This window comes from Aureimonas sp. OT7, assembly GCF_014844055.1.
Lineage (GTDB): Bacteria > Pseudomonadota > Alphaproteobacteria > Rhizobiales > Rhizobiaceae > Aureimonas > Aureimonas altamirensis_A.
The window spans coordinates 3250872-3307908 of record NZ_CP062167.1; the positions used below are offsets into that span (position 1 = coordinate 3250872).

53 protein-coding genes (1 of these 53 running past the window's edge) are annotated in these 57037 nt (G+C 65.8%); 16 read left to right on the plus strand and 37 right to left on the minus strand.

Features of this window, described 5'->3' with window-relative positions; genetic code table 11:
• Nucleotides 1-53: 53 nt before the first annotated feature.
• From IGS74_RS15615 to IGS74_RS15625, 3 genes are all read right to left on the minus strand, one after another.
• A complete protein-coding gene (locus IGS74_RS15615) occupies nt 54-1232 on the minus strand; it encodes a porin (RefSeq protein ID WP_192387313.1) in 1179 nt (392 codons plus the stop codon).
• Nucleotides 1233-1589: 357 nt separating this feature from the next.
• Nucleotides 1590-4211: an ATP-binding protein gene (locus IGS74_RS15620; protein WP_192387314.1), complete on the minus strand. Its 2622-nt coding sequence runs from the start codon at nt 4209-4211 to the stop codon at nt 1590-1592.
• Nucleotides 4208-5332 carry a DNA repair exonuclease gene (locus tag IGS74_RS15625; RefSeq protein WP_246722590.1) on the minus strand — a complete coding sequence of 375 codons (1125 nt, stop codon included), beginning with the start codon at nt 5330-5332 and terminating at the stop codon, nt 4208-4210. The genes IGS74_RS15620 and IGS74_RS15625 overlap by 4 nt, the downstream gene beginning before the upstream one ends.
• A gap of 38 nt (nt 5333-5370) precedes the next feature.
• Here IGS74_RS15625 and ligD point away from each other — a divergent pair, with 38 nt between their 5' ends.
• The 6 genes from ligD (at nt 5371) to IGS74_RS15655 (ending at nt 11852) form a co-directional block, all read left to right on the plus strand.
• Entirely contained in the window at nt 5371-7914 is a 2544-nt protein-coding gene (gene ligD / locus IGS74_RS15630) for a DNA ligase D (protein ID WP_246722591.1), read from the plus strand.
• Between the two features lie 52 nt (nt 7915-7966).
• Nucleotides 7967-8500, plus strand: coding sequence for a gamma carbonic anhydrase family protein (locus IGS74_RS15635; protein ID WP_192387316.1), 534 nt, complete (start codon nt 7967-7969; stop codon nt 8498-8500).
• Nucleotides 8501-8503: 3 nt separating this feature from the next.
• Complete coding sequence (locus IGS74_RS15640) at nt 8504-9616, plus strand: pyridoxal phosphate-dependent aminotransferase (protein ID WP_192387317.1); 1113 nt, start codon at nt 8504-8506, stop codon at nt 9614-9616.
• Nucleotides 9617-9689: 73 nt separating this feature from the next.
• Nucleotides 9690-10007 (plus strand): DUF2147 domain-containing protein, encoded by a 318-nt coding sequence (locus IGS74_RS15645; protein WP_039193014.1) that lies wholly within the window; start codon nt 9690-9692, stop codon nt 10005-10007.
• A 134-nt stretch (nt 10008-10141) separates the two neighbouring features.
• Nucleotides 10142-10306 (plus strand): hypothetical protein, encoded by a 165-nt coding sequence (locus tag IGS74_RS15650; RefSeq protein WP_156122319.1) that lies wholly within the window; start codon nt 10142-10144, stop codon nt 10304-10306.
• 43 nt (nt 10307-10349) lie between these two features.
• On the plus strand, nt 10350-11852 hold the full coding sequence (locus tag IGS74_RS15655) for an AMP nucleosidase (protein ID WP_192387318.1): 1503 nt from the start codon (nt 10350-10352) through the stop codon (nt 11850-11852).
• Between the two features lie 6 nt (nt 11853-11858).
• Here the strand turns inward: IGS74_RS15655 and IGS74_RS15660 are convergent, their stop codons facing one another.
• A complete protein-coding gene (locus tag IGS74_RS15660; RefSeq protein ID WP_192387319.1) occupies nt 11859-13529 on the minus strand; it encodes an electron transfer flavoprotein-ubiquinone oxidoreductase in 1671 nt (556 codons plus the stop codon).
• Between the two features lie 108 nt (nt 13530-13637).
• Here IGS74_RS15660 and IGS74_RS15665 point away from each other — a divergent pair, with 108 nt between their 5' ends.
• Together IGS74_RS15665 and IGS74_RS15670 are read left to right on the plus strand one after the other, a co-directional pair.
• A complete protein-coding gene (locus IGS74_RS15665) occupies nt 13638-14519 on the plus strand; it encodes a uracil-DNA glycosylase (protein WP_192387320.1) in 882 nt (293 codons plus the stop codon).
• Between the two features lie 150 nt (nt 14520-14669).
• Nucleotides 14670-15989 (plus strand): MFS transporter, encoded by a 1320-nt coding sequence (locus IGS74_RS15670; protein WP_192387322.1) that lies wholly within the window; start codon nt 14670-14672, stop codon nt 15987-15989.
• On the opposite strand, the gene IGS74_RS15675 is transcribed toward IGS74_RS15670, so the two are convergent.
• Entirely contained in the window at nt 15970-16923 is a 954-nt protein-coding gene (locus IGS74_RS15675) for a DMT family transporter (protein ID WP_039192207.1), read from the minus strand. The two genes, IGS74_RS15670 and IGS74_RS15675, sit on opposite strands and share 20 nt — an antisense overlap.
• A gap of 169 nt (nt 16924-17092) precedes the next feature.
• Between IGS74_RS15675 and pepN the strand changes: the two genes are divergently transcribed.
• Both pepN and IGS74_RS15685 read left to right on the plus strand, forming a co-directional pair.
• Entirely contained in the window at nt 17093-19729 is a 2637-nt protein-coding gene (pepN, locus tag IGS74_RS15680; protein ID WP_192391838.1) for an aminopeptidase N, read from the plus strand.
• Between the two features lie 130 nt (nt 19730-19859).
• Nucleotides 19860-22199: an ATP-binding protein gene (locus IGS74_RS15685; RefSeq protein ID WP_192387324.1), complete on the plus strand. Its 2340-nt coding sequence runs from the start codon at nt 19860-19862 to the stop codon at nt 22197-22199.
• 27 nt (nt 22200-22226) lie between these two features.
• Here IGS74_RS15685 and IGS74_RS15690 read toward each other — a convergent pair whose 3' ends face one another.
• From IGS74_RS15690 to IGS74_RS15785, 20 genes are all read right to left on the minus strand, one after another.
• The gene (locus IGS74_RS15690) at nt 22227-25166 is read right to left on the minus strand and encodes a bifunctional [glutamine synthetase] adenylyltransferase/[glutamine synthetase]-adenylyl-L-tyrosine phosphorylase (protein ID WP_246722592.1); all 2940 of its coding nucleotides are present in this window, start codon (nt 25164-25166) and stop codon (nt 22227-22229) included.
• A 17-nt stretch (nt 25167-25183) separates the two neighbouring features.
• On the minus strand, nt 25184-26560 hold the full coding sequence (locus tag IGS74_RS15695) for an ATP-binding protein (protein ID WP_192391839.1): 1377 nt from the start codon (nt 26558-26560) through the stop codon (nt 25184-25186).
• Between the two features lie 26 nt (nt 26561-26586).
• Entirely contained in the window at nt 26587-27261 is a 675-nt protein-coding gene (locus tag IGS74_RS15700) for a response regulator transcription factor (RefSeq protein ID WP_039192200.1), read from the minus strand.
• Between the two features lie 134 nt (nt 27262-27395).
• Nucleotides 27396-28916 carry a Do family serine endopeptidase gene (locus tag IGS74_RS15705; protein WP_192387328.1) on the minus strand — a complete coding sequence of 507 codons (1521 nt, stop codon included), beginning with the start codon at nt 28914-28916 and terminating at the stop codon, nt 27396-27398.
• A gap of 102 nt (nt 28917-29018) precedes the next feature.
• On the minus strand, nt 29019-29468 hold the full coding sequence (locus tag IGS74_RS15710) for a cytochrome c-type biogenesis protein (RefSeq protein WP_192387330.1): 450 nt from the start codon (nt 29466-29468) through the stop codon (nt 29019-29021).
• Nucleotides 29465-31450, minus strand: coding sequence for a heme lyase CcmF/NrfE family subunit (locus IGS74_RS15715; protein ID WP_192387332.1), 1986 nt, complete (start codon nt 31448-31450; stop codon nt 29465-29467). Before IGS74_RS15715 ends, IGS74_RS15710 begins: the two co-directional genes overlap by 4 nt.
• Complete coding sequence (ccmE, locus tag IGS74_RS15720; RefSeq protein ID WP_192387334.1) at nt 31447-31920, minus strand: cytochrome c maturation protein CcmE; 474 nt, start codon at nt 31918-31920, stop codon at nt 31447-31449. Before ccmE ends, IGS74_RS15715 begins: the two co-directional genes overlap by 4 nt.
• Complete coding sequence (gene ccmI / locus IGS74_RS15725; protein ID WP_192387336.1) at nt 31917-33053, minus strand: c-type cytochrome biogenesis protein CcmI; 1137 nt, start codon at nt 33051-33053, stop codon at nt 31917-31919. Before ccmI ends, ccmE begins: the two co-directional genes overlap by 4 nt.
• A 165-nt stretch (nt 33054-33218) precedes the next feature.
• Nucleotides 33219-33605, minus strand: a complete 387-nt coding sequence (locus tag IGS74_RS15730; protein ID WP_192387338.1) for a hypothetical protein — start codon at nt 33603-33605, stop codon at nt 33219-33221.
• A 52-nt stretch (nt 33606-33657) separates the two neighbouring features.
• Entirely contained in the window at nt 33658-35058 is a 1401-nt protein-coding gene (locus IGS74_RS15735) for an ATP-binding protein (protein ID WP_192387340.1), read from the minus strand.
• A gap of 3 nt (nt 35059-35061) precedes the next feature.
• Nucleotides 35062-35727, minus strand: coding sequence for a response regulator transcription factor (locus tag IGS74_RS15740; protein ID WP_192387342.1), 666 nt, complete (start codon nt 35725-35727; stop codon nt 35062-35064).
• 10 nt (nt 35728-35737) lie between these two features.
• Complete coding sequence (locus IGS74_RS15745) at nt 35738-35998, minus strand: hypothetical protein (RefSeq protein WP_246722594.1); 261 nt, start codon at nt 35996-35998, stop codon at nt 35738-35740.
• A gap of 126 nt (nt 35999-36124) precedes the next feature.
• Nucleotides 36125-36529: a DUF3168 domain-containing protein gene (locus IGS74_RS15750; RefSeq protein ID WP_192387344.1), complete on the minus strand. Its 405-nt coding sequence runs from the start codon at nt 36527-36529 to the stop codon at nt 36125-36127.
• Between the two features lie 128 nt (nt 36530-36657).
• The gene (locus IGS74_RS15755; protein WP_039192171.1) at nt 36658-37014 is read right to left on the minus strand and encodes a hypothetical protein; all 357 of its coding nucleotides are present in this window, start codon (nt 37012-37014) and stop codon (nt 36658-36660) included.
• Nucleotides 37015-37242: 228 nt separating this feature from the next.
• Nucleotides 37243-37839, minus strand: a complete 597-nt coding sequence (locus tag IGS74_RS15760) for a hypothetical protein (protein ID WP_192387346.1) — start codon at nt 37837-37839, stop codon at nt 37243-37245.
• 45 nt (nt 37840-37884) lie between these two features.
• Nucleotides 37885-38424, minus strand: coding sequence for a lysozyme (locus IGS74_RS15765; RefSeq protein WP_192387348.1), 540 nt, complete (start codon nt 38422-38424; stop codon nt 37885-37887).
• Between the two features lie 46 nt (nt 38425-38470).
• Nucleotides 38471-38725, minus strand: coding sequence for a hypothetical protein (locus IGS74_RS15770; protein WP_192387350.1), 255 nt, complete (start codon nt 38723-38725; stop codon nt 38471-38473).
• The gene (locus IGS74_RS15775) at nt 38725-39543 is read right to left on the minus strand and encodes a hypothetical protein (protein WP_192387352.1); all 819 of its coding nucleotides are present in this window, start codon (nt 39541-39543) and stop codon (nt 38725-38727) included. The genes IGS74_RS15770 and IGS74_RS15775 overlap by 1 nt, the downstream gene beginning before the upstream one ends.
• A complete protein-coding gene (locus tag IGS74_RS15780) occupies nt 39543-39809 on the minus strand; it encodes a hypothetical protein (RefSeq protein ID WP_192387354.1) in 267 nt (88 codons plus the stop codon). Before IGS74_RS15780 ends, IGS74_RS15775 begins: the two co-directional genes overlap by 1 nt.
• A gap of 62 nt (nt 39810-39871) precedes the next feature.
• Nucleotides 39872-40723: a glycine-rich domain-containing protein gene (locus IGS74_RS15785; RefSeq protein WP_192387356.1), complete on the minus strand. Its 852-nt coding sequence runs from the start codon at nt 40721-40723 to the stop codon at nt 39872-39874.
• A gap of 175 nt (nt 40724-40898) precedes the next feature.
• Between IGS74_RS15785 and IGS74_RS15790 the strand changes: the two genes are divergently transcribed.
• Together IGS74_RS15790 and IGS74_RS15795 are read left to right on the plus strand one after the other, a co-directional pair.
• On the plus strand, nt 40899-41249 hold the full coding sequence (locus IGS74_RS15790; RefSeq protein ID WP_192387358.1) for a hypothetical protein: 351 nt from the start codon (nt 40899-40901) through the stop codon (nt 41247-41249).
• Between the two features lie 26 nt (nt 41250-41275).
• Nucleotides 41276-41578 carry a hypothetical protein gene (locus IGS74_RS15795; RefSeq protein ID WP_192387360.1) on the plus strand — a complete coding sequence of 101 codons (303 nt, stop codon included), beginning with the start codon at nt 41276-41278 and terminating at the stop codon, nt 41576-41578.
• A 7-nt stretch (nt 41579-41585) separates the two neighbouring features.
• Here the strand turns inward: IGS74_RS15795 and IGS74_RS15800 are convergent, their stop codons facing one another.
• From IGS74_RS15800 to IGS74_RS15855, 12 genes are all read right to left on the minus strand, one after another.
• Nucleotides 41586-43145, minus strand: coding sequence for a hypothetical protein (locus tag IGS74_RS15800; RefSeq protein WP_192387362.1), 1560 nt, complete (start codon nt 43143-43145; stop codon nt 41586-41588).
• A gap of 119 nt (nt 43146-43264) precedes the next feature.
• Nucleotides 43265-44386: a hypothetical protein gene (locus tag IGS74_RS15805; RefSeq protein ID WP_192387364.1), complete on the minus strand. Its 1122-nt coding sequence runs from the start codon at nt 44384-44386 to the stop codon at nt 43265-43267.
• Between the two features lie 4 nt (nt 44387-44390).
• Entirely contained in the window at nt 44391-44807 is a 417-nt protein-coding gene (locus tag IGS74_RS15810; RefSeq protein WP_192387365.1) for a GNAT family protein, read from the minus strand.
• A complete protein-coding gene (locus IGS74_RS15815; RefSeq protein ID WP_192387367.1) occupies nt 44804-46264 on the minus strand; it encodes a hypothetical protein in 1461 nt (486 codons plus the stop codon). The genes IGS74_RS15810 and IGS74_RS15815 overlap by 4 nt, the downstream gene beginning before the upstream one ends.
• 53 nt (nt 46265-46317) lie before the next feature.
• Entirely contained in the window at nt 46318-46710 is a 393-nt protein-coding gene (locus IGS74_RS15820; RefSeq protein WP_039192136.1) for a hypothetical protein, read from the minus strand.
• Nucleotides 46707-47228 (minus strand): hypothetical protein, encoded by a 522-nt coding sequence (locus IGS74_RS15825; RefSeq protein WP_192387369.1) that lies wholly within the window; start codon nt 47226-47228, stop codon nt 46707-46709. The genes IGS74_RS15820 and IGS74_RS15825 overlap by 4 nt, the downstream gene beginning before the upstream one ends.
• A 71-nt stretch (nt 47229-47299) precedes the next feature.
• A complete protein-coding gene (locus tag IGS74_RS15830; protein WP_039192130.1) occupies nt 47300-48274 on the minus strand; it encodes a phage major capsid protein in 975 nt (324 codons plus the stop codon).
• 15 nt (nt 48275-48289) lie between these two features.
• Complete coding sequence (locus tag IGS74_RS15835) at nt 48290-48991, minus strand: hypothetical protein (protein ID WP_192387371.1); 702 nt, start codon at nt 48989-48991, stop codon at nt 48290-48292.
• Between the two features lie 177 nt (nt 48992-49168).
• On the minus strand, nt 49169-51052 hold the full coding sequence (locus IGS74_RS15840) for a hypothetical protein (protein WP_192387373.1): 1884 nt from the start codon (nt 51050-51052) through the stop codon (nt 49169-49171).
• The gene (gene terL / locus IGS74_RS15845; RefSeq protein WP_192387375.1) at nt 51049-52557 is read right to left on the minus strand and encodes a phage terminase large subunit; all 1509 of its coding nucleotides are present in this window, start codon (nt 52555-52557) and stop codon (nt 51049-51051) included. The genes IGS74_RS15840 and terL overlap by 4 nt, the downstream gene beginning before the upstream one ends.
• On the minus strand, nt 52493-52822 hold the full coding sequence (locus IGS74_RS15850) for a hypothetical protein (protein ID WP_192387377.1): 330 nt from the start codon (nt 52820-52822) through the stop codon (nt 52493-52495). The genes terL and IGS74_RS15850 overlap by 65 nt, the downstream gene beginning before the upstream one ends.
• A gap of 155 nt (nt 52823-52977) precedes the next feature.
• Complete coding sequence (locus IGS74_RS15855) at nt 52978-53466, minus strand: YcgN family cysteine cluster protein (RefSeq protein WP_245283011.1); 489 nt, start codon at nt 53464-53466, stop codon at nt 52978-52980.
• A 124-nt stretch (nt 53467-53590) separates the two neighbouring features.
• Between IGS74_RS15855 and IGS74_RS15860 the strand changes: the two genes are divergently transcribed.
• From IGS74_RS15860 to IGS74_RS15875, 4 genes are all read left to right on the plus strand, one after another.
• Nucleotides 53591-55741 (plus strand): PBP1A family penicillin-binding protein, encoded by a 2151-nt coding sequence (locus tag IGS74_RS15860; RefSeq protein WP_192387379.1) that lies wholly within the window; start codon nt 53591-53593, stop codon nt 55739-55741.
• 5 nt (nt 55742-55746) lie between these two features.
• On the plus strand, nt 55747-56349 hold the full coding sequence (locus IGS74_RS15865; protein WP_246723158.1) for a DUF1214 domain-containing protein: 603 nt from the start codon (nt 55747-55749) through the stop codon (nt 56347-56349).
• Nucleotides 56342-56890 (plus strand): hypothetical protein, encoded by a 549-nt coding sequence (locus IGS74_RS15870; protein ID WP_192387382.1) that lies wholly within the window; start codon nt 56342-56344, stop codon nt 56888-56890. The genes IGS74_RS15865 and IGS74_RS15870 overlap by 8 nt, the downstream gene beginning before the upstream one ends.
• 80 nt (nt 56891-56970) lie before the next feature.
• Nucleotides 56971-57037: the 5' end (the start) of a hypothetical protein gene (locus tag IGS74_RS15875; RefSeq protein ID WP_192387384.1), read on the plus strand. The gene runs 719 nt beyond the window's last position; the window shows 67 of its 786 coding nt (coding positions 1-67); the start codon lies at nt 56971-56973; its stop codon lies off the right edge, out of view.

A 57037-nucleotide genomic window follows, 5' to 3' on the forward strand; every position in this document is an offset into this window, starting at 1 on the left:
CGGAGGCCTTTCGATGATTGCAGAAGGTACGGGGCCCGGAGGCCCCGCCCGACTTAGAAGTTGCGCTGCAGACGGACGAAGCCGCCGAGCCTGTCTTCGGTGATCTTGGCAGAAGCCGGCGTGCCCTGGGCGGGCTGCTCGATGTTCTGGTAAGTCACCTCGGTCAGGAGGTTCAGGTTCTTGGTGATGTCGTAGCCGACGTTACCAACCAGGTCGAGGACGCCGAGCGCCTTGCCATCCGGGATGACGACGCTGTCGAACGTCTCGCCGTAGCGACCTGCGACTGCAACGCCGAGCTTGCCGAACTGTACGCTGTAGCCAGCACCGGCCGTCCACTGCAGCGGAATGCCTTCACGCGAGAGGTGATCAGTGTCGAGCGTGGCGAAGTCCGTCTTTTCCGGAGCGTAGTGACCCTCGACCTTGAATACCGAGTCGGCCAGCAGCAGGTCGTCGACCCAGGCGCCGAGCTTGACGGCATAGCCTTCCTCGGAGTCCGACGGAGCCAGGCCCGGAGCATAATAGACATCGGCGTCGGAGTCGTAGACGCCGGCGACGTATGCACCGCCCCAGCCTGCGCTGTAGGCGATCTTGGCGACGACGTCGAAGCTTTCGTCGGTGTCGGCGTCACGATCTTCCTTCGAGAAGACCGGGTTTTCCAGGCTCAGCGTGCCGGTCAGGCCGTCCATCGCATAGGTGTAGGAAACCAGGTTCGCCGTACGATCGCCGACCGCCAGGTCCGAATCGGTGAGAAGGCCGTCTTCGGCTCCGCCGATATCCGACGTCCACAGCGAGTCGTACAGGCCGGCAGTCAGACCGCCGAGCTGCAGGTAGCCGAACTTCATCTGGTAGGTGGCGCCGTCGGAACCATTCGCGTTCTGGGCCTGGAGGCGGACGTAACCGCGCAGCGTGCCGAGCTCGGTCTCTTCGCGGACGTCGAAGTTCAGGCGGGCACGAACCTTGGACAGGCCCTCATAGCCGCCGCCCGTCTCGACGCCGCCCGTCTCGATCGTGGCGTTCTGGTTGAAATCATACTGGTAGCGGACATAGCCGCCGACCTTCAAGCAGGTCTCGGTGCCCGGGATGTAGAAGAACCCCTTGCCGTAGACGTCGCAGACGCGGACATATTCAGCCGGCTCGGGCTCGGCGTTGACGATGGCGTCGGCCGCATGGGCGGCACCGGATACCGCGACCAGGGCCGCGGCGGAGCCGAGAAGTAGGCTCTTGATGTTCATTTCCTGACCTCCAGTCAAGTTTACAGGTTGGGTTGGGCCTTGTTCTGAAGGACAGCCTTCCCTGCCCCATCCCCCTGAAAGTGGCAGGGTCATCCCGCCGTCTTTCATCCTGCAAACTATTACCTGCAGATCATTCCAACAACGCACTTGGACAGCGTATCGGAACAGCATCGTTCGCTTGTTGCGCAGCAAGCACGAAACAGCCACCTGTGGTGTCTCCAGGTGTTGCTAAACAATTAAATTGAAACGCAAGGTTTGGTCAGCAGCGAAGCGTCGGCCAGCCGCAGGCTAAACTGACGGTTTATTGTTATCGATTTATTCCACCGACGATTGTGCCCTTGCCGGGCGCACCCGCTCTCAGATGCGATGCAGCGAAGCGCCGAGTCCGATGAAGTCCCGCTCCCGGCAGGTCAGCACGATCACCTGCATGGAGGCCGCGGCGCGCCCCAGCGCCAGGTGCATGCGCGCCAGACGCTTTTCGTCCGTGTTGACGAGGGCGTCGTCGAGAATGACGAAGGCCGGATGGCCGGCCTCGCGCAGGATTTCGGCGATGGCGAGCCGGGTAACCACCGCGACCTGCTCCCGCGCGCCATGGGAGAGCCGGTGGAACGGTTCCTCGATGCCGTTGCGCACGATGCTGCGGACGTCCATCGTGGCATCGTCGAATTCGACGATGCCACCCGGCTGAACGAGACGCAGATAGGGCGCGACTTTTTCCTTCAACGGGCCGAGCCACCGTTCACGCGCCTCGCTGCGGCATTCCTCCAATGTGGAGTAGAGAAGACGGGAGGCTTCCGCTTCCACCGACAGGCGCGCCACGCGGCGCTCCGCATGTTCGATCTCGCCTTCCAGCCGTGAAATGCGCTCTTCCAGCGCCGACGCCCCTTCGACCCGAAGCTCGCCTTCCAGCCCATGCACTTCCTGCGAAAGATCGCGCAGCGTACGAACCAGTTGCTCTCGTGCCCGTCCTGCGCGGTCCAGTTCCAGCCGTGCGACTTCCGGGTCGGACGTTGCAGCGTCCCGCGCCCGGGCCGCAAGGGCGGCCTCCGTGGCGATCACCTCCCGCTCGGCGGCGGCGACGTCGTCCTGCAGCTTTTCCAGCGGCTCGGCATCGGTGGCACTTTCGAGGCCGGCATGCGCCTGGGCTGCCCGTGCGACGGCATGTTCGTGCCGGACGTCCGCCCGCACCGCCTGCTCGGACAAGGCCGCAAGGAAGCCACGGGCGCGGGCCGATGCATCCTCGGCGCTGCGACGCGCAGCCGCGGCCTGCTCTCTCGAAAGCGGCGGCGCAGGCCGATCGGACGCCATCTCTCCGCCAACTTGGCCGTGTCGCTTCTCCAGCGATGCGATCTCCAGCTCCAGTGCCGCAAGCCCGGCGGGCGCAAGGCGCGCAATCTCCGCCGCCGCCTGTCGTCGTTGCGCGGCTTGCTCCTGCGAGCGGTCGTATGATGCGCGGGCCTCGTCGAGGGTTTCGACACCATGGCGCCCGGCGAGCCGAAGCCAATTGCGCCGCGCCTCGTCCACGCGGCGGACGAATTCTTCCGTCTCACCACCGGCCTTGACGACGATGGCGCCAAATCCCTCGATGTCGAAATGCGCCGTGCCGGACACGGGCAGGTCCGCACCGAGGGCAACCGCATGGCCGGATGCATCGAGGATGCTCGCCGGCCCGGCCGGCTCGAAGCGGATATGTGCCGACGCCGCCGAAAGGCGAATCTCGGCCTCCCGCAATGCGAGGAACGCCGCCTCGATCCGGTCCAGGGCAGCCTTGTCCATCGGCTCGCCATCGCCGGACGGCTCGCTGCCGGCCTGGATCGCCATGGCGCGCAGCACGGCCTCCCGCCGGCCCCGCAGGTCGGCCAGTGCCGCAGCCAGCCGCTGCACCTCCGCATCGCGGCTGCGGTGACGTTCGGCCTCTTCCGCCGCCTCTTCGGCGCGGCGAGCTTCCGCTACGGCTGCGTCCGCGGCCTCGACCTGCTCTTTGGCAAGGGATAGCTTGCCTCGACAGTCCTGCTGCTCCTGTGCCGCCGCCTGCACGGCTTCGATCGCCGCGTCGCGCTCGGCTCGAAGCGCCAGCCGGCGCTCGACCAGTTCCACGGCCCGCAACAGGTTTTGTCGCGCCTGATCCACGGCACGCTCCGCCAGCCTGTGCGCCTCCTGCAGCCCGGCCACACGCCGTGCGGTGTTCTGCGCCACGGCGAGGTCCTTGTCGGCCTTGCCGACGACGTCTTCCAGCTCATAGCGGGCCAGAAGCCGCCTGCGGTCCCCCAGCCGTTCGAGCTTCGCCTCATAGCGCCGCTTCAGCTCCTCCAGCTCAGCAAGCGAGCGGCGCAGGGCGGCCAGTTCGTCCTCGGCCTGCCGCAGCGGCGAATCCGTACGGACCCGAAGCGTTGCCGTGAAGAACCTGTCCTGCAGGGCGCGGGCCGCGGCCAGCATGGCCTCGCCCTGACCGCCGCCGATGAAATGCCCCATCTCACCTTCGAGCGATGCCGCCAGCATGTTCCGGGCGGCACCGACATCGACGCCCTCCGGCGCCCGCCCCTGCTGAATCCAGAGAAGACCGAAAGCGCCCTGATGCTCGGCCAGTTTTGGAGCCCCGCGCTGCGGGTGGGAAAAACCGATGAGTTCGGCCAGCCGATCCTCGACGGCGTCACCCTCCAGCCGGCCGCCCGGCCAGGCAAGCTGTGCCTGGGGCCGCGCCAGAAACGATTTCGTCAAAGTGTAGTCCACCGAGTCGAGGCGAAACTCCACCGCGACTTCCGGCCGTCCGATGCCGTCATAGGGCATGAATTCGCGGACCGCGTCCGTCTGCGCCCTGTGGCGGTGGAAGAAGGCCGCGCGCAAGGCCGTGAGCACCGTGGATTTGCCGGCCTCGTTGTCCCCGACGACGATATTGAGGCCGGCCTCCAGGCCGGCAATCTCCATCTGGCGGATGGAGGCGAAGCTTTCGATGCGTATCGACCTGATCTGCATGGTCATGCGCCGGCCTGCTGCCGGCGGTGTTCCACATAGGCCAGGCGCAACGCCAGCGCCGCAGCCTCACGCTGCGGGTCGGCCGCATCCTCGGCGCGGGCACGCAGGCGCTCCATGGCGGCGCGCACGAAACCGGTTATCTCCATCCGTTCGAAATCGGCGGCTTCCGGCCGATCGTAAAGGCCGGCATCGTCGGTGCGCAAGGCAAAGAGCCGCGAGCGCCAATAAGACAGCCTGTCCTGCATCGCCATGCGTCCATGCAGGGAAACCGTGCCGGCCAGCTTCAGCGATACGAGACTGCGCAGCGGATCGGCCAGGCGGGCCATGGCCTCGTCCAAGGCTTCTGTCGCGTTGTCCACGGAGACCTCTAGCGAGGCCCAGTGCAGCCGGCCGGTATCGAGGCGGCGAACCCTGGCCCCCTCGCCCGGCATGGCGATCTCCACCAAAGCGGCATGGCCCGGCGCATTGGAGCCGAAGCGATCGGCTTCCGGCGCGCCGCTATAGACGGTGCGCGGCGCGACTTCCAGGAAGCCGTGCCAGTCGCCGAGGGCCAGATAGTCGAGTTGGGCCGCCTCCGCCCGCCTGTCGGAAATCGGGTTGCCGCTTTCCGCAGCCTCCGGGAGCCGGTTGGCCACCGCGCCATGGGCCAGCCCGACGCGCGCCGCGCCGGCCGGCGTCTCGGCCTGGTCGAACCAGCCCGTCACATCCTGTCCCTCGTGCCGCCGGGTCAGGGGCGCGGCCAGAACCGCCAGACGGCCATCGGCCAGCATGGTGACATCCGGTGTATCGGCAATCCGCAGATCCACCGGCACCGCGCCACCGGCCCGTATCCGCGTCCATACGGACACCGGCAAGGCGGCATCGTGGTTGCCCGGCAGCATGACCCATGGGCCGGGAAAGCCGGCCATGGCGTCGAGCGTGCGGACGATGTCTTTGTCGCCGATCGTGTTGTCGTCGAAAGCGTCACCGGCCACCAGTATGGCGGCGCAGCCTTCGTCGCGGGCCAGAGCCGCGATGCGCGCCACCACGGCAAACCGCTCTGCCCGCAGTTCGGCCCGGACGTCCGGCTCGAAGCCGCCGAAGGGCTTGCCGATCTGCCAGTCTGCGGTGTGCAGAAACCGAATCATGCGGAACCTTTTGGGGTTGCGGGACATCATGAGGGGTAATGTCCGGACCTCTGCAGTTCAACCGGCCGATCGGATTTGAGGCGATGAACGACTCGCTGCTTTCCCCCTATCGCAAGAAGCGCGACTTCGAGCGCACCAGCGAGCCGACCGGCGGCTCCGCCTCGGCGGATGGCCTTCTCTTTGTGGTTCAGAAGCATGACGCCACGCGGCTGCATTACGATTTCCGGGTGGAATGGGACGGCGTCCTGAAAAGCTGGGCGGTGACGCGCGGACCCAGCCTCGACCCTGCGGACAAGCGTCTGGCGGTCCAGACGGAAGACCATCCGATGGACTACGGGTCTTTCGAAGGCACCATACCCAAGGGCCAGTATGGCGGCGGAACGGTGATGCTGTGGGATACCGGCACCTGGGAGCCGGTCGGTGACGCCGCCAGGGGTTTTGCCGACGGCCATATAAAGATGCAGCTTCACGGGACGAAGATGACGGGCCTGTGGGCCCTCGTCCGCATGAAGCGGCGGCCGGGCGAAAAGCGCGACAACTGGCTGCTGATCAAGGAAAAGGACGATGTCGCCAGCACCAGCCGCGATATCCTGCGCCTCGACCGAAGTGCGAAGACGGGCCGTACCCTGCACCAGATCGCATCGGGCGCCGCCGCCGGCACATCCTCTGCCGGCAAATCCTCTGCCAGGAAGCCTCCCGCCCGCAAGGAGAAGCCGGCTGCGTTGCCGGGATTTCGTCCTGTCCAGCTGGCGACGCTCTCCAGTAAGCCGCCGACGAGCGACGCATGGCTGCATGAGGTGAAATACGACGGCTACCGGATCCTGATCGCGCGGGGCGGAGACAAGGTCCGGCTTTATACGCGCAACGGCAAGGACTGGACCGACAAGTTCGGCGCGCTGCTACGGCATGTCGAGGCGCTGCCGGCGAAAAGCTTCCTTATCGACGGGGAGGTCGTTGCCTTCGATGGCGCGGGACGAACGGACTTCTCGGCCCTGCAGGAAGCGTTGACCGATGGCGGGGCGCTGTCGTGCTTCTGCTTCGACCTCCTCGAGCACGACGGAATGGACCTGACCGGCAAGCCGCTGACAGAGCGCAAGGCCGCTTTGGAAACCCTGATGGCGGGCACGCACGGATCTGCCCTTCACTACAGCCCGCATATCCTGGGCCATGGGGCGGATGTACTCGCCGAATTGTGCAGCAAGGGCCTGGAGGGTGTCGTCTCGAAGCGCGCCGACGCGCCTTATACCGCTGGCAGGTCCAAAGCGTGGCTGAAATCGAAATGCGGCCGCCGGCAGGAATTCGTCATCGGCGGCTATTCCACCTCGGACAAGCCCGGCCGCCCATTCTCGTCCATCCTTGTGGGCGTGCATGAGGGAAAAAGGTTCGTCTATCGCGGCCGCGTCGGCTCCGGCTTCGACGGCAAGGCCCTCGACGATCTCGCGGAGCGCTTCGCATCCCTGGCGCGCAAGGACAGCCCGTTCGAAGCCGTGCCGGCCGACATACGTCGCGGCGCGCATTACCTGGACCCCGCGCTGGTGGCGGAGATCGATTTCGCCGAGCTCACCCGCGAGGGCCATATCCGCCATGGTGTCTACAAGGGATTGCGCGACGACAAGCCGGCCGCGCGGGTGGTGGAGGAAAAGCCGATGGACGAGGTGAAGCCGCGCGCCAGGGGGCGCAGCAAGGCCGAGGGCAAGCCCGGCGACGTGGCCGGGGTCCGGCTGACATCGCCGGAGCGGATCGTCTTCGAGGGACAGGGCATCACCAAGCGCGATCTGGCCGAATACTACGTCCTGGTGGCCGAGCGCATGCTGGTCCATGCGGCCAGACGGCCGCTGTCACTGGTGCGCTGCCCGCAAGGCGGCCAGAAGGCCTGCTTTTTCCAGAAGCACGACACGGGCGGATTTCCACCGCAGATGGGACATGTCGATATCCGCGAGAAGGATGGCGCACAGGCCGTCTACCTGTCTCTGGATGGGCTGGGCAGCGTGCTGGCCGCCGTACAGATGGGCACGATGGAATTTCACATCTGGGGCGCGCATAATGACGATGTGGACAAGCCGGACCGGCTTGTCTTCGACCTCGACCCCGATGAGTCCCTGGGCTTTTCCGATGTCCGTCAGGCGGCGCTGGATCTGCGCGACAGACTGGCCGATGGCGGGTTGACGAGCTTTCCGATGGTGACGGGCGGCAAGGGCATCCACCTCGTTCTTCCGCTGGTGCGGCGGCAGGACTGGCAGACGCTGAAGGATTTCGCGCGGGGTTTTGCCGAAGCCGCGGTTCGCGAGGAGCCGGACCGCTTCGTGGCGACGATGTCCAAGGCGCGCCGTAAGGGACGCATCTTCATCGACTGGCTGCGCAACGAGCGCGGTTCGACCGCCATCGCCCCCTATTCCACGCGCGCCCGCAAGGATGCCCCGGTTGCCACGCCCGTAAGCTGGGACGAACTCGGCGCGCTGACATCCGCAGCGGCGTTCCACCTCGGGGATATGGCCCGGCGTATCGAACAGGCCGACCCATGGGCCGATTACGCTCTCGTGCGCCAGTCGATTACGCGTCGCATGGTGCGGACATTGTCTTGATTCATCGCGCGTCGTGACGCACCTTCCCGCCCATGATGGGGAGGCTTCGAGCATGACGATCTATGCCTTGGGCGGCCAGTCGCCCGAGTTGCCGCCGGCGGGCGCGTTCTGGATTGCGCCGGGCGCGCATGTCATCGGGCGGGTGCGCATAGGCGACGATGTCGGAATATGGTTCGGCAGCGTCCTGCGTGGCGATAATGAGTGGATCGAGGTCGGCGCCGGCAGCAATGTGCAGGAAAACTGCGTTCTTCATACCGATCCCGGGTTTGCGTTGACGATCGGCACGGGCTGCACCATCGGTCACGGTGCCGTCGTGCACGGCTGCACCATCGGCGACAATTGCCTGATCGGCATGGGTGCCACCATCCTGAACGGGGCGCGCATCGGCAACAACTGCATCGTCGGGGCCGGCGCGCTGGTGACCGAGAAGAAAGAGTTTCCGGACAACAGCCTCATCGTCGGTTCTCCGGCGAAGGTGATCCGCACCTTGGACGCCGCCGCTGAAGAAGCGTTGCGCATGTCCGCTCAGAAATATGTCCAGAACTGGCGGCGCTTTTCCCGCGATCTGCAGCCGGCCGAGGGTTGATCGATGCAGGATTTTCTTACCGACATCGCGCGCGGACTGCCCGCAACGGTACCTTTCGTCGGGCCGGAAGCACTGGAGCGGCGGCTTGGCCTGCGCTTCAAGGCCCGGATCGGCGCAAACGAAAGCACGTTCGGCCCGTCTCCGGCCGTCATCGAGGCGATGGGGCGGGCGGCGGCCGAAAGCTGGGCCTATGGCGACCCGGAGCAGTACGAGATCAAGGCCGCCATCGCCGCGCATCACGGCGTGGAGATCGGCAATGTGGCCGTGGGTGAAGGCGTCGACGGCCTGCTTGGCCTGACGGTGCAACTGACGATCGCGCCGGGCGACCGGGTGGTGACCTCGCTTGGGGCTTACCCGACCTTCAACTACCACGTTGCGGGGCATGGCGGTCAGCTCGACTTCGTTCCCTATGCGGACGACCGCGAAGATCCGGCGGCGTTGCTGGAGCGCGCGCGCGCGGTGCGGCCCAAGCTGCTCTACTTCGCCAACCCCGACAATCCGACAGGCTCGTGGTGGAATGCGCAAACGGTCGAGCGGCTGATGGACGGCGTTCCGGCCGGAACGCTGCTCGTCCTCGACGAAGCCTATAGCGACCTTGCCCCCGCCGACGCGCTGCCCGCGCTCTTGCCCTTCCGGGACAATGTGTTGCGCTTCCGCACGTTCTCAAAGGCCTATGGAATGGCCGGCGTACGGGTCGGATACGTGCTCGGCCCGGCGACGCTGATCGCCGAATTCGACAAGGTGCGAAACCATTTCGGCGTGTCGCGCATGGCGCAGGCCGGGGCGGTGGCCGCATTGGCGGACCAGGCATACCTGCAAAGCACCGTCGGCAGGATCGTCGCGGCACGCCAGACCCTGTCGGATATCGCGCGGCGCAATGGGCTGACGCCGCTTCCCTCCGCCACCAACTTCGTTGCCATCGACTGCGGACGCGACGGCAATTTCGCGCGGCTGATATTGCAGGGTGTGCTGGAACGCGGCATCTTCATCCGTATGCCGGGTGTCGCCCCGCTGGATCGGATGATCCGCGTGACGGTGGGCACGGAGGAAGAGCTGGCGCTGTTCGAGACCGCCCTTGCGGGCGCTCTCGCCGATGCCCGGGAAAAAGCGGCCTGAAGGCCCGGATTGGGAGAGCGCAATGAACATTGTTTCCTCGGTTGCGACCGGTCGCAAACTCCGTATCTGGACGATGGCCCTGTGCCTTGCGTCGGCAGGCGGGGGTGCGTTGGCGGCCGAGCCGATCGTCGGCAACTGGAAGACGGAAAACGGAACCACCGTGGCGTTCCAGGACTGCGGCGGGGCCTTTTGCGCACGCATCCAGACGGGCGAGTTCAAGGGCCGCGAGATCGGCCGAATGAGCGGCAAAGGCAATGCCTACACCGGCACGGTCACCGATCCGCGCAGCAACAAAACCTATGAGGGCAGCGCCACGATCGCCGGCAATGCGCTGGAACTGAAGGGTTGCGTCGCAAAGGTTTTCTGCCGGTCGCAGCACTGGACGCGCTGAAACGGACAACAACGGCAACAACCTGTGGACGTTAACGGCGCGCTAACCCCGTTTGCCATCCAGGGTCAACAGAGGAGCCATCTCCGGTTAAGCTTGAAACCCTAAGGTAACGCCAACGCAGAAAGGAAACAGCCATGGTGCTTCGTCTGGCCGTCCTGACCCTTCTTCTGGCCATCTTTGCTTTCGGGTTCTCGACGCTCGTACACAGCAACAACCAGGCAAAACGGCTCGCCTTCGCGCCGTTTTCAGGCTGCTACGACCAGGGCATGGTCTGCTCGCCGCAGACAGAGGTTCGCTAACGGCCGCTTTTCAGGAACGGCCGGCGCAGGTAAAGGCTTGCGCATGAGCGACCGTTTTCTCCTTGCCGAACCCCTCCCCGTCGAGACGCCCCCCGTGGAGCAGGGCCGCCTGTTCCACAATGCCGACGATGCCGTCGCTGCGCTGACGCGGCTCTACGATGCCGCCGTCGACTTTCTGCTGCAAAGCTTCGACACCGTGCTGAAGTACGGCTCGGCCGACCGCCGCTACAGGGCCTTCTACCCAGAGATCGCCCTGACGACGACGGGGCATACCAGGATCGATTCGCGGTTGTCCTTCGGCTTTGTCTCCGGCCCGGGCCACTATGCTACGACGATCACCCGGCCCGACCTGTTCGGAGACTATCTGCACAAGCAGATCGAGCAGCTGATCCACAATCACGGCCAGCCGCTGCGGATCGGCCATTCGGACACGCCGATACCCCTGCACTTCGCATTTCCGGAAGGCACCTATGTCGATGGCAGCCAGGCCGAGCGGCTGGGCATGCCGTTGCGCGACATCTTCGACGTTCCGGACCTTGCGGCCACCGACGACCGGATCGTGAACGGCAATTTCGAGCCGGCGCCGGGCGAGGCATGGCCCCTGGCACCGTTTACCGCGCAACGCGTCGACTATTCGCTCGCACGGCTGTCGCACTACACGGCAACCAGCCCGCGCCATTTCCAGAACTTCGTGATGTTCACCAATTACCAGTTCTATATCGACGAATTCGCAGCCATGGCCAGACGCTTCATGGCCGAAGGCGGCCACGGCTACGAATCCTTCGTGGAACCCGGCAATGTCGTGACGCCGGCCGGCGAGACGAGTGCGGGAAGCGGCGTCTCCCCGGCCCGCCTGCCGCAGATGCCGGCCTACCATCTGACCCGCGCCGACGGCAGCGGCATCACCATGGTCAATATCGGCGTCGGCCCGTCCAACGCCAAGACGATCACCGACCATGTGGCGGTGCTGCGGCCGCATGCCTGGCTGATGCTGGGCCATTGCGCGGGGCTGCGCAACACGCAGGCGCTGGGCGACTATGTGCTGGCCCATGCCTATGTCCGCGAGGACCATGTGCTGGATGCCGACCTGCCCGTATGGGTGCCGGTGCCGCCGCTGGCGGAGGTGCAGGTGGCGCTGGAAAAGGCAGTGGCCGACGTGACGGGACTGGAGGGCTACGACCTCAAGCGCATCATGCGGACGGGAACGGTCGCCACGATCGACAACCGCAACTGGGAACTCCGCGACCAGACGGAGCCGGTCGAACGGCTGTCGAAATCGCGCGCGATCGCACTCGATATGGAATCGGCCACCATCGCGGCCAACGGCTACCGGTTCCGCGTGCCCTACGGCACCTTGCTGTGCGTCTCGGACAAGCCCCTGCACGGTGAACTGAAATTGCCGGGAATGGCGACCGCCTTCTACAAGCGCCAGGTGGCCCAGCATCTGGAGATCGGCATCCGCGCCATGCAAAGCCTTGCCGAAATGCCGCACGAGAAGCTGCATTCGCGCAAGCTGCGCTCCTTCTTCGAGACGGCCTTTCAGTAGGCCCGCCTACATCTCCTGGTAGACCGGGCCTTCGCCGCCCTGCGGCACGGTCCATCGGATGTTGCCATTGGGATCCTTGATATCGCACGTCTTGCAGTGGACGCAGTTCTGCGCGTTGATCTGGTAGCGCAGATACTCTCCCTCGCCGATCCATTCGTACACGGCCGCCGGGCAATATCGCTCCGACAGGCCGGCATAGACATCGTGTTCGGACGTCTTCTGCAGCGCCATGTCCCGGACCCGCAGGTGGATCGGCTGGTCTTCCTCGTGATTGGTGTTCGACAGGAACACCGAGGACGTCTTGTCGAAGGTCAGCACGCCATCGGGCTTGGGATAGTCGATCGGCTTGTGGCGCGACGCGGGCTCCGTCGATTGCGCGTCCGTCTTGCCGTGGCCGAGCGTGCCGAACAACGAGAGGCGGAACAGCGAATTGGTCCACATGTCGAGCGCGCCCAGGGCGACGCCGATATAGGTGCCGAACCGCGACCAGAGCGGCTTGACGTTGCGCACGGGGGAAAGATCGCGTCCGATGGTCGATTGCCGCCAGCCATCTTCATAGGCGGATAACTCGTCCCGCGAGCGGCCGGCGGCCAAGGCTTCGGAAGCGGCCTCCGCCGCCAGCATTCCGGAAGCGATGGCGTTGTGAACGCCCTTGATGCGCGGCACGTTGACGAAGCCGGCCGAGCAGCCGAGCAGCGCGCCGCCCGGGAAGACGAGTTTCGGCACCGACTGGAAACCGCCCTCGCTGATGGCCCGGGCGCCATAGGAGAGGCGCTTGCCACCGTCCAGCAGTTCGGCCACGTCAGGATGGGTCTTGAACCGCTGGAATTCCCCGAAGGGCGAAAGATACGGGTTCTTGTAGTTGAGGTGGGTGACGAAGCCGACATAGACCTGGTTCTCGGCAAGGTGATAGATGAAGGAACCGCCGCCCGTATCGCTCTTCAGCGGCCAGCCGAAGGAGTGCTGGATAAGGCCGGGCTTGTGCTTTTCCGGCTTGATCTCCCACAATTCCTTGATGCCGAGGCCGAATTTCTGCGGCTCGCTGTCCTTGCCGAGCGAGAAACGCTCGATGAGTTCCTTCGCCAGCGATCCCCGGACGCCCTCGCCGATCAGCACATAACGGCCCATCAGGGCCATGCCGCGCTGGTAGTTGGGGCCAGGGCTGCCGTCGCGCTCGATGCCCATGTCGCCCGTGGCGACGCCGATGACGGCACCGGCGTCGTCGACGATCAGTTCGGAGACGGCGAAGCCGGGATAGATTTCGACGCCGAGCTCCTCCGCCTTGCCGGCGAGCCATTTGCAGACGAGGCCGAGCGAAACGACGAAATTGCCGTGATTGTGCATGAGGGGAGGCATGGCAAAGCCCGGCAGGCGCACGGCGCCCTGGGGACCGTACAGATAGAACCGGTCGTCCGTGACCTTCTGCCGGATCGGCGTCTCTTCCTGCCGCCAATCCGGCAGCAGGCGGTCGAGCGAGGATGGATCGAGGACGCAACCGGACAGTATGTGCGCGCCCACTTCCGCGCCCTTTTCCAGGACGACGACGGACAGGTCCGGGGACAACTGCTTCAGGCGGATCGCGGCCGACAATCCAGCCGGGCCCGCGCCCACGACGACGACGTCGAACTCCATGCTTTCCCGCTCGGGCAGTTCGGCGTCGTTGGCTCCAACGGTCATGCAAGTCTCCCAACCCTTCACTCGGAAGTGGTTTGGAATGTTTCCACATGGCTTTGCAACCGCCTTTTTCCGGTTGGAGAGCCGTTCGAGGCTCAATATGATGCGATCATGACGATCTTCGAGCCCGCAACGCCGATTCCCTCAGCCGCCCTGGCCGCGCTGCTGCGCTGGTTCGATATGGCGGGCATCGACGGATTCGTCGGCGAATCCGCGCGCAACCGCTTCGAGGAAACGGCGGCGGAAAGCGCCGCCCGCAAGGCAACGCCGAAGCCGCCGCAGGCGCGGCCCGCCGCGCCCCAGGCGGGGCCCGTCGCCGGCGAGGCGCAGGTACGAACGACGCCGCCGGCAGCCCTTCCCGCGTGGACCGCTCCGGTTCCCGGTGCGGTGGCCGCCGACGATGCGCGCGAGAAAGCGCGACACGCCGCGTCGCTGGCGGATCTACAGGCTGCCTATGCGGCCTTCGAGGGATGCGCGCTCAAGGCAACGGCCAAATCCCTGGTGTTCGGCAATGGCGCCGAGAACGCATCGCTGATGCTGATCGGGGAGGCTCCGGGCCGCGAGGAGGATATCGCCGGCGAGCCTTTCGTCGGCCGTTCCGGGCAGTTGCTCAACCGCATGCTCGCAGCGATCGGCCTGGAGCGGACGGACGTCCGCGTGACCAACATCATCGCATGGCGGCCACCGGGCAACCGGTCGCCGACGCCGGTCGAAACCGAGATGTGCCTGCCCTTCGTCCTGCGGCAGATCGAGCTTGTCGCGCCCAAGGTCGTCGTCTGCCTCGGCTCTCCCTCGGCCAAGGCGATCCTGTCCAGCAATGACGGCATCATGAAGCTGCGTGGCCGCTGGAACGAACTTGCGCTGCCGGGCCTTCCGGCGCCGATCCAGGCGACGGCCCTGCTGCACCCGGCCTACCTTTTGCGGCAGCCGGCGCAGAAGCGATTGGCCTGGCGGGACCTGCTGGCCGTCAAGGACAGGCTGCACCGCGACTGACGATCGTGCGTCCCATCGCGAAATGTCGGAAAGGCGACACGATCCGTCGCTATGAGACTGGCGAAGGCGGTGCGGTGCCAATAGAGCATGTGCGGATGCTCGCGCCCTGACGGTTTGGCGCCCATCGACAGAACACCTGCAAGGCCCGACATGCGCGCTCAACTATTGCCTATCGTTTCTCTGCTGACGTCGACGTTCTTCCTGATGGCCGGTGCCGGACTGCAGGGCATTCTGCTGCCGGTTCGCGGCTCGCTGGAAAACTGGTCTCCGTATCAGATCGGCTGGCTGGGCACGGGCTACGCGATCTTCTTCACGGTCGGCTGCCTGATCGCGCCGCGCATCGTGCGCAGCGCCGGGCATGTCCGCACCTTCTGCAGCCTTGCTGCCCTTCTGGCCATCGCGATCCTGCTGCACGCGATGATCGTTTCACCGATCGGCTGGATTCTGCTGCGCGGCGTATCCGGTTTCGCGCTGGCCGGCTCCTACATGATCATCGAAAGCTGGCTCAACGAGCGCGTCACCAATGAATCGCGCGGGCGGATCTTCTCGCTCTACATGATGATATCGATGGCCGCGATGATGTCCGGCCAATATGTCCTGCCGCTGAGCAATCCGCTGCTGACGATCCCGTTCATGCTGTGCGCGATCTTCTTCTGCCTGGCCGTCATCCCCAACGCCCTGTCGCGGGCGCAGAGCCCCAAGCCGCTGACCCAGGTGCGGCTGGACCTGCCCGCTTTGTTCCGCAATTCCCCTGCGGCGGCGGTCGGCGTGTTCCTGGCGGGGGTGCTGGCCGGGGCCTGGTCCAACATGGCGCCAGTCTTCGGGACGGAGCTCGGCTTTTCCACGGCCAGCATCGCAACGCTGCTGGTTGCTACCATGGCCGGCGGTATGGTCTTCCAGTATCCGCTGGGCCGCCTGTCGGACCGCATCGACCGGCGCATGGTGATGACGGGCATCGGCGCGATGGGCGTCGCCGTGGCGACGGCGGCCATCGGAATTTCGTCCACCACGCCGGCGGTCCTGTTCTTCTTCGCCTTTCTGCTCGGCGGGATGATCTATCCGGCCTATTCGTTGGCCGTCGCCCACGCCAACGACTTTGCCGACGCCGCCGATTTCGTGAAGATTTCGGGGGGCATGCTGATCCTCTATGGCGTCGGCACGATGGGCGGGCCGCTTTTTGCGGCCTTCCTGATGGAGAATTACGGTGCCATGGGCATCTTCGTGGCCACCGGCTCGGCCCACGCCGCCTATGCGGCCTACACCCTGTATCGTACGACGCGGCGTCAGTCGTTGCCGGCCGAAATCCGCGACGACTTCCAGTCGACGCCGCTGGCCCGCACCCAGACGCCGGCGACCTTTGCGCTGGACCCGCGCGCCGAAGTGGCCAACGAGATTGCCACGGCGCAGCACGACGACGAAGAAGGTTTCCCGCCCGAGGGCGGGGAGCCCGTCAGGGAGACGGCGGGCTGACCTTGCGCGCTCGCCGCCGCTCCAGCCCCAGCCGATGCTCTCGAAAAATGATGAACAGGCCGGCTGATATGACGATGAAGGCACCCAGCAGCGTCGTCGCCGTCACCTCTTCGTTGAAAACCGTGTAGCCGATCACCACCGCCGCTATCATCGACGTATACTCGAACGGCGCGATGGTGGACGTATCGGCATAGCGGTAGCAGGCCGTGAGCAGCAACTGCCCGACCCCGCCGCACAGCCCCGCCCCGACCAGCAGCACCGCCTGCCGTCCGTCCGGCACCACCCAGCCGAACGGCAGCGTGACCAGGGCGATGATGCTGCATGTCATGGAGAAATAGACGACGATCGTGGCCGTCTTCTCGTGCGCCACCAGGCGCCGCACCTGGATCATCGCGATTGCCGCCATCGCGGCGCCGCCCAGCGACGCCAGCGCCCCCACCGCATGGGCTGAATCCATGTCGCCCGAAGACAGGCTGAAATTCGGCGCGGCCACGATGACGATGCCGCACAGGCCGACCAGGACGGCAACCCAGCGATAGGCGCGGACCACTTCCTTCAGGAAGATCGCGGCGAAGACCACCGTCAGCAGCGGCGCCCCGTATGACAGGGATATCCATTCCGGATAGGGCAGCCGCGACAGCGCGAAGAACCCCAGCCCCATCGAGGTGACGCCGACGATGCCGCGAATGAAATGGCCGCCGATGTCGTCGGTGGCGAGGGCCGTCCCGAGGTCGCCGAGCCACCAGAGATAGATGACCACCGGGATCAGGGCGAAGAAGGACCGGAAGAACACCAGCTGCCCCGCCGGGACATCGTCGCCCACGGCCTTCAGGCAGGTCTGCATTCCGACGAAGATCATGACGGACAGCACCTTGAGGCCGATGCCGTAGAGCGGGCGCGGCTCCTGATGCGATGGCTTGGACGGGCTGGGCATGGAATCGGGGCCGGACTGGATGCGGGGGAATGGACGTAACGGATGTTACGCCAGTCTTATTATCTTAACCGGCTTGCGTCGACCCATCGCCGCGGTGCAAACGGATCAAGTTCCCACCGTCGCGGTGGCATAGCGTGAGTGCGACGGCGGCATGGCAAGCGAGGACGCGATGCGCGACGAAGACGGCGTTACGATCAGGCTCGAGGATTACCGCCCGGCGGACTTCCGGATCCACCATGTGGACATGACGGTCCGGCTGTTCGAAGGGCATGCGGATATCGACACGACGCTGGAGCTCGAGCGCCGGCCCGGCGCGGCGGCCGATGCGGAGCTGCGTCTGGACGGCGACGAACTGACCTTGACGACGCTGGCGCTCGACGGCCACGCGTTGCCGACACAGAGCTTCGAGGCAAGCGCGGACAGGCTCGCCGTCCGCGGCCTGCCGCCGAGCGGGCGGTTCAGGCTGGCGATCGGCACGCGGATCGAGCCGGAAAAGAACACCAAGCTGATGGGCCTCTATCGGTCCAACGGGGTCTGGTGCACGCAATGCGAGGCGGAAGGGTTTCGCCGCATCACGTATTTCCTCGACAGGCCCGATTGCCTCGCCACCTATCGCGTGCGGCTGGAGGCCGACCGCGAGGCCGCCCCTATCCTGCTGGCCAACGGCAATCCGGTGGGCGGCGGGCCGCTGGGCGAGTTGCGGCACTTTGCCGAATGGTTCGATCCGCACCCCAAGCCGTCCTACCTGTTCGCCGTCGTCGCCGGCCGCCTCGACGCCCTGAGCGAGCAATTCGTGACCGGCAGCGGACGCGAGGTCGCCCTGACCATCTATACCGAGCGCGGTTTGAGCGAGCGCGCCGGCTACGCCATGGATGCGCTGAAGCGATCGATGCGATGGGATGAGCGGCGCTTCGGCCGCGAATACGATCTCGATGTCTTCAACATCGTCGCCATTTCGGACTTCAACATGGGCGCGATGGAGAACAAGGGGCTCAACGTATTCAACCACAAATACGTTCTTCTCGATCCCGACACGGCCACGGATGCCGACTATGCCGGTGTCGAAACCGTCATCGCACACGAGTATTTCCACAACTGGACGGGCAACCGCATCACCTGCCGCGACTGGTTCCAGCTTTGCCTCAAGGAAGGGTTGACCGTCTACCGCGACCAGGAGTTCTCGTCGGACGAACGCTCCCGCCCGGTCAAGCGGATCGCCAGCGTGCATACGCTCAAGGCGAACCAGTTTCCGGAAGACCAGGGGCCGCTGCAGCATCCGGTGCGCCCGACCCAGTACCGCGAGATCAACAATTTCTACACGGCGACGGTCTACGACAAAGGCAGCGAACTGGTCCGGATGATCGCCACGATCCTCGGCGAGCAGAAATTCCGGGCCGGAATGGACCTCTATTTCGAGCGCCATGATGGCGAGGCGGCGACAGTCGAAGATTTCGTGACCTGCTTCGAGGATGCCGGCGGCATAGACCTTACCCAGTTCTTCCTGTGGTACCAGCAGGCCGGGACGCCGAAGCTGGAGGTTTCGCAGATCTACGACGAGACGGCGGGCCGGTTGACGGTGCGCCTGCGCCAGTCCCTCGACAAGGGCGCGGCGGGCACGGGCACGCGGCCGATGCATATTCCGGTCCGCTACGGGCTGGTGGGCGCCAACGGCCAGGACCTCGACGTGCGCGGGTCCAGCACCGAGGCGCGCATCGATGGAGACCTCATCCACCTGACCGCCGAAGAGGCGACGGTGACGTTCGAGGGTCTTAGCGGTCGTCCCTACCTGTCCATCCTGCGCGATTTCAGCGCCCCCGTGGATCTTCGCTACCAGGAGGCGGAGGCCGACAGGCTGGCGCTGGCGCGGCTGGACCCCAACCCGTTCGGCCGGTGGCGCGCCTTGACGGACTTGGTCGGCGACGCGCTCGTTGCGGCCATACGAAACGGACAGGACTCCATTCCCGACGGCGTCCTCGACGCCATGGTGGCGGCGGCGGCCGACGAAACGCTGGAGCCGGCCCTGCGCGCCCAGATGGTGAGCCTGCCGGGCGAAACGGAGCTGACGCGGCTGGTTGCCGAGGATGTCGACACCGACGTCATCCATGCGCTGCGCGTCAGTACACTCGCCGCCCTCGGCCGCCGCGGACGGGACACGTTCGAAGCGCTCCGCCGCGCGCTGGACGACACGGGCGCCTTCTCTCCGTCCGCACAGGCCGCAGGACGGCGCGCCCTCCGGAACACGCTTCTGGCGCCGCTTGCCGTCGCCGCCGGCGATCCGGCGGTTGCGGTGACGCAATACGACACGGCCCGCAACATGAGCGACCGCCTCGCCGCGCTGACCGTCCTGACGCACCATTTCGCCGGGTCTGGCCCGGCGGAAGCGGCCTTGGGCGCCTTTTACGACCGCTTCGTGGACGATCCGCTGGTCCTGGACAAATGGTTCATGCTCCAGGCAAGCGCGCCGGACGCCGGCACGCTGGACAAGGTCATCGAACTGGCGGCCCATCCAGCCTTCCGCCTGGCCAACCCGAACCGGGCCCGCGCCCTGCTTGCCGGCCTGGCGGGGTTGAACCCCTACGTCTTCCACCGGGCCGACGGAGCCGGCTACCGCTGGATGGCGGACATGCTGGGCAAGCTCGACACGCTGAACCCCCAGACGGCGGCCCGCATGGCCACGGCCTTCCGCTCGTGGCGGTTGATGGAACCGGTGCGCCGCGAGGCGGCGCAGGCGGCCTTGACCGAACTGGCCGGCCGAGGCGGCCTGTCGCGCGATCTGGCCGACATACTGGACCGCACCCTGCGCTGAAAGATCAACCCTTTCGCAATGGTTTTAGCCTCTGGCGCACTGGACAAGTGATTCGGCCTCTGATTCATTGAAGCCGATTCGGGGGCCGGGCGGCATAGGCCGGCGGCAACGGCAAGCGGGGGCAATTGCCATGGTGGCGGACGCTGGGGGAGTGCCGGCGAGGCGCGGCATACGCCGCCTCAGGCCGGCGCGCGCCACGCTCGACGGCCTGTCGCAAGCCGGCACCTGGCTGAAGCGATTCCTAAGCAACCCGCAAGCCAACCTGGCCGGCCTGGAGCCGGGCCTGCGCAAGGCGATCCCCTTCCTTGCGGTGCTGTTCCTCATCATCCTGGCTTTCGTGCGGTTCGTCTCGCTGATGGAGCATCGCGGCGCGATCGAGACCGCCGCGCGCGAACGCCTTGCCGTCACCGCAACCATGCTGCGGCTGGAAGACGCGCAAAGCGGCGCCGAGGGCGCCACGGCGGCGGCCAGTGCCCGGCGCCTCCTGTCCGAGGCGCTGCCCCTCGGCATCGCGGACCACGGCGCGAAGGCCGTGGTGACGGATATCTCCGGGCGCATCGTTGCCTCCACGTCCGGTACGGACCCCCTGGTCGGGCGGATCGCGGCGGAATCCCTGGGCCAGGCTGAGGCGCTGCTGGTCTTCGGCGAGCAGGCCGGCGTCATGCGCACCGAGATCGAAAGCGAGGTATCGCTGATCGCCGGAAGCATCCTCGAAGCGCCGCTGGGTGCCGTCGTTCTGATTCAGCCGGAGCGGGCTCTTTTCGCCGACTGGCGGCGCATCGCCTCCATCAACGTCACGCTGTTCGCGTTGACCGGCATCGTGCTCCTGACCATTCTTCTCGCCTATTTCCGCCAGTCGGCGCGCGTGGCGATGACGGACGCCATGCTTGCCGAAGCGCACCAGCGCGTCGACACCGCCCTGTCGCGCGGCCGTTGCGGGCTTTGGGACTGGGATCTGGCGCGCGGACGCATGTACTGGTCGCGATCCATGTACGAAATCCTCGGCATGCGTCCGCAGGAGGGCGTTCTTTCTTTCGGAGAGGTATCGCGCCTGATCCATCCGGACGATGGCAGCTTCTTCGAGATCGCACGGCAGATCGCATCCGGACGCCTGGTCAATATGGAGCGCTCCTTCCGAATGCGCCGCTCGGACGGCCAGTTCATCTGGCTGCGCGCGCGCGCCGAGGTCGTTCGCAACGCGCAGAACGATATCCATCTGATCGGCGTGGCGGTCGATGTCAGCGAAAACCAGACGCTGGCGCGCATGACGAACGAGGCGAATACCCGGCTGCAGAACGCGATCGAGAACATCTCGGAAACCTTCGTGTTGTGGGACAGCCAGGATCGGCTTGTTCTGTGCAACTCTAAGTATCAGGAGGTCTTCGGCCTCTCCGACAGGGATATCGCACCCGGCGCGACGAAGGACAGCATCTCGGCCCGATCGCGCAAGCCGATCGCCGAACGCAAGCTGACCAGCCCCAGCTTCGTGGCGGGCGAACGCGCGTCGGAGGCGTTGCTGGCGGATGGCCGATGGCTGCAGGTATCCGAGCGCCGAATGGGCGACGGCAGCTATGTGTCCATCGGCACCGACGTTACGCAGCTCAAGGTGCATCAGGAACGGCTAAGCGACAGCGAGCGGCGTCTGATGGCCACCATCAACGACCTGTCCGCAGCCCGGCGCGACGCCGAGGCCAAGGCACGCGCCCTGTCCGAAATGAACGAAAGCTACATCGTCGAGAAGGACAGGGCGGAAGGCGCGAACCGCGCCAAGACGACCTTCCTTGCCAATATGAGCCACGAGCTGCGAACGCCGCTGAACGCCATCATCGGCTTTTCCGAGATCATGCGCGACTGCGCCTTCGGGCCCATCGGCAACGAAAAATACAGCGAATACGCATCCGATATCCATCAAAGCGGGCACTATCTCCTCAAGCTCATCGACGACATCCTCGACATGTCGAAGATCGAGGCCGGCCGCATGGTCATGGCGCTGGAAGAGATCGATGTCGGCGCCGTCACCGGCGAGGCCATCCGCATTCTCGAAGTGCAGGCGGCGGCCAAGAAGCTGACCCTCAAGCGTGAGCTTGCAGCCGAGATGCGCCTGAAAGGGGACCGGCGGGCGATGAAGCAGGTTCTGTTGAACCTGATGTCCAACGCGGTGAAGTTCACGCCCGATGGCGGCACGGTACGGCTGCGCACACGCATAGCCGGAGGCCATGCGCTGATCTCCATAGCCGACAGCGGCATCGGCATCCCGGCATCGGCGCTGTCGAAGCTGGGCCTTCCCTTCGAGCAGGTCGAGAACGAGTTGACCCGCACGAACAAGGGAACAGGCCTTGGCCTGGCGATTGCCCGCTCGCTGGTGGAGTTGCAGGGCGGTTCGATGCGCATTTCCAGCCGGGTCGGCCGGGGAACGGTCGTTTCGTTCCGGATGCCGCTCCTGTCGCAAACCGGCGCCGAAACAATCTAGCGTATCGGCGCGCCCCGCCCTGCCCGATCAGCCGGCCTTGGTATCGGCCAGGGGCAACAGATCGTCGAAGGCGGCGCGCACGATTGCCGCGCGCCGGGCGATTTCGGGCTCTATACCGGCAACCTCATCCTGCCCGATCGCCCGCGCCATGCGCTCCGCGAGACCCCGTGGAAGATCGTCCACCGTCCGCGCACTGCCGGTGCCGAGCCGGTTCAGCTGCACGATACGCGTGAACAGGCGCATCGTCTCTGCCAGCCTGCGATCGGCCAGTTCGGGACGCGCCTTCTGCAACGCATCGAGGATGTCGGCCGTCGAAGCGCCGATGAGCGTGTCCGCGACCGCGCCGGACAGGATTGCCCATTGCGCGATGAATTCCAGGTCGATCAAGCCGCCGGGAATGAGCTTCAGGTCCAGCGGACCGCGGGGTGGCTTGTCGCGGCCGATCCGCATCCGCATCGCAGCCACATCGCCGGCAAGCCCCGCGTCATTGCGATGCGTGTCGATGGCTTCGCGGATGATGGCGCCAACCTCTTCCATCAGCATCTGTCCGCCGACGATCGGACGCGAGCGGGTGAGCGACATGCGCTCCCAGGTCCAGGCCTCTTCACGCTGATAGCGGCGGAAAGCGTCCACATGGGTCGCCAGTGGCCCCTTGTTGCCGGAAGGCCGCAGGCGAAAATCCACTTCGTAGAGGACCCCCTCCGCCATCGGCGACGTCATCGCGGAAATCAGGCGCTGCGTCAGCCGCGTATAGTAGGTGGACACGGGCAGCGGCTTTTCGCCATCCGACTCCTCGGTATCCTCGTCATGATCGTAGAAGAGGATCAGGTCCACGTCGGAGGACGCCGTCAGTTCGTGGCTGCCGAGCCGTCCAAGCCCCTGGAGACCGATCCGCCCGCCGCGCACGCGGCCATGACGCAGGGCGAATTCCGCTTCCACCGTGCGCAGCAGAGCCGGGATGATCGTATCGGCAAGATCGGACAGAGCGGTACCCGCTTCTTCCCCCTCGATGGCGCCCGACAAGAGACGCACCCCGATCAGGAACTTCTGTTCGTTGGCGAAGATGCGCAGCCTGTCGAGGCGGTCCTCGTGTGATGGGGAATCTGCAAGGAAGGCATCCAGCCTCTCGCCGATCAGCGCGCGGGTCGGCAGCTCTCCGTAGAAGGTCGGGTCGATGAGGGCGTCGAAGACGTGGGGCCGCCGCGCGATCGTTTCCGTCAGGCCCGGCGCGGAGGTAAGGATCAGCGCCATGAGATCCAGAAGGCGCGGGTTGGACGTGATGAGGGCAAAGAATTGCAGGCCGGCGGGCAGCCCGGCGAGGAAGCGGTCGAAGATCGCGATTGCGGCATCGGGATCCCGCCCTTGCGCAAAGGCGGACAGGATGTTGGGCAGCATCCTGGCGAGTTGTTCGCGGGCTGCCTCCGAACGCATCGCACGATAGCGGGCCGCGCCCCATCCAGAGACGATGTGAGCGATATCCTGCGGCCTGCGATAGCCGGCCTCCCGCAACCACTCCAACGCTTCCTCGTCCGATTCGTCGGTGAGCGCGGCCACCACGGCCGGCACGTCGCAGGCCTCCTGCCGCCCGGCGAACAGGCGGGCGAACCGCTTGTCCACGCGCGCCAGATGCATCAGCAGGGTGCGGGAGAACAGGTCGAGCGATGGAAATCCCGCCAGAAGCGCCACCCGGGCAAGATCATGGGGTGCGTCGGGCAAGGTATGGGTCTGCTCGTCTGCCATCATCTGCAGCACATGCTCCACATGCCGCAGGAACCAGTAGCTTTCGATCAGTTCGGCGCTGTCATGCGGGGAGATCCAACCGCCGTCGGAAAGCCGCTGCAGCGTATCCACCGTGCGCCGCTGGCGCAGCTCGGGGGCCCGCCCCCCGGCGATGAGTTGCTGCGTCTGGGCTATGAACTCGATTTCGCGGATGCCGCCACGGCCCAGTTTGACGTTGTGTCCGACAACGCCGAGACCGCTGAAACCGCGGTGCCTGTCCATGCGGTCCTTCATGTGCTGGATGTCGCGGATAGCGGAAAAATCCAGATAGCGACGATAGACGAAGGGCGTCATCGCGGTCAGGAATTCGTCGGCGGCGGCCGTGTCGCCGGCGATGCAGCGCGCCTTTATCATCGCCGCGCGCTCCCAGTCGCGGCCGGCGCTTTCATAGTAGATCAGGGCTGTCGGAAGCGGGATGGCAAGCGGCATGGCCGACGGGTCCGGCCGCAACCGAAGATCCGTCCGGAACACATAGCCCTGGCCGGTGCGTTCCCCGATCATTTTGACCAGGCGCCTTGCCAGCCGCGAGAACATCTCGACGCATTCGGGCGGATCCACGATGGCCGGAACATCCGGATCGAATATCAGGATGAGATCGATGTCGCTGGAATAGTTGAGTTCGCGCCCGCCCAGCTTGCCCATGCCCAGCACGAACAAGCCGCATCCCAGCTCGGGCCTGTCCGGGTCCGGAAGCTGCAATTGTCCGCGCCGGTGCAGGTCGACCAGGCAGAAGCGCAGCGCGCGGCTTGTGCAAGCCTCGGCTAATGCCGACAAATGACGGGTGACATAGTCCTCGTCCTCGGCCCCGAACAGATCCAGCAGCGCAACGAGCAGGCTGAACTCGGACTTGGCAAGGCGCATTGCCGCCATCTCGCCCTTTTCGCCGGCATCCGCTGCCAGCGGTTGGGCAAGCTCGCGCAGGATGTCCGACAGACGGGCCTGGGCGGATTCATCGAACAGACGCTCGAGCCATTCGGGATGGGCGAGCAGCAGTCCGTTCAGGTAGGTCGACAGGTCCATGACGGCGCCCAGCCGCCGGCGATCCGCCGTATCGCGCGTAAGGAAGCGGGCGAGCCGTTCGCAGCCGGCTTCGGCCGCCGCCGCGCCGAGATCGGCAAGCCAGGTCTCTGCCCGCGCCGCATCCATTGGGACAAGCTCCGCCTGCCCGCCGATCAGACTGTCCGTCACGCCCATGCCCCTCCCCCTTACGCCGGGGAGCTTATCCCGTCGGGGAATTCGATCACAACCCGCAACCCGGGCGCCCCATCTTCGATATGTACCGCGCCGCCATGCAGGCGCGCGATGGCCTGGACCAGCGACAGGCCAAGCCCGGAACCGGGTTTGGTCCGGCTGGAATCCAGCCGATAGAAGCGCTCGAACACGCGTTCGCGCTGCGCCTCGGGGATACCGGGTCCATTGTCCGCGATCACCAGACGGCAGATGCCCTCCTGCCTCGCCACGGATACCAGGACCTCGGACGCGCCGCCGGCGGCGACACCGTATTTCAGCGCATTGTCGATCAGGTTGGAAAGCGTCTGCGCGATCAGCTCGCGGCTCACCATCGCCTCCACCGGGCCAGGAGCATCCACCCGCAAGGTTGCGCCGGCCTCTTCGGCCAGAGGCTCGTACAGCTCGGCGACATCGGCCACCATGGCGGACAGGTCGACCTTGACCTTCTCCACAGGGTGAGAGCCCGCCTCCACCCGCCCGATCATCAGCAGCGCGTCGAAGGTGCGGATCATCTGGTCGGCTTCCGCCACCGCGGCTTCCAGCGCCTGGCGCGGATCGGCCTGGCGATCCACCAGGGCTGCCTCGGCCCGGTTGCGCAGACGGGTCAGCGGTGTCTTGAGGTCATGGGCGATATTGTCGGATACCTGGCGCAGCCCTTCCTGCAGCAGGGCGACGCGCGCCAGAAGGGCGTTCATGTTTTCGGACAGGCGGTCGAACTCGTCGCCGGCACCCGTGACCGGCAGTCTCTCGTTGAGATCGCCCGCCAGGATGCGGCGCGACGAATGAGACATGAGGTCCAGCCTGTGAAGGGCATGACGGCCGACGAACAGCCAGGCGAACAGCGCGCCGGCGCCCATGAGGCCGAGCGCCAGCACGAGCGCGTCGCGTACGACCGTGCGGATGCGCTCGATATCCGTCGTATCGCGGCCGACGAGAACGCGCATGCCGTTGGGAAGCGTCACCACCTCGGCGACCGCCATGTGGTAGCGGTCGGATTCGTCCTCGGTGAAGCGCTCGTATCCGAACGGGCTTCCGATAAAGCCCGTCTTGTCGAGCACACCGAAATCCAGGCTCTGCACATTGCCGGACAGGATCCGCCCGGTCGGATCGGTGACGAGGTAGAGCGAGGCGCCCGGCTGGCGGGACCGCTGGTCGATGGACCGCACGAGCGCCACGATGCCGCCCCGACCGTAGACGCCGCCGAGCTCGCGGATCTCGTCGGAGATGACCGCCCGGCTCTGCTGCTGCAGGATACCGGCCGCCGTTGCCGTGACGTAGACGACGAGAACGATGGCGAAGATGGCGAACAGCGTCAGGAACACCGCCGAGAGGCGGACGGACGTCATCCGCATCAAGGCGCACAATCTCCGCACCGGCGTCAGTCCGTTCGCATGATGTAGCCGGAGCCCCGAACCGTGTGAAGCAGCGGCGAGGAGAACTCGCGCTCGATCTTGGAGCGCAGGCGGGAGATGTGCACGTCGATCACGTTGGTCTGGGGATCGAAATGATAATCCCAGACATTTTCCAGAAGCATGGTGCGGGTGACGACCTGGCCCGCATGCTTCATCAAATATTCCAGAAGCCGGAATTCGCGCGGCTGCAGGATGATGGGCTTGCCGCCGCGTCGAACCTCGTGGGACAGCCTGTCCAGTTCCAGGTCGCCGACCCTGTAGGTGGTTTCCTGGTCCCTGGCGCCGCGACGGCGGCCCAGCACCTCCACCCGCGCCAGAAGCTCGGAAAAGGAGAAGGGCTTGGTGAGGTAGTCGTCGCCACCGGCGCGCAGCCCCGTGACCCGATCGTCGACCTGCCCCAGCGCCGACAAAATCAGCGCCGGCGTCTGGTTGCCCTTGGCGCGAAGCCCCGAAATGAGCGACAGGCCATCGCGGCCCGGCAGCATCCTGTCGACGATCCAGACGTCATAGCCCTGCGTATCGGCAAGGTTGAAGCCTGTATCGCCATCGGCGGCACGGTCGGCCACGTGGCCGGCTTCCCGCAGGGCCTTGACCAGATAGGACGCCGCTTCGTTGTCGTCTTCGATGAGCAATATTCGCATGGGGCAAGGTGTAGCGCCGTTCGGCGCCCCTGAAAACTCCGTCGTGCCGGCCATCTGCATCGCCCTGACCCTCACTTGTGCAAAGTAAGGCGGCGCAGGATCGAACCCGCGCCGCCGTGCCTGACTTTCCGCGATCAACCCTCGTCGATCGGCAGGGCGACGAAGCGGTTCTGATCGCCGGAGCGGATCTGGAACAGGGCCGCCTTGCGGCCGGCATCGGAGGCGGCCTTGATGGCCGACTCGATATCGCCCTGGCTCCGGACTTCCGTCCCGTTGACCGCTACGATGACGTCACCCACCTGCACGCCCCTGGTGGCCGCTTCGGAATCCGCGTCGATATCCGTCACCACGACGCCGTCGCCATCGTCGGAGGGGGTCAGCTTGAGGCCATAGCCCGCCAGCGCCGACGGGTCGGTCGGAACGCTGCGCTGCGTGCCGTTTGCCGAAGCCGATTCGTCCAGCGACGACAGATCGCCCAGCGTGACCTTGAGGTTTTCCGCCGCGCCATTGCGCCAGACGGTGATATCCACCTCGGCGCCCGGACGGAAGTTGGCGATATCGCGGGCAAGCTCGCGCGGCGTGTCCACCGTCTGCCCGTTGACCGCGGTGATGACGTCGCCGGTGCGGATGCCGGCCTTGGATGCCGGCGTCTCGTTGTCGGGTAGGGTGACGATAGCGCCCTTGTCCTCGCTCAAGCCGACGGCGTCGGCGATGTCCTGGGTAACCGGCGCGATCTGCACGCCCAGCCAGCCGCGCTGGACGGAGCCGTTCTGCCGCAGAGAGTTGATGACGTTCTGCGCGGTCGAAGCCGGAATGGCGAAGGCGATGCCGACATTGCCGCCCGACGGCGAGTAGATGGCCGTGTTGACGCCGACCACCTTGCCTTCGAGGTTGAAGGCCGGACCACCGGAATTGCCACGGTTCACCGCCGCATCGATCTGCAGGAAGTCGTCGTAAGGGCCGGCGCCGATGTCGCGGCCGCGCGCCGAGATGATGCCGGCGGTCACCGAGCCGCCGAGGCCGAACGGATTGCCGACGGCCACGACCCAGTCACCGACCCGCATGCGCGTGTCGTCGGCGAAATCGACATAGGTGAACTTGACGTCGTCCTCGTTGACCTTCAGCAGGGCGAGGTCGGTGCGCGGGTCCGTGCCGACCAGCTCCGCATTGTATTCCTTGCCCTTGTCCGTGACGACGGTGAAGTTGTCGCCATCCGCCACGACGTGGTTGTTGGTGACGATATAGCCGTCGTCGGAGATGAAGAAGCCCGAGCCCTGCGCCATGCTCGGCCGCTGTTGCGGCCTGGGCCCCGGCCGGCCCTGCGGTCCGCCCGGCTGGCCCGGGTTGCCGAAATCGAAGAAGCGGCGCAGCGGATGATCTTCAGGAAGGTTGTCGAAGGGCGACTGCATGCTTTCCCCGCGCGAGGCGACGGGGCGGGTTTCACCACGCACCCGCACCGACACGACGGCCGGGGAAACCTTGTCCACCACGTCGGCGAAGCCGAACTGCTCCTTGGGGTTTTCGACCGTCACCGGCTGGGCATTGGACGGGTAGGTGTTGGTTAGAACGCCACCGAAGGCAAAGCCGGCAATGCCGGCAGCCAGCGCGGCGGCACTGACACGGCGCTTCAAGCGGGAGTCCAGGAGCGTTTTCATCGAGCGACCTCTCAAGAGTGCTGAAACCAGTGGGGACAGCCGTCGCGCCGTCCCTGTCGCATCGATGTATAGTGGCGGCAGAATTACGGTAGCTTTGCCGCCTCATGAAATGTTCGTAAGGTTCCTCAACGCCCGCTCTTCCTCTTCCGTCAGGCGTGACTCGCCGCGATGCCGGCCGCGTGCGCGCACCAGAAGGAAAAGCAGCCCGGCCAGCAGCAACAGCACCGGAAAGCCCCACAGGAGGGCCGTGCCGAGGCGGAAGGGCGGGCGCAGCAGCACGAATTCGCCATAGCGATCCGTGAGGTACGACAACACCTCGCGGTCGCTGTCGCCGGCCTCCAGCCTTTCCCGCACCAGCAGGCGCAGATCGCGGGCCAGCGGCGCATCGCTGTCGTCTATCGACTGGTTCTGGCAGACCATGCATCGGAGCCCGGCCGAAAGCATCCGGGCGCGGGCCTCCAGCGCCGGGTTTGCGAGCACTTCGTCGGGTTGCACGGCGTGGGCGGGCAGCAAGGTGGCGCATAGGACCAGAAGGGCGAACAGCAGCCTCATGCGCCGGCCTCCAGTGACGCGGGCTTGCGCCGGCGTGCCGGCGCGCCGACGCGCAGACGCCGGTCTGCAAGGGAAACCGCGCCACCAAGCGCCATCAGCACGCAGCCATACCAGATGAGCGTCACCAGCGGCTTGTACCACACACGCACGACATTGGCGCCGCCATTGGCAGACGCATCCCCGAGCGACACGTAGGTCTGGCTGAAGACATGGGTGTAGATGCCCGCCTCGGTCGTGGGCATCTGCCGGGCCGGATAGAAGCGCTTGGCGCTTTCGATGGTGACGGTGCTCCATCCGTCGCGTACCAGCGCGAAAATGCCGACGTCGTCATGGTAGTTGGGGCCCTGGCGGGATTCCATCCGTTCGAAACGCAGGATATTGCCACCGACCTGCACCGTATCGCCGGGCGCCATCACCGTGACCGTCTCGGTTTCGAAGGCGCTGACGGCCACGATACCGAGCAGCGTCACGCCAATGCCGAAATGCGCCAGCGCCGTACCGAAGGCCGAGCGCGGCAGTCCCTTGAGGCGGGACAGGGCAATGCGCCACGGCGCCTTGGGCAGGCCGGAGCGGTAGCCGAGGTCGGCCAGGCTGCCCAGCATGATCCAGAACGCCAGCCCGAAGCCGAAGGCGGCGAGGATGCGCGTGCCGTGCGTCAGCGCCAGGGTGATGATGGTAACGGCCAGCGCCGCCCCCGCGACGGCGTAAAGGCGCTGGGCCGCGGCGGCCAGATCCGCCCGCTTCCAGGCCAGCAGCGGCCCGAAAGGCATCGCGAACAGAAGCGGCAGCATCAACGGCCCGAACGTCATGTTGAAGAAGGGCTCGCCGACAGAGATCTTCTCGCCCGTCAACACTTCGAGGCCGAGCGGGTAGAGCGTGCCGATCAGCACCGTGGCGGTGGCGGTGGTGAGGAAGAGGTTGTTGAAGACGAGCGCCCCCTCGCGCGAGATCGGCGCGAACAATCCTCCTCCCTCCAGCTCGCTGGCGCGGAAGGCGAACAGTGCCAGCGAACCGCCGATGAAGACGAACAGGATGGCAAGGATGAAGACGCCTCGCTCCGGATCCACCGCGAAGGAGTGAACGGAGGTGAGCACGCCCGACCGCACCAGGAATGTGCCGAGAAGCGATAGCGAGAAGGTCAGGATCGCCAGAAGGACGGTCCAGATTTTCAGCGCCGAGCGCTTTTCCATCACCAGCGCCGAATGCAGCAGTGCCGTGCCGGACAGCCACGGCATGAAGGAGGCGTTCTCGACCGGGTCCCAGAACCACCAGCCGCCCCAGCCGAGTTCGTAGTAGGCCCAGTACGACCCCATGGCGATGCCGGCCGTCAGAAATACCCAGGCCGCCAATGTCCAGGGCCGCACCCAGCGGGCCCAGGCGGCGTCGATGCGGCCGTCGATCAACGCGGCCACCGCGAAGGAGAAGGAGATCGAGAAACCGACATAGCCGAGATACAGGAGCGGCGGATGGATGGCGAGGCCGATATCCTGCAGGATCGGGTTGAGGTCCTGCCCCTCGATCGGCGCCGGAAATATGCGGGTGAACGGGTTGGAAGTGAACAGGATGAAGGCCAGGAAGGCCAGCGTGATCCACCCCTGCACCGCCAGGACGTTGGCCTTCAGAGTGGCCGGCAGGTCGCGGCCGAAGCTGGCGACCAGCGCGCCGAAAAGCGCCAGGATCAGCACCCAGAGCAGCATCGAGCCTTCGTGATTGCCCCAGACGCCGGTGATCTTGTAGATCATCGGCTTCAGCGAGTGCGAATTCTGGACGACGTTCAGAACCGAGAAATCGGAACTGGCATAGGCCATGGTGAGAGCGGCGAAGGACAGGCACAGAAGCGCGAAGATGCCGACGGAAGTCGCCGAGCCGGTTTCCATCAGGCGCACATCGCCGCGCAGCGAGCCCACCAGCGGAACAAGGGATTGCACGAGCGCCAGGCAGGCCGCCAGCACCAGCGCGAAATGGCCGAGTTCGACCGTCATGAGCCTGCCCCCCGGACGGCGGAGGCCGGTGGCAACGGCTCGCCCTCCTGCCAGATGCCCCGCGCCTTCATGTCGTCGACGATTTCCTTGGGCATGTAGGTTTCATCGTGCTTGGCCAGAACCGTATCGGCCGCGAACACGCTGTCGGCGCCCAGCACGCCCTCGGTCACCACGCCCTGCCCCTCTCGGAAGAGGTCCGGCAACAGACCCGTATAGGTGACGACAACGCTTTCCACCGTATCGGTGACGCGGAAGCGCACGGTGTTTCCGTCGCGCTCCACGGACCCGGTCTCCACAAGCCCGCCGAGGCGGATGCGCTGCCCGTCGCCGGGCGCACGCGCGACGATGTCCGTTGGCGAATTGAAGAAGGCGACACTGTCGGACAAGGCCGTCAGCACAAGGCCAGCCGCCGCGGCCACCACGGCGACCATACCTGCGAGGCCGGCGGCCCGCTTCTGCTTGCGTGTCATTGCCCCTTCCCCCCGACTGCATCGGCCAGCCCGAGTTCTCCCGCCAGGGCCGTGATGTCGCTCCGCGCCGGCGTACCGGGCTTGAAGGCCCGGCCGGCCGCCTGCAGGGCAGCACCTGCCCGTTCCTTGTCGCCCAGTATGGCATAGGAGCGGATCAGGCGCTTCCAACCCTCGACGTCGCCGGGCGCAGCATCCAGCCGCGCGGCGAGGCCCGCCACCATGCCCTCGATGCGCTGACGCTGCTCTTCCGGAGGAAGCGCCGCGATCGCGGCGGCGGCATCGGGCGGCGGGGCAGCGTTCGCGCCTGAGCGGGCACGCGCCTCGGCCAGGGCCGGCTCTGCGAAGCTCCGCCATGGGGCGTCCGCCGGGCTGTCGTTCAACAGCGCCTGCCAGGCGTCTGCCGCCTCGGCAAAACGCGCCTGCTGCATGAGCTGCAGCGCAAGGAAAAAGCGCGGCAGCAACACCTGCGGGTCCAGCGCAAGGGCCGCGCTGAATGCCTCCGCAGCCTGCGCGGTGACGCGCCCTTCCGATGCCATCACCTGCGCTTCGCCGAAGCCGGACAGCCGCGCCGGATTGGGGCCCAGGAGGTCGATTGCGCGCCGGTACGCATTTACGGCCTTGGTGGCCTCGCCGTTTCGCAGATAGATCGGCGCCAGCGCATCCCACCCCTGCCCCTCGTCTGGATTGGCCGCCAGTCGCGCCTCGGCCATCGCAACCAGAGCGGCGACGTCGCCGCCATCGGGCGTGGCCTCGCGGGCGGCCAATGGCATATCGCCAGCGTCCGGCGAGCCGAAGGACAGGTAACCCGCCAAGGCAGCAGCGGGAATTGCGACCATCAGAATTGCCGCCACGGGCGCGGAGCGCGGACGGCGTTGCGGCGTCGGCCGCTCCGTGCCGGCCCCGGCCGCCTTCAGCAGCCGCCGTCCGATTTCGGCGCGGGCGATGGCTGCCTCGGGCGCGGCGATGACACCGCGTCGGACATCGGCCTCCAGCTCGTCGAGCTGCGCCCGGTACACGACCATGTCGTGTTCGGCACGATGTGCGGCAGGGGCCACCTCGCGGCGTAGCAAGGGCCAGACGCAAGCCAGACAGACAACGACCGTCAGCGCGCCCGCAATGATCCAGAACAGCATTTCCAACCCGATGCGACCGGCGATCCGAAACAGGAATTCGTGGACGGTGCCCGACCAACGCCTGGAACCGTTCCAGACGCTTTAACAAAGTGTTGCACGAAAACACAGTCACTTCCCTATCAGGAAGCGACGGAGCTCATCCGTGACGGGGAAAGTATGGACCGCTCAGGCTACCGGCGTCCAGACGTCGCCGGTGCGGCAGGCCGAGCCGACCTGCTGTACGGTCCGGCCCTGCCGCGTCACCGTATGCGTGTAGCCGCGGCAATCCTGGGAACCGACACGATAAAGTTGCGTCGGCACGACCTGGCCCGCGAAGGCGCCGTCCTGCCATGGCACGGGCTGCCCCACCGCGCCGAACTGGAGCGCCTGATACTCCGCCTTCAACGCCGCCTGCTGCGCACTTCCGCCGAGCCCCATCCCGACCAGCTCGCTGCCGAGCGCGCCCTGTGCGATCGACGGCGCGGCCGCCTGGCCGGTGCCGCGCGTCGACAGGCAGCCGCTCAGGCAAAGCGCGGCGAACACGAGAACGAGGGTACGGGCAAGACCGGGCATGGAAAACCTCTGGCGAGGAACGCACGTTGAACGTATCGGGCATTGTGCCCGTTCAAGACATTGTTCCCTCGACGGCCCGTGGCAAGAGCAATTCTGCGCGCAAGCCGCCGATGGGGGCATTGCCGAGACGAAATTCCCCGCGGTATTGCAAAACTGTATCCGCCACGATCGAAAGGCCGAGCCCGCTGCCGGGCTTCGCCTCATCCAGGCGTCGGCCACGCTTGGTTGCCTCCGCCTGCTCCTCGGGAGACAGCCCGGGTCCGTCATCATCGATGGTGACGCGGAACCGGTCGTCCCCCTCGGCATTCAGGCGCACCTCGACGCGTCCGGCCGCCCATTTGGCGGCATTCTCGACCAGATTGCCGATCATCTCCTCGAAATCCTCGCGCTCCCCGGCGAAGACGGCGCCATCCATGTCGGCCGAAAGCGACAGATCCAACGCCGGATTGAGGCGTGATACCACCTTGGCCACCCGCTCCAGCGACGGCATCACCGGGGTTCGGATGGCGGTTCCCTGCCCCAGCGCGGCAAGGCGCGCCCGGTCCAGATAGTGCTGCACCTGAACTCGCATGCGCTCGCTCTGCTCCGCGACGAGACGGCCGTGCTCTCCACCGATCGACGCCGCCTCGTTGGTCAGGACCGCGATGGGCGTCTTCAGAGAATGCGCAAGGTTGCCGACCTGCGTGCGCGCCCGCTCGACGATGCGCCTGTTGCTGTCGATGAGCGCGTTCACCTCGGCAGCCAGTGGCTGCACCTCCACCGGCAGGCGGCCGGACAAACGCTCGCTGCGGCCAGCCCGCACCTCGCCCAGGGCCTGGCGGACGCGGCGCAGGGGTGACAGTCCGTACAGGATGGCCAGCGCGTTGATGAGGATGGAGCCGGCGCCGAACCCGCCAAGATAGATCGACAGGCTGCGGTTGAACCGCGCGACGTCGGCGGCAACGACATCCGCGTTGCCCATCACACGGAACCGCGCCGCATGATTGTCGCCGTCCAGCACGACTTCGGCCTCTTCGACATAGACCGTCTCGCCGTCGAGGCCGGGCGCCTCGTAGGAGCGCCGGTACTGGCCGTCGAACGGTGCTTCAGCCGTCGTGGGGGCGGCGATCTCGCCCGGCCCCAGCGAGAAGGAGGCCAGCCGGCCGGACGTGTTGTCGCTGGCCGGAAGCACCTCCCAGTACCAGCCCGAGAGGGGTTGCGAATAGCTGAGATCGCCAAGGTCTGGAGAGCCGGACAAGACACCCGTCTCCGATACGGCGACCGTGTTGACGAGGTTGAAGAGCTGGGCGCGCACGACGCCTTCGAAGCCGGCCTCGGCCGTCTGTCGATAGAAGCTGGAGATCAGCCCGCCGACCACGATGAAGGCCGCGATGGCCCACAGGCTGGACAGGGCCACGACGCGAACGGCCAGGCTGTCCGAAAGGCGGGCGCGCAAGGTGCGCAAGGTTTCCATGCCTTACCCGTACGGCGCGGACAGGCGGTAGCCGAGGCCGCGCACGGTTTCGATCAGATCGCTGCCGATCTTGCGCCGGAGCCTGCCGATGAAGACCTCGATCGTGTTGGAATCCCGGTCGAAATCCTGGTCGTACATGTGCTCGGTCAGCTCCGACCGGGAAACGACCTCGCCTTGATGGTGCATCAGGTAGGCCAGAAGCCGGTATTCGTGCGAGGTCAGTTTCAGCGGCGCACCATCGAGCGTCGCGCGGGAGGCGCGCGTGTCGAGCCGCAACGGACCGCAGTGGATCTCAGAGGATGCATGGCCGGCCGCGCGCCGGATCAAAGCGCGGACACGCGCCAGCACCTCCTCGATGTGGAAGGGTTTGGCGACATAATCATCGGCGCCGGCATCGATGCCGGCCACCTTGTCGCTCCACCGGTCACGCGCGGTCAGGATCAGCACCGGCATGGCGCGCCCGTCGCGTCGCCAGCGCTCCAGCACTGAGATGCCATCCATCAGCGGCAGGCCGACATCGAGGATCACGGCGTCGTAAGGCTCGGTATCGCCGAGGAAATGACCTTCCTCGCCGTCGCTTGCGCTGTCCACGACATAGCCGGAATTGGCCAGCGCCACTGTCAGCTGCCGGTTCAAGTCCTTGTCGTCTTCCACCACGAGGATACGCATGGCGGCGTCCTTACTGCGGAATTGTGAGCGTTACGCGGCGCGGCCGGCCGCCATCGCGCCCCGGTACCAGCACCGTGACGATGCAGACCGTGCGCCCGCCCTGCTGGGCGGTCGTGACCGACAGCACCTGTCCGCCGGACTGGGAGGCTGCCTGGAAAGCGGCCGCAGAGCAACTGCCCTGCGCGATGGCATCGTCTGGCAGGACTGCGGCGCCTGCCGCCATCCCGGCGACCAGGCCGGCGATACGCAGTCGACCCTTCAATATACCCATGTGAGGTTCCGGCCGTGTCGTCGGTTCAATCGTCAATCCGTCATGGCGACGGCACTCATGCCAATCCGCCATCGCGATGAATAGGGCAGAAAGCTTGAATGTCGAATGAACGAACGGTGCTGCCCGTCATGCCAGCGGCCGGCGAACGGCCAGGAAGCGCAGCAAGCCGTGGTAGTTTGGCTCCTCCGGCTGGCGCCTGGCCTCGGCGAACTGCAGTTTCAGGTGCACCACACCATTGTCCGCCAACGGCAGGACCTTGTCGTGAAGGGCCTCGCAAAGCCGGTCCATGATCTCGAAGGTGGCGGCTTTGCCGCCACCGCCGGTCCAGACATGCAGTGTCAGCACGTCTTCGGCGGCATTGTCGTGCCCGCAGGTCCAGTCCACGACGGCCGTTCGGCCCAGGGTAACATAGGGAAAGTCGTGCCCCCGCACCGAGCGCCCGAAGACGTTCGGCCCCCCCAGAAGCCGCGTTACGGCGGCATCTGCGGCAAGCGTCGAAAGGATTGCGGTTTCAACTGCGGCTTCCGCCATGTCGCGCGCTCCAAGTTCCGAATACGGTCCATTCGACAACATTGGTTAATGTGGCGGGAGTTGGAACGGTTGTCCACGAGGCCGGCAAGAGAATCATTCACCTTGTCGGGAGCGTCGAGCGCCGTGGCTCAGGCCATGTAGGGCCAGTTTTGCGGCAAAGCGGGATCGCCCCCGATAAAGCGCCGTCCGGCGATGACGGAACCGGGCAGCGGCAGCATGGCCGGAGCCGCTCCACCCTCGCAGAACCGGGCGAGATCCATGATCGTCTGCTCCGACAGCAGCGCGCAACAGGCGGCATGCTCGCCCTTCGGCGCAACCGTCGTGCCGGCCCACCGCAGGAAGACGTACCATGGCGTCCGCAGCGCCCATTGGCCGGGGCACCGGGCAGGATCGAGAAAGGTGGCCGGCGTGTGCCGGGGGCCCCTTGCCGCCCTCTCGGCCGTGACGTCGGCAACGAGCCCGTAACCATCATTCAGTTCAGCCATGCGTCCACTCCACTCGTATCGAGGTCATACCCTCGATACCAATATCCTTCATATTTTCAATTTCAAATTTAGAGCCTTGTTGTTTTTCATCGCATGGCTCACAAAATTGCCACTTAAGGTTTCTTTTCAACAGACTTATCACCCTGATGACCATGTCTCGAAAAGGATTTTGCTCCTATTTTGGGCAATGAGCGGGCGCGCGTGGGGATCCCGCACGCGCCGCCCCCCTCAACGGGTCAGACCTCGCAGCCACGCCGACAGCCTGATTCCCGCATCCCAGACCATGACCGCCCCCAGGAACGCTCCGGCCAGGGAGATGATCAGCCACTTCAGGAAGCGGCTGACCGTCATGGCGGAGCGGACGAGCTCGACCCCTGAACGGATCAGGACGACGTCCTCTTCCGTCAGATGCGCGAGGTAATCCCGGATCGCAGGATCCAGCGCCGCGAATCGCGTCGTTTCCTCTTCCATCGGATCAACGCCCGATGGGCGGGTCGCACGCCAGCGCCCATAGAGCGTGCAGGCCGCGCCGATTGCCGAGCCGGTCGCCGCCAGAAGCGCGGCCCCCAAGGTCGGGTCGAACCAATCCGCCCCCATGCCGAGAAGCGGTAACAAGGGTGCCACGGCAGAGATGACGGCGCCCCAGGTGACGCGGGAACGGTACCAGCTTTCGCCATTGTTCAGGTGTTCCAGGGCCGGCAGGATATGCCGCGTCATCACCTCGGCGGCGGCAGGCACGTCCGCGGCCGTCAAAGACAGGGAGGGGCTGTCGGCAATCTGCTTCAGGGCGGCGGATACGGCAGGAGCGATCGATCTAACGGTCATGGCAGGTCCTTGCTGCATTTTTTTGGAGAACGGGTGCGGAAGGCGTCATGCGGCCTGCGGGGCAAAAAGCGCGGCCACGTCCACGCATCGGCCTTTGGCCCACAGGACCGTGCCGGCACGCGTTGCCGTGTAGACATTGGCGAAACCGCCATGGCCGTAGGTGCCGTCAAGGAATAATTTCCTTTCCAGTCGCCGCCGCGGCAGGATCGCGGCGGGCTTGCGCCATTGGAGGAATCCCTCGGCCGCCCGAGCCCGGTCCCCGCGGTTCAGCGCCTTCGTCAGGCCGGCATAGCGAATGGCCCCGGTGTTGTAGTGAAAGCTGACCAGCGCATCGAATTCATGCTGGCAGAGGGGCACCGTCACCGCCGCCTCCACTTCGGCCTCATAACGGGCGACGTCACGCCGGAACAGATCCAGCGCGGCTTCGACGCTCAGCGCACCAGGCAGGGCTTTCGGGTCGGGCGGTCCGGCTGCCGCAGTATGGCCGACGCCGACGGTCCATACCCCGACACAGTCCTTATAGGGCGACGTGACGATGCCTTCGTGTCCCGCAAGCTCGGCGAGACCCCGTAAACTCACTTTCATCAATCTGTCTCCTGAAACGAAAAAGCCCGCCGGATTGGCGGGCCTGTTATCCGGCGTCCGGCTCGGGCTCCGGCGGCGGGAAGAGGTTAGCCGCCGAGGCGACTATTCGTGGCAGCGGCGAAAGCATTTCATGCCATCGCCCGTATTCCGGATCGTACAGGAGCCGCGCCGGCACGACCCATTTTCCGATCAGGTCGCCCAGAAGCACGCGGCGGGATCCGAGCAGCGCCGTATCGTCGTTCAGGACGGTTGCCTGCGCCCGCTGCGTCGGCGTCATGACGATCCATTCCATTTCGCTCATCACGCGCCCCCGACAGCGTTGAGATAGGTTTGCAGGGCGGCGTCCATCGCCACTTCCTGCGCACTGGTTAGGCCCCCGCCGAAATAGGCGACGGCGATGCGCGCTGTGCTGAAAAGTGTTGCTGTAGACGACGTGCCGGAAAGCAGTCTCTGCGGCCATCGAATTGGACCGCCGGGTGTGGCCGGAATGTTTTTTACGATCCGGGCGCGCCCCTGCGACCTCACAGAATACTGTGTCGAGTTCTCGCGGGTTCCTCGTGACATGCCCAGCCCATTATGCCCGGCTATGAGTGACGTAGCCTGGGAAGATGATACCGACTGGAACTGGACCCGGAGCGTTTCCGACGCAGACAGCGGCACGATCTGCATCGCATAGTCCGACGTTCGACCAAGGGCGATACCGGCCTCGACCGCCACCTGGTTCACCCATATGCCGACGCTGGCACTTTCGAGCGTGAACTTTGCGACGTCCGACCCGCTCCCATCGATTGCCAGATAGGCCGCCGCACCATCTCCCTTATATCCGCGATCGACGGTGAAAACCGGCGCGGCCCCCGGCGTCAGGTTCAAGAGGTTGCCGCGCCAGTTCAGCCGCGCGGCCTGCGCGTCGTGCGCCGCCAGGACGTAGAGACCGTCGAGCGTCTGCCAGACGCCCGAGGATTTCAGATCCAGAACGAGCGTGTCGATCAGCTTCGCGCGGGCCTGGTCGGGCGGCACCGCCATCCGCGCGATGAGGGCCAGTGTATCCATGTCCGGACCGGAGGGTCGGGGGCGGTGACAGAAGGATACGCCGAGGCCGAGCCCGATGGCCGGCGCCATCAGGCGAGACCGACGATGAAGGTTGCCGTCGTGCCGGTCGCCAGCACGCGTGCCGTGCGGACAGGCAGGATCGAGCCGGCAGGGACGGCCTTGAACACGACTGCTGCACCCGTCAGCGGGTCCGCCAGGGCTATATCGCCAGCGCCGCCGACATAAACTCCTGTCGTAATATAGCCGAGGTTGGCAACATCGTTCGGCGCTACCGCGAAGAAAGCCCCGGCCGGCCCGAAGGGTGCCGCCGGAAAACTGGAATAGCGATCAGGCATGGTTCACCTCATGAAAAAAGCCGCCCTCGGCGGCTTGTGGAAACGGGCTATGATTCCAGCGCTCACCAACTGATGATGACCGCCCCGGCTCCTGCGAACGTATAGTATTGGTTAGCCTGGCTATGCTGACGCGCCGAGCCACCACCGCCCGGCCAGGGTGAGACATCCTCATACCAACCGACGGCTCGTCCACCGAGCGGCCCGCCGGCGATCCCGCTCTTCGCCTCGGGACCTCCAAGGATGGCTTGCTGGCCTCTGCCGCCATGCTGGTAGAGAGTTGTCGGCATCGGTGCGAAGCCACCGATCGCCACTTCCGAGCTGCTCTGTGCGGATTTCCCTCCGCCTGCGGTGAGAAAGGTGCCGAACGAACTGTCTCCTCCGTGTGTGCCGGGGCCATTTGCCCCCGTGGCTCCGGCTGCGCCGACCGTTACGGGAATTATCGCGCCGGGTGTCACGTCGATGTATGACGCCGAATAAGCACCGCCTCCGCCGGAATTCATCAGGGCGCTCGCTGTCCCCTGGTTGAAGCTGCTGGTACCGCCTCCTGCGCCATAAACCTCCACCCAAACGCGTTTCACACCTGCGGGCACGACCCAGTTTGTCGTACCCGCGGTTCGAAAGACGACCTTTCCGGGCGCCAGCAGCACATCGACCCGCACCTGCTCGGCGGTTCGGAGCTCGAATGCGGTGCCTGCGGCGTTCGTCCGCATGTACAGTCCGGCATTTCCCGCTGTTGGCGACGGGAAAAGCGACTTCTGAGTTTCATGCGCCGTCTTAACCGTCGTAAGGGCAGCCGACAGATTGTCGAATTCATTGTCGACCTTCTCGGCGGAAATCGTATTGCTGGGTGGCCCCGCGTTGCGGTCCGAAACGAAGTTCTGATTGCGAACAAAATTATTGCCTGCGAATGGCATGCGCCTCTCCCATCCTGCGGTCGCAGCACGACCGGCCTATGAATGTTGCATGTTGACATTTAGCGTATGGTGCCGTCAGTTCCCGGTCTGTTCCTGGCGGTCGGATCGGCGTTCAGGCATGAGATTTGCAGGCCGATGCCTCGCGCGGGGCGGCAGCGATAAGGAATATTTTCTTATGATCTGGCGACGTTGTTCCGTTATCGCGCCGCAAAGAACGGGAGAAATCGGCTTTGGCTGCCGCGAGAAGCCTGCTGGGACAAACCCACTGACGATCGAGCACAATCGCTACGAAATACCGGATCTAGCAAATCCCTTGGATCGCTACATCAAAATGGCTTTTGTCTGCTTTGTAATAACCGACCTCATTGTGGTGGGTCCGCTGCACTTTTACCGTATTTTACCGCCGCTGGCGATGTTATTTGGCATGTTCTTTGGCGCTTGGTTACAAGAACATACTGGCGGCTATGTCCATTATCGTCAGATACCAAGAATAATTCTGAACGCAATATGCACGTTCTTTCGATGAATATTTGCACTAGGCATGGAGTCATCATGATAAAATCTGAACCGGTTTCCGGAAAACGAAAATCAAAATCTGAGCGATGGGCCGAAGAACGCCTGCGACGCAGGGCCAAGTATGTCGAGGCCGGTCCCTTTGAGCGCACGAATGAGTACAAAGACTACGTACCCCCCAAACGCGGATTTAATGTCGTTTATGGGAGCTTCATCCTGTTCTTCCTCAGTTGGGGATTATGGTATCAGCTACGATCCTATGGCCTGCTGAACCTGGCCGCGCTTACAGGTGCAGTCGCGTTCGGTTCCTTTTGGAGGTATATTGAGCATCGGTTGCCTTGACTGCACTCTACTTCCATTCGGAAAACATACGGTTCTCCGATGTCGACGCCGCTTGTGCTCCCACAACGGCCGCGATTATGTTGGCCCTTCGGGCATTGACTGCATTGGAAAGTTGTGCGGATCGGGCGCCCACTGCGCGAAGCATCCCGGCATTGGTTGAAAGGAGGGCATCGGCGACTGCCTCGTCCAGCTTCTGCGGGCGAAGCTTTGCACCAACAGGCGCACCGAGGCGAACGAGGGCAGATCCGAAATTGCCTCCGGCGGCATCCGCCGCTGCGTCCACCATATCGCGGCCAAAGCCTGATGACACCGGATTTCCGCCAGCACGTAAAACCTCCGCGCCGGTTTTGAACATCTCGTCCTCACGGCCAATCTGCCGCATCAAACGCTCGCCTTTTCCTGGCGATGCGAATACCGGCAGTTCCTTTAGAGTTCGCTCTGTTTGGAACATTGATGCCCTGTTTGCCGGCGCCGTTCCCGCTGATGCCTCAAGCCGTGCAAGATGGGGATCTGCGTAGCCGACCCTGAAGCTCGATTGCTCGTCCGCCGATCGCGCCAGATAATCCGGAATGGTTTTGCCGGGGTCGGCTCGTATCCCCTGAGCGTGCATGCCGGCGTCAACAGCGTCGATCGAACGCGATGGCGCCCCGCTTTCCACCAGTTCGCGCTTTGCCCCGGCCGCAGTTTTCTGCGCATCGAATGCATCGCGCATCTGTACACCGAGCCGCTCCGACTGACTGTTCTGCCGGACGGACAGCGCTTTCGAGGCATCTGGCTTGAGTATCGATGCAAGCTTCGCCAATCTGTCACGGCCGTATTCGGCTAAGGCATCGACCACGGCAAACTGCGGCTGACCGTCAGCCGCCGCAGCTTCCAGTGAAGCCGCCAGCTCTTCGATTGTGGAATCGGCCTTTGACGCTAGTCGGCCCACCTCCGCGTCAACCGCAGGGGCGGGATTTTTCCACGCGCGTGCATAGTCAGCAACCTTCCTGTAAGCGGACTCGCCGTATTCTGCCATGTGAGGCGCAAATTTCCCGACCGCCCCTCCAATCACGGCTCCACCGGCCGCTGCACGGAGTCGTTCCTCCAAGTTTCTTCCTGATCCGAACCCGTTCACGGCACCCAGGCCCGCAGATCCCCAGGGAGTTGCCAGCTGCTTGGCTATCGTACCTGCCCTGGCAAGGCCGATACCCGACGCGACGGGGGCAGCGGCCAGACCGAGGGCGACGCCGCCCGTCAGTTCTCCTGCTATGGACGCGTATGGATGCTCGGCCCTGGCCTGTTCCAATCGTTCATTATACGTCTGATTCAAGTCGCTATACGTATCGCCGACCCGCTCCCAAAAACCCTTTCCGTTATCCTCGGTCGTCATCATCCCGTAAGGTGTCATCAAGGCGGCAGTCAGTTCGTCGCCGAAGTTCAAGGTCAAACCCTGTCCGGCATGCATCGCGAAGGCGGCCGCCGTGGAACCCAATTCATCGATCGCGCCCTCTAAGTACGAAGGGGCTTTCGGCATCGGATTTTGAAGGTTGCCCCGCGACCCGACCTGAAACCCGAAAACGTGCATCTCAACCTTCTTCTTAATAGGAATTTATTCTATATGAGGTCTTAATTGATTGAGAAAGACGCGGGTTGCGCGCCTTACCGATCCTGCCGCCGAGACCTTTTCCGTTGACAGGTATTTGCTTATATTCCTAACCACCGTCCGAACCACGGTGCACCGAGGGCGGTGGAGGCCAGGTTTACGGCGCTGCCGTACAGGGCTTGCTGTTGCTGGTTGGCGGCGTTCACCTGATTGCGGTAGTTGGCCTCGACGAGGCCCGAGATGTCCGGCGCCTCGACTGAGTAGGCCGGTGTCTGCTGGAAGCCGGGCATCTGGAACGACGGCGCGGCGCGCAGCATGGCCGCCGTTTCCGCCAGAGGCTGGTTGCGCAACGTCAGCGCTTCCGACAAGGCCCTGTCACGCTGGTCCGCCGAGAAGGATGCCTGCTGGGCGGCCTGCGAGAAACGCTGGTTCTGCGCCGTGTTGGCAAATTGCGCCGACGCGAGATCCTGGCTGAAGCGGGTGTTTGCGACATCATTGTTGAACCCTGCGGTCGAAAGCCCCTCATTGTAAAGTTGCCCGCGCGCGGCGGATGCAAGACCGAACAGTCGCGACTGCTCCTGCGATCCCGCCGCGATGGAATCATACGCCGCCCTGTTCATCGCCTCCGACTGGGCTCGGTCCAGCCGGTTCAGTTCCGCCTGGCCGGCAGAGCTGTCGAGGGGAATGCCCCTGTCGGACAATGACTGGACGAGGCGGTTGCGCGATTGGGCCATGTCCGGCTGCAAAAGGGCTTGCGCCTTGCCGAAAGACGCGTTTTGCGCGCGTGCCGCGTCGGCACCGAAGTCTGAAAGGCCGGGCAGTGACGGCAGCCCCGTGGCGGTAACGGTTTGCAGGGCGTTGCCATGATTGGGAATGATGTCCGTAACCGTTCCTGCCGTGGGGATGGCAGTCGGCCGCGCCGGCAGCTTCGAGATGTCGAGCGGCACTGACGTGATGTTGCGCGCCATGGATGCGGCCCTGGCGGTCAGCGTGTCGGCTGCCCGCAATTGACCATCCAGCACCGACTGCGCCGACGGCGCAAGGGTTACGGTCTGCGCATAGGGCGTGCCGTCGCTTCGCCGCTGATAGGTCGTGGAGCCGAGCGGCCCATATTGATTTACCGCATTGTAGGCGGCGCTGTCGCGTACGGCGGCGCTGTTGGCCTGCGCCTGCGCCGCTGCCGTCGTGTACGGGTTCGGCGCTGTCGGTGTGCTTTTTCCCATCGTCTCAACCTTTCAGCCAAAGGCAATCGTCGGCCAGGAGGCCGTAGCTGCAAAGAATGTCGCCATCCTCGAAAAAGCCCGGGTGCTGCCCTTCGCAGTGGAAACCGAGCCGTTGCACCAGGCGCCGGGAGGCATGGTTGCCATGTTTGACCATGGCGCTGATGCGGCGGCATCGCAGATCCTGGAAGGCGTAGGCGAAAGCCGTGCGCAACAGGCGCCGCGTCAGCCACGCGCCCTCACCCGCCACGGTCACCCGGATATCGGGACCACGAAACTCGGTGAAGGCGATGCCCCCGACCAACCGGCCATCCCTCATCGCCCCGAAGGCGACGGCGCCGTCCAGCGCCTGGCAGGATTCGACCCGGGCGGCGATCCAGCCCGCGACATGGGCATGGTGCCCGGTCAGGATGACGTAGCTCATACGCCGGCCTCCACCATAAGGGTCGTCGCCAGCCATTTGACCCGTCCGACGCGACTATCGACCCGCAGGCCGACGGCGAACCACTCGCCGATGGCGCCACCGCCACGAAACTCCACGGCGACCTGTTCCGAGCCTCCCCAGGTGGCGACGTTCCAGACCGATTGGTTCCAGATGCCCGAACCGGCGGCCAGGGGCACGGTGCCCTCCGCTCCGTAGACGGGCGGCTGGAAATCCACCCCGAGGACATGGCGGATGCTGGGGGTGGAGGTTGCCGTGACGATCGGCTTGACGAGCCCCACACGCTTCCGGCGGCCGGGACCGCCAAGCGGGTTCCAGGCTGCCTGGGCCGTCGCGACGATGGCGGCGCCGTTGTCGCTGTCCCCGCCCAATTCGCAGATGCGTCCATCGCCCGTGCCGAAGCACAGCGCTTCGCCCACGCTGCCCCAGACCGTGGCGGGCAGGCCGGCCCATCGCGACCACGCGCCCGCCGTAAGGCTGTAGACGTGCTGCTGCGCCGCACTGGCGGTCTGCGGTACGTGGACGATGATGATCCGTTGGGCCGGACTGTACAGGACCTGCCAGCCGGCATTGGCCCCGAACGCGGAGACGGAGCTTTGGGCAAGCCGCCCGATCCGGCTGCCGAACCCGGCCACGGGAGAGCGGCCGGACGGAAGCAGACGGGACAGTTCGGCGTAACCGTCGAGCGACACGGTAAGCACGTCGCCGCCGTGGCTCTCGACCGCAATCGGCCGCGCGACCGGAAAGACGCCGACCCGCCCCCAGCTTGCCGCATCGCCCGGGTTGGAGCCACGATAGACGATGGCCTCGCCGGACGACATGAAGAAGGCCACGGCATCATCGTCACCGCCGGCGCCCCCGTCCGGAGCCAGGGTGGCGATCTCCTCGAGCACGCCGCCCTTGTTGCCGACGCCCGACAGGTCGAAGGGCAGCAGCGTGCCCGAAACGTTGCCCGGCGCCTCGGTGTACCAGAACTTCGCCGATCCCCGTTCCGCGAAGAACAACCGCCGTGCATGAGCGCGCACCCGGTGAAGGGCGGCCAAGGCGGCAGGGCCGCTGAAGCTCGGCGTCTCCAGCGTCGTGCCGGAAAGCGCGCGGGGCGCGTCCGATCCATTGACCAGGAACAGGCGCCCGTTCATGACGGCGGCGCGCCAGCTATCCGATGCGAAGCCGCTGCCGAGCTGCGTCGTGCCCGTCGCAACCAGATGGAGCTTGCCGCCGCTGGCGGCGATGCTTCCCATCGAAGGATCGGGCAAGGGATGCAGGAAGCCGACACGCGCGCCGGTGCCCAGGCTGTTGCGCACGGTGTAACCCGGCCGGCTTTCCACCCCGCCACCGATGCAGACGAAGTTGCAGAGGTCAACCGCGTCCACGGGGTTCATGCCCCCCGCTATGGCATCCTCGCCATTGATCCCGCCGTAAGGTGCGGGTACCGTCACCGGCGCGGAGCGTGCCGACCCGAATGCGGACAACAACCGAAGCGGCCGCCGCATCATAGGTCCACCGTCTCGCGCGTGGCGCGCATATGCTCGTTCGCGATGCGGGACAGGGCTTCTTCGCATTGGCGGAAGGCTTCGGCATAATCGAAGCCGTTCGCCTCCTGCCAGCGCCATTTGACGGCGGCGCGGATGACCGGCGTGTCGAACAGGATGTTGTCCGTATCCAGCGTCGCGGTATCGGTGGCCGCGGCGGCAAGCGGCTTGATCCATTTTCCGTCGACGAGCCGCCGCGTATAGGGATAGCGCCGGACGAGCTCGTCGGCCGCCTGTGCAAGCACTGCCAGCATCTGCCTCACGACAGGGTCGGCATTACCGATGATCGAGGCCGGAGCCGGCAATTGCAGGCCGGGCATGATGGAGCGGATCAGATCGCCGAGTTGCATCATCCACGCTCCGCCGCCGTGCGCCGGCCACCGGGGCGCCCCGGGCGTTGCGACGCGCCCTGCGCCAATGCGGCGCGCAGTTCCGCATTCTCGGCCGCCAACGCGGCGATCTCGGTGCGCAGCCTCTGCACTTCGGCAGCCCGCTGTGGCCCCTCTTCCCGCAGCGTCTGGAGGAAGGCTTCGGCCCGCTCCTTGGCTTCGCGATACTCGACGGGCGCCGAGCCGAGGTCGGCGGCGGCGAGCCGCTCAACGGTGCGTATGCCGCGCTCGGCCAGGCCAAGTTGCACGGCCTCGTCCGCCGCGGGCCAGGCACAGAGCGGAAAGCCCTCGTCGGCCGCCGTTCGGGCCATCGTATAGGCGGCGTATTGCGAAGGGTAGGTGGCGATGTCCGCGGGCCGCGCCCGCCGGACGATGCGCGTGGCGAAATCGCGGTAGCATTCGAAGTAGGTTTCGAGGCGATAGGTGGCGAGCCCGTCCGGCCCCAGGCCGGACGGCTCTGCCTTGTCGAAGAAGCGGATCATGGAAAAGCCCTCGGGCGCCTGATGCCGCCGCGCCCCATTGCGCGGCGGCGGAAATCGCGTCTGGCAGGCGCTTAAAGCCCGGTGACGATCAACCGTCCGTGGCGGTTGCGCTTGTAGCAGGTGAGCGCGCCCATGAAGCCGATATGCTTGGTGACGGCGTCCATGTCCGGGGTGGATTCCGGCAGGTCCAGCTCATCGAAGCCCCTGCCCTCGTAGTATTCGAGGTTCAGGAAATCCGTGTTCAGGAAGAAGCCGTTATCGTCGGGATGGGCCGAACCGGCGCTCTCGGTGATGACCGTTGCCGACCGGTACTTCAGCGTATCGAAGCCCAGTGCCGCCGCGTTGGCGTCTGCGTAGCGCTGGTTTTCCTGCAAGCCGCTTTCGTACAAACCGTAGACATCGTCCGACAGGGTGACGATGTCGGTCTTCTCGGTGCCGACGCAGCACTGGCGGTACAGGGCGCTCATGCCAAGGCGCAACCGCCTGTAGCGTTCCCGGTCGTCGGCGGCGCCCGCCATGGCAACCGTCGCCGCCTTGTTGCGCCACCACGGCTTGGCCGCGGCGTCGATGCCGCCCACCGTTCCGACGGCCGGCGTATCCGACACGATGGCATCCAGGCCCACGAAGGACTTGGCAACGGAGCCGTCGCCGTAGAGGGCCCGCGTGATGCCGGATTTCAGGGTGTTTTCGGCGTTCTGCGTCTTGGCGCGCAACAGCTTGACGATCTGCGAGCGGCCGGCATTCTTGGCCATTTCCTCGCCCGACAGCGTTATGGAGGCGGCCGCCATGCCCGGCGTGTATACCGCCTCGCCGATCGTCTCCTTCTGCGTGCGGCCGAGGCTGTCGACCCCGTCATACCACCTGAAATCCTCCTCGTCGAAAACGACGGGGCCGCGAATGTCCGACCCGCCATCCAGGGGGGTGATGCGCCCCTTCTGCTGCAGGGTGGCCAGCACGAGGTTGGACCCCGTGACGTTATCGTAGAGTTGCCGGCGATAATTGGCGATCGTCGTGGCAAGCAACTGGCGAAGCTGGGCTGCGTTCATCGATGTCCTCGTTTATCAAGCGTTGACCTGCCGGAGCGCGATGGCGATCGCGTCATCCAGGTTCCTGACGTCCGGTGTGCGGGCAAAGCCGCCGCCACCGGGCCGAATGTTCTGCCGGGCCGCAAGCGCGGCATCGGAGGCCGCGCGGCGGGCCTTGTCCGTTCCGTCCGCGTGCAGCTTCGCCTGGCGGTTCGCCAGTTCCGCCTCGATCAGGGTTTCGCGGATCTGCGGGTTCATCCACACGGCGTGGCTGTAGGCCTGCGCCAGGTCCATCGCGGGATCGGCCCGGATCAGCGATGCCATCTCGCCCGACACGGCCTCGTAATGCGGGTGGCGCGGCGCGCCGGCCTCGTCCGCTGCATCCCGGAACTCGGCTATCCGGCGCATGACGGAGGCGCGTGGATCCGCTTGCGCGCCGCCCGCATGCACGGCCTCGCGGAGCGCGGCGCCGATATCCACACCATGCCCGGCGGCATGGCGCGCCACCAGCTTCAGGTAGCCGGCGGGGTCGGAGGCGGCATAGCGCTCCATTTCGATGAGATGGCCGATACCGCCAACCTCGTCGAAGCCGGACTCCTTCATGCGGGCCATCAGATCCTCGGTGATGAGGGCGCGCAGCCGGGCGCCGAGATCGTCCACCCCGACCGGTGGCGCGGCGTCATGCGGCAGCGGGGCATCTTCCTGTTTCAGGTCCGTATCCACGTTAACATCCCTCATGCGTAGAGCCTTCGGCCGGCCGGATGCCCTTCAGGTCCCGGGCATCGACGCAGCCATGGCGTTGCAGATCCGCGCGGCGTTCGGCGCGGGTCGAAACCACTCGCCCGGAAATGGGCGAGCGATAGGGTTCGATGTCCCGGATCAGGCCGGGACATGGAAAATCGGACCGGCAGTCGGTCATGGGCGTTCCCCTTTGCGGGCGGTTGCGGAAGCGATGGCGCGGGCCGTGTCGAGCGCCAGTCTGCGGCGCTCGATGTCCATCTCCTGCTGGCCCTCCTCCATGGCCAGGGCATGGCGCTCGCGCTCCATGGCCAGCGCCTCGCGCCGGGCCTGCAGCCGCACCGCCGCTTCCTCGTCCACCGGGGGCGGGGTCGGCGCCGGCGAGCCGGAGGAGACCGTTTCGGAAACCTGGTCGAGAAGGCTCATGAGGTCGCGGGAGCCCTTGAACGGGCGCAGCGCGAGTTTCAGCACCTCGCCGACAAGGCGCGGCGGCGCCATTCCGGACTGCACCAGCGGGCCGAAGGTCTGCAGGATGCTGGCCGCGGCCTGCACCAGCCGGGCGGACGATTCCTGCTCGGCCACCTCATCCGCCGCGATGGTGGAATCGCTTTCGATATCCACCCGGCAGAGCAGCAGCATGTCGTTGCGCAGGAAGGATTCCACCTCGGCGTCCACGGTGCGGCCCGTCATCACCGCCAGCGTATCGGCCGAGAAGCACGTGGCGACGATTTCGGCCGCGATCCGCAGCGTGTCGCGGATACAGGCGTTCAGCGCCCGCCGCCGGTCGTCGATGCGCAGCGTGCCGAAATTGCCCTTGATGCGCTGCGCCGTCGCCGTCTCGCTGGCCACGGAAGCACCCCTCAGCACATCGGAGATGCCGGTGACCTCGTAGAGCGCCTGCTTGGACTGCTCCCGCGCGCCGTATAAGGCCATCGCCGTCTGCGCCAGCATATCCAGGGGGATCATCCAGACGTTGCTGGCCAAAGCCTCCATCTCCACGGCCGCGACGGGGATCATCTTGCCGTCCTCGCCCTCCAGCGCGTCGGCCAGTTCCTCGATCGAGCCGTTGAAGAGACCGCGCACACGCATGCGCTGCATGATGGCGTCGATGCGCTCGGTCAGCCTGGCGATCTCGGCGGCCAGATCACGATAGATCTCGTATTCGGGCACCGGCACCATGGTATTGCCGGTGGTAACCGCCGTCAGTGGCTCGGCGCAGGGGAAAAAGCCCTTCAGCCCGAGGCGGTCGCCATCCTGGCGCAGGAAGACGGCCCCGTCCGGCCCGAGCGCGACAAAGGATACGGTGCGCGTCTCGCGGTCCCAGCATTCCCAGACGAGAGCACGCTTTTCGACCGCCTCGGCGCCATGCCTCTCGTCCTCGTGGTTGGCCGGCCGGTGCACGAAGGCGCCCCGGCACCAGGCCTCGTCGGCGAGCAGCCGTGCGGCCGCCTCGCCATCGCCGAAGCCGGCCTCCACGGCGGTCCGCGTCAGATAGTGGCGGAACGCGCACCACCCGACATCCTTCCAGCGCCGCACCGGCTCGCAGACGAAATCCTCCCAGAAGACGTGGTCGAACTCGATGCTCTCCCAGACTTTCCGTGGTTCGGTGACGGGCTGCCCCTGCGCATCCGTGACAGGCAACCCACCGGCATCCGACAGCGGCATCGGCCGTACCACCGGCGCCCAGCGCACGCGCAGCACCCCGCGCCCCGGCAGCAGGAAATCCTGCACCAGGCGGCGCAACTCGGAGTCGAGATCGCCGGCATCCACCGCCACGTTCAACGCCGCCTGCAGGATATCGGAGGCACGGTCCGCAACGCCGTCGGCGGGGATCGTGCGGCGGCGGACATCGGCCCTCGGCGGCTGCTGGTACATCACCGGGGAGAGGATCGACGTGTTGGCGTAAAGCATGTTGAAGCGCCCGCGCCCGGCGGCGCCGTCGGCTGTCCGCTCGGCACGGTAGATCTCCACCACCTCGCGGCCCTTTTCACGCCAGTCGCGCTCGGCCCGCAGGGCGGCTTCGAGGCGTGTTTCCCATTCCTTGGCATCGGCTTCTGTCACAGTCGTGTTCCTGATCGTGGGCGCGAAAACGCGTTCTTCGCCATGAAGGGGTCGCACACAGGCAGGCCGGGCCCGTTGGCCGTGCCACGCATCCTGTCCAGCATCTGCGTCGTCTTGGTCAGTGCATCGACCTGGTCGTCATGCCGGCCGTTCGGGAACACCGTCAGCTCGGCGACGAGATCGGCCAGCCACGGCGCGCCGCGCCGCAACTTGACCCGGCCGGAGGCCATCTGGCCCTGAAGCGAGCGCGCTCGCGCCACCTTGTCGGTGGTGGACGCCTCCTGACGGCGGTGGAAGAAAACCCGCCGCTCCGCCATGCGACGGCGCAGGAACGGGCCGATCGACTTGTTGATCTGGCCCGCTTCCTCCGCCCAGGCCAGCGGATCGTGCGCCTCGACCAGATCCAGCAGCGGTTCGATCCACTTGTCGGGCTCGCCCTTGCCACGCCAAAGGTCGTGGACGTAGAGCGTGCCGTCCGCATCCATCGCCACCACCACATGAACCGTGTAGTCGCCAGCGTCGGACACCGCGTAGTCGGACCCGCCATAGAAGCGGCAGCCGGCAGGCAAGGTGTCGTAGTGCGCCAGCCATTCACGGCGGAAGATGTCCCCTTCGTCGGGCGAAGGCCGCTGCTGGAACAGGCTCGCCCAGCTTCTGGGGTTGCGCTCGAACGGCGCCCAGTGGCTGCGCGGGAACCATTCCGGCCACAGATACTCGCCCGGCCGGCGGCCCAGCGGGTCGTCTTCCCGCTCGGCCCGCGCCGGCAGGCACAGGACGCGCCATGTCTGGCCGTCCCGGCAGGCGATATCACCGGACTGCCCGTCATATCCTTCCGGCAGGATGCAGCCGGCGAGGTCTTCCTCGTGCCACCGGGTCTGCACCAGGATCACCGATCCGCCGGGCAGTAGCCGGGTCATCAGGTCGTCGTGGTAGGCATCCAGCGTCTTGCGCCGGATGACCGGGCTTTCTGCATCCTGGCGTCCCTTGACCGGATCGTCGATCAGGACGAGGTCCGCGCGGTTGCCGGTGATGCCCGAAAGGATACCGCCGGCCATGTATTCCGAGCCATTGGTCAGTGACCATTCGTCCGCCGCCGCGCTTTCGGCAGACAGGCGCGTGCCGAACAGCCTCTCGAAGGCGGGTTGCCGGACGATGGAGCGGCAGCGGCGTCCCAGCTTGCGGGCAAGCTCGGTCGCGTAGCACGCGCCGATGACGCGGAAGCCCGGCTTGCGCCCCATCGCGAAGGGCGGCGTCAGCACGCTGGCATAGGTGCTCTTGGCGCTGCCCGGCGGCATGAACACCATGAGGCGGCCGTTGGCGGCGTCGAGGCAGGTGTCGATGGCGTCCATCAGCAGGCGGTGGTGGGCGGCGATGCCGTTTTCCACCGCCTCGTCGGGCCGCCCCGGTATGGCGACGGCGTCCGAAAAGCCCGTCAGGCTTTCACGTCCCCTCCGGCGGCGCAGCAGCTCGCGCGCCGCCTGAGCTGGCGATACTAAGAAGCTCATCGTCGCTCAGATCTTTCGGGTTCGTCGGGCCATCGGGGGCGGCGGGGGCGGCGTCGCCGGCGCCCGGCTTGCCATAGGCGCGGTCCAGGATGGCGTTGGCGGCGGAGATGCGCGCGGCCTCGCTGCCGCCCTCGACGGCGATTTCCACAAGGGCGTCCAGCGCGGCCTCCGCATGGCCGCGCGCCAGTTCGGCAAGGCGCGCCCCCTGGGCAACGCCCCGCCTGCGCGCTCTGCCGGTGGCGGCGCTTCGTGCTTGTCGGACCACAGATGCTCCAACGGGTAGATGCAGGGATCGGAAACGAAAAAGGGCCGCGGCCAAATTTGGCGCAGCCCTTTCAAAACCAGACAGTCGATACAGAAATTCAACCGTACGAATCTTCTAGCCGATCACCGTAACGGTGTCAACCATATTTTTCAGGATCAATGATTTTCGTTCATAGGATTTTGTCCGGGCCAGGCCGCGAGATGATCCTCGAACTCCTCGGGCGCCAGCCCCTCCTCGCTGATGGCGCGTCCCCGTACCGATATGCCGGCCTGGTGGACGGTTGCCGGATCGCCCGATACCAGGTGATGCCACCAGTACAGATCCCGCCCCTCGGCGACCAGGCGATAGGCGCAGGTGGGCGGCAGCCACGTGATCTCGCGCACGCTCTGCGGCGTCAGCGGCAGACAGTCGGGCACCGTCGTCAGCCGGTCTTCGTAATCGGAACAGCGGCAGCTATCGCAATCCAGGAGCCGGCAGGCGACATTGGTCCAGGCGATCTCGCCCGTGTCCCAATCCTCGAGCTTGTTGAGGCAGCACCGGCCGCAGCCATCGCAAAGGGATTCCCATTCGCGCGGAGAAAAATCCTCCAGCGCGCGCTCGCGCCAGAACGGTCTGTTGCCGAAATCACGCAGCGAGGAATTCAATGGCGAATCTTGCGTCGGTGGCTTGCTGTTTACCGTCAATTTGCTCACCTAGGGTTATGAAGGGCGTACGAAGCCGGGCAGCGGAAGCCATTCCGTGTGCCCCGTATGCGTGGTGGTGATAAGCGTGCGGAAACATCTCCCACCCAACCGGCAGAAGCGGCGCGGCCCAACGCCGCTTATCGAAGTCGATGCCTGGCTGGATAGCAGCTTGTGGCGGCTTTTTCACGGCTTTTCGGCCGCCTGGGAAAGCCTGACAATCTTTTCCCGAAAGTTTCGTGCGCGCGGCTTCAACCGCGTCATGGTGGAGTTGTCCTGCGAGGGGCTCACGCTCGGCGTCGCGGGCCTGCTTGTGCTGCTGGCCCTGGCGCAGCCGGCCATGCGCCTGACTGCAGACGGCCTTCCTGCCGAGGGTTCCTATTCGGTCGCCTTCCTCGACCGTCATGGCAACGAGATCGGCCGGCGCGGCGAACTGCGCGCCGACGCGGTGCCGATCGAAGAGATGCCGGATCATTTTCTCAAGGCCGTCCTGGCGACCGAAGACCGCCGCTTCTTCGAGCATTGGGGTATCGACTTCGTCGGCCTCGGACGCGCCATGAGCGAAAATGCGCGCGCCGGCGGCGTGGTGCAGGGTGGCTCCACCCTGACGCAGCAACTGGCCAAGAACCTGTTCCTGACCAACGAGCGGTCGATCGACCGCAAGATCAACGAGGCGTTCATCGCCCTGTGGCTGGAGACGCATTACTCCAAGCGCGAGATCCTGGCGATGTATCTCGACCGCGCCTATATGGGCGGCGGCACTTTCGGCGCCGCGGCGGCGGCCGAGTTCTATTTCGGCAAGGATGTCCGCAACGTGACCCTGGCCGAGGCGGCCATGCTGGCCGGCCTGTTCAAGGCGCCGGCCGCCTATGCGCCGCATATCAACCTGCCCGCGGCGCGCGCCCGGGCCAATGTCGTGCTTGGCGCCTTGGTGGACAGCGGCTTCATGACGGAGGGCCAGGTTGTTGCGGCCAGACGCCGGCCCGCCACGGCCGTCGACCGGTCCACCGTCGCTTCGCCCGACTATTTCCTCGACTTCGCCTTCGACGAGGTGCGCCGCCTGACGGCCGGCACCAAGCTGCGCAATCTTACGGCACGCACCACGATCGACATGGGGCTGCAGCGGCTGGCCGATGAATCGATCGACTATCATCTGCGCCAGTTCGGCAAGACCTACGGCGTGGAGCAGAGCGCCATGGTGGTGCTGGATCACGAGGGCGGGGTACGGGCGCTGGTTGGCGGACGCGATTACGGCGTCTCGCAGTTCAACCGCGCCACCCGCGCGCTTCGCCAGCCGGGCTCCTCCTTCAAGCCGTACATCTACGCGGCCGCCATGGAAGACGGCATGACGCCCAAGGATACGGTGGTGGACGGGCCGGTTCGCGTCGGCAACTGGTCGCCGCAGAACTACGGCAACTCCTTCGCGGGGCGCATGTCGGTGGAAACGGCGCTGGCCCGTTCCATCAACACGGTTGCGGTCAAGCTCAGCCAGAAGGTCGGCTCCGGCAACGTCGCCCGGCTCGCCGCGCGCATGGGCGTCGAGACGCCGCTTCGCGGCGACAAGACCATCGCACTCGGCACCAACGAGGTGACGGTGATGGACCAGGCGACCGGCTATGCGGTATTCCCTGCCGGGGGCATGCAGGCAAACCGCCACGCCGTGCTGGACATGATGGATGGGGAAGGCAATGTCGTCTGGAGTGCCGCGCGGGATCTGCCTGCGCCGCAGCGCGTGCTGTCGGCAGAGGCGGCCCGCTCCATGAACGAGATGCTGGTGCAGATTCCCGAGCGTGGAACCGCCCGCCGCGCCGCCTTGTCCATGACGCGGGCAGCCGGCAAGACGGGCACCACGCAGGGCTACCGGGATGCCTGGTTTGTCGGTTACACGGGTAATTTCACCGCGGCCGTCTGGTATGGGAACGACAGCTTCAGGCCGACCAACAAGCTGACCGGCGGCTCGTTGCCGGCAATGACGTGGCAACGCTTCATGGAAGCCGCCCACAATGGGATCGACCTCTATCCCATACCCGATATCGAGAACCCCCTGCCCGAGCCCGGCAGCACGCCTGTTGCGGCACGCGACGGCGACGCGCCCGTCATCACGCGGCCGCCCAGCATCAATGCCGATACGCAACGCCTTCTGTCCAATCTGTCCCGCATGATGCGCGACGCCCCGCCCACGGGCACCAACCGCGTCGCCGCGCGGGGCGAAGACGCCATGGCCGCGGAAGCCCGTTGACCGCAATGCCAGGGCTGCGCCTCGTCCTGTTGATGCTTGTCGCGATCGTCGTCGCATTCGGCGGCGGCGCCTGGTCGGCCCAGGCCCTCCTGGCGCGTTTCGAGGGCCAGGGCGTCATCGCCATCGGCCCATGGCGTGCCGACAGGATGACCGGCTCTCCGGCAGCAGACCCTTATTCCAGGGCACGGTCGGCAAAAGACGGCAATCTCACCCTCGGCCTCGGCGAAGGGCTGGCCTTCCGTGCCGCGACCGATTCCGACGGGCGCCCCCTCAGTGCGGACTGCACCTACCGGGTCGAGGGGCCGATACCGCTGGCGCGCCTCTACACGCTGACGGCCTACCGCCCGGACGGACGGCTTGCCCTGCCGCGGCAGTCCGATCGGCCAAGCGTTCTCGTATCCTCCAGGCTGATGCGCGACGATGCCAACGCCGCACCCATCGTGGCGAGCGCGGTGGCACAGCCCGGCAACTGGCTGTCGCTGCCCGGCGATGGCGGCCCGGTGGTCCTGGCGCTATCGTTGTACGATACGCCGGCCAGCAGTTCGGCCGGTACCGAAAGGCTGGCCCTGCCCACCATAGACAGAACGGGTTGCACCGGCCGTGGGTAAGCTGATCCTCGCTCTTCTGGTGGGTCTCGTCGGCGCCGCCGTCGTCCATATCGGCGTCATCCTGGCCATGCCCAGGATCGCCGAGGACAGCGCATGGAGCCGCCTGTCGGCGCGCAGCGCGCTGTTCGAAACCGAAGTGCTGGCCGCAGGCTCCGGGCCGTTCACCTTCGTCGACCCGGCCTTCGACCTGTCCACATGTCGCTTTTCCAGCGCCAGCGGGCCGGTGCACCTGACGGCGGAGCCGTCCTCGGCCTTCTGGACGGCATCGCTGTTCAGCCCCTCCGGCGACAACATCTACAGTATCAACCAGCGCGCCGCCCTCGACGATACGCTGGATATCATGCTGGGCACACAGGAACAGTTCGACCAGTTGCGCCTGGCGGGGACGTTCGACGAGAACGCCTCGATCTTCGTGCCCTCCGATGCAGTCGAGGGCTATATCGTGTTGCGCGGCGTGGTGGAGGCGCCCAGCCTTGCGGCCGCGGCGGCACGCTTCGTCGCAACGCTGCAGTGCCGGACCGAACCGCTGCCGCCGTCCTGACGGTCCGGCATGGTTAATGATCGGTTAAGGTTTCCGGTCTAATTTGGGCAAACCCTCACAGGAACGATACGCAACGCACCATGATCGACGCCGCACCCGCCCTCTTCCGCACGCTGGAAAAGCCGCAAGGTGCGCAGTCCATCGACA

What these genes read in the sequence shown, in the direction of transcription:
- IGS74_RS15650 (WP_156122319.1), top strand. Translation starts at nt 10,142, where the DNA reads ATGGTGCTTCGTCTGGCCGTCCTGACCCTTCTTCTGGCCATCTTTGCT.
- IGS74_RS15790 (WP_192387358.1), top strand. Translation starts at nt 40,899, where the DNA reads ATGATCTGGCGACGTTGTTCCGTTATCGCGCCGCAAAGAACGGGAGAA.
- IGS74_RS15660 (WP_192387319.1), bottom strand. Translation starts at nt 13,529, where the DNA reads ATGACCGTTGGAGCCAACGACGCCGAACTGCCCGAGCGGGAAAGCATG.
- IGS74_RS15825 (WP_192387369.1), bottom strand. Translation starts at nt 47,228, where the DNA reads ATGATCCGCTTCTTCGACAAGGCAGAGCCGTCCGGCCTGGGGCCGGAC.
- IGS74_RS15645 (WP_039193014.1), top strand. Translation starts at nt 9,690, where the DNA reads ATGGCCCTGTGCCTTGCGTCGGCAGGCGGGGGTGCGTTGGCGGCCGAG.
- IGS74_RS15705 (WP_192387328.1), bottom strand. Translation starts at nt 28,916, where the DNA reads ATGAAAACGCTCCTGGACTCCCGCTTGAAGCGCCGTGTCAGTGCCGCC.
- IGS74_RS15675 (WP_039192207.1), bottom strand. Translation starts at nt 16,923, where the DNA reads ATGCCCAGCCCGTCCAAGCCATCGCATCAGGAGCCGCGCCCGCTCTAC.
- IGS74_RS15695 (WP_192391839.1), bottom strand. Translation starts at nt 26,560, where the DNA reads ATGCGGATGACGTCCGTCCGCCTCTCGGCGGTGTTCCTGACGCTGTTC.
- terL (WP_192387375.1), bottom strand. Translation starts at nt 52,557, where the DNA reads ATGAGCTTCTTAGTATCGCCAGCTCAGGCGGCGCGCGAGCTGCTGCGC.
- IGS74_RS15685 (WP_192387324.1), top strand. Translation starts at nt 19,860, where the DNA reads ATGGTGGCGGACGCTGGGGGAGTGCCGGCGAGGCGCGGCATACGCCGC.
- IGS74_RS15625 (WP_246722590.1), bottom strand. Translation starts at nt 5,332, where the DNA reads ATGATTCGGTTTCTGCACACCGCAGACTGGCAGATCGGCAAGCCCTTC.
- IGS74_RS15670 (WP_192387322.1), top strand. Translation starts at nt 14,670, where the DNA reads ATGCGCGCTCAACTATTGCCTATCGTTTCTCTGCTGACGTCGACGTTC.
- IGS74_RS15655 (WP_192387318.1), top strand. Translation starts at nt 10,350, where the DNA reads ATGAGCGACCGTTTTCTCCTTGCCGAACCCCTCCCCGTCGAGACGCCC.
- IGS74_RS15745 (WP_246722594.1), bottom strand. Translation starts at nt 35,998, where the DNA reads ATGGGTATATTGAAGGGTCGACTGCGTATCGCCGGCCTGGTCGCCGGG.
- IGS74_RS15615 (WP_192387313.1), bottom strand. Translation starts at nt 1,232, where the DNA reads ATGAACATCAAGAGCCTACTTCTCGGCTCCGCCGCGGCCCTGGTCGCG.
- IGS74_RS15835 (WP_192387371.1), bottom strand. Translation starts at nt 48,991, where the DNA reads ATGAGGGATGTTAACGTGGATACGGACCTGAAACAGGAAGATGCCCCG.
- IGS74_RS15750 (WP_192387344.1), bottom strand. Translation starts at nt 36,529, where the DNA reads ATGGCGGAAGCCGCAGTTGAAACCGCAATCCTTTCGACGCTTGCCGCA.
- IGS74_RS15765 (WP_192387348.1), bottom strand. Translation starts at nt 38,424, where the DNA reads ATGAAAGTGAGTTTACGGGGTCTCGCCGAGCTTGCGGGACACGAAGGC.
- IGS74_RS15800 (WP_192387362.1), bottom strand. Translation starts at nt 43,145, where the DNA reads ATGCACGTTTTCGGGTTTCAGGTCGGGTCGCGGGGCAACCTTCAAAAT.
- IGS74_RS15665 (WP_192387320.1), top strand. Translation starts at nt 13,638, where the DNA reads ATGACGATCTTCGAGCCCGCAACGCCGATTCCCTCAGCCGCCCTGGCC.
- IGS74_RS15785 (WP_192387356.1), bottom strand. Translation starts at nt 40,723, where the DNA reads ATGCCATTCGCAGGCAATAATTTTGTTCGCAATCAGAACTTCGTTTCG.
- IGS74_RS15635 (WP_192387316.1), top strand. Translation starts at nt 7,967, where the DNA reads ATGACGATCTATGCCTTGGGCGGCCAGTCGCCCGAGTTGCCGCCGGCG.
- IGS74_RS15755 (WP_039192171.1), bottom strand. Translation starts at nt 37,014, where the DNA reads ATGGCTGAACTGAATGATGGTTACGGGCTCGTTGCCGACGTCACGGCC.
- IGS74_RS15810 (WP_192387365.1), bottom strand. Translation starts at nt 44,807, where the DNA reads ATGAGCTACGTCATCCTGACCGGGCACCATGCCCATGTCGCGGGCTGG.
- ccmE (WP_192387334.1), bottom strand. Translation starts at nt 31,920, where the DNA reads ATGACACGCAAGCAGAAGCGGGCCGCCGGCCTCGCAGGTATGGTCGCC.
- IGS74_RS15795 (WP_192387360.1), top strand. Translation starts at nt 41,276, where the DNA reads ATGATAAAATCTGAACCGGTTTCCGGAAAACGAAAATCAAAATCTGAG.
- IGS74_RS15710 (WP_192387330.1), bottom strand. Translation starts at nt 29,468, where the DNA reads ATGAGGCTGCTGTTCGCCCTTCTGGTCCTATGCGCCACCTTGCTGCCC.
- ccmI (WP_192387336.1), bottom strand. Translation starts at nt 33,053, where the DNA reads ATGCTGTTCTGGATCATTGCGGGCGCGCTGACGGTCGTTGTCTGTCTG.
- IGS74_RS15740 (WP_192387342.1), bottom strand. Translation starts at nt 35,727, where the DNA reads ATGCGTATCCTCGTGGTGGAAGACGACAAGGACTTGAACCGGCAGCTG.
- IGS74_RS15820 (WP_039192136.1), bottom strand. Translation starts at nt 46,710, where the DNA reads ATGATGCAACTCGGCGATCTGATCCGCTCCATCATGCCCGGCCTGCAA.
- IGS74_RS15775 (WP_192387352.1), bottom strand. Translation starts at nt 39,543, where the DNA reads ATGGCGCCGGCCATCGGGCTCGGCCTCGGCGTATCCTTCTGTCACCGC.
- IGS74_RS15805 (WP_192387364.1), bottom strand. Translation starts at nt 44,386, where the DNA reads ATGGGAAAAAGCACACCGACAGCGCCGAACCCGTACACGACGGCAGCG.
- IGS74_RS15780 (WP_192387354.1), bottom strand. Translation starts at nt 39,809, where the DNA reads ATGCCTGATCGCTATTCCAGTTTTCCGGCGGCACCCTTCGGGCCGGCC.
- IGS74_RS15730 (WP_192387338.1), bottom strand. Translation starts at nt 33,605, where the DNA reads ATGCCCGGTCTTGCCCGTACCCTCGTTCTCGTGTTCGCCGCGCTTTGC.
- IGS74_RS15715 (WP_192387332.1), bottom strand. Translation starts at nt 31,450, where the DNA reads ATGACGGTCGAACTCGGCCATTTCGCGCTGGTGCTGGCGGCCTGCCTG.
- ligD (WP_246722591.1), top strand. Translation starts at nt 5,371, where the DNA reads ATGTCCGGACCTCTGCAGTTCAACCGGCCGATCGGATTTGAGGCGATG.
- IGS74_RS15760 (WP_192387346.1), bottom strand. Translation starts at nt 37,839, where the DNA reads ATGACCGTTAGATCGATCGCTCCTGCCGTATCCGCCGCCCTGAAGCAG.
- IGS74_RS15735 (WP_192387340.1), bottom strand. Translation starts at nt 35,058, where the DNA reads ATGGAAACCTTGCGCACCTTGCGCGCCCGCCTTTCGGACAGCCTGGCC.
- IGS74_RS15865 (WP_246723158.1), top strand. Translation starts at nt 55,747, where the DNA reads ATGCCAGGGCTGCGCCTCGTCCTGTTGATGCTTGTCGCGATCGTCGTC.
- IGS74_RS15770 (WP_192387350.1), bottom strand. Translation starts at nt 38,725, where the DNA reads ATGAGCGAAATGGAATGGATCGTCATGACGCCGACGCAGCGGGCGCAG.
- pepN (WP_192391838.1), top strand. Translation starts at nt 17,093, where the DNA reads ATGCGCGACGAAGACGGCGTTACGATCAGGCTCGAGGATTACCGCCCG.
- IGS74_RS15830 (WP_039192130.1), bottom strand. Translation starts at nt 48,274, where the DNA reads ATGAACGCAGCCCAGCTTCGCCAGTTGCTTGCCACGACGATCGCCAAT.
- IGS74_RS15620 (WP_192387314.1), bottom strand. Translation starts at nt 4,211, where the DNA reads ATGACCATGCAGATCAGGTCGATACGCATCGAAAGCTTCGCCTCCATC.
- IGS74_RS15700 (WP_039192200.1), bottom strand. Translation starts at nt 27,261, where the DNA reads ATGCGAATATTGCTCATCGAAGACGACAACGAAGCGGCGTCCTATCTG.
- IGS74_RS15640 (WP_192387317.1), top strand. Translation starts at nt 8,504, where the DNA reads ATGCAGGATTTTCTTACCGACATCGCGCGCGGACTGCCCGCAACGGTA.